We start from the raw sequence: 55697 nt of genomic DNA, 5'->3' as shown, positions 1-55697 counted from the left end.
ATGGTCAGAAGGCGCTTTAGGCAAATTCGGATCGGCGGCGGCTGCAGCCCCCACCCGGCGCGGGATTTGGGATGGAACTTTAACCTGGGCGCCGGGACCGGTAATATGCGCATCACGATTTTCACCACGCAACTCTTCAGGACACCCCGCCATGAGCATCAAATCGGACAAGTGGATTCGCCGCATGGCGCAGGAACACGGCATGATCGAGCCCTTCGTCGAGCGCCAGATGCGCGGCGAGCAGGACAGCCGTGTGATCTCCTTCGGCGTCTCCAGTTATGGCTACGACGTGCGCTGCGCCAACGAATTCAAGGTGTTCACCAACATCAACTCGGCCACCGTCGACCCGAAAAACTTCGATGCCGGCAGCTTCGTCGATATCAAGAGTGACGTGTGCATCATCCCGCCAAACTCTTTCGCCCTGGCGCGCACTGTCGAATATTTCCGCATTCCGCGTGATGTCCTGACCATTTGCCTGGGCAAGAGCACCTACGCCCGTTGCGGCATCATCGTCAACGTCACGCCACTCGAGCCCGAGTGGGAAGGCCACGTGACGTTGGAGTTCTCCAACACCACCACGCTGCCGGCGAAGATCTACGCCAACGAGGGCGTGGCGCAGATGCTGTTCTTGCAGTCCGATGAAGAGTGCGAAGTGTCGTACAAGGACCGTGGCGGCAAATACCAGGGCCAGCGTGGCGTCACCCTGCCGCGCACCTGAGCCGACAAGCGCGGGGAATTACCCGCGCCTTTGGCACTCCAACGAAGTAACGCCGGTGTGCATGATGTGCATCGGCTTTCGTCAGGAGCAGCCTATGAAACTCCATCCCGCAATCAGTGCCAAGCTGGCAGGCCTGCAGCCCAATCACGTAGGGTTGTTGCCCTGGTCACTGCTGGCGCACCCGCTGCCCATGCAGGCGGGGGGCGTGCCCCATCAACCTGACCCCGATACTCCGCAACCGCCGGAACCCGGTGAGACGCCACCCATGGAGCCGGGTGAGCCGACCTTGCCGGACGAGCCGCCTCCCGCGCCAGTCGCCTGAGCGTCGCTATAGCGGCCAGATGCGGTCAGCGCCCGCCAGGTACACCCGGCTGGCGCTGGCTGGGGTGATTTCCCACCCTCCAGTGAACTCACCGAACGCAGGTAGCAGGCTGACCTGCTCATCGATCACGAAGCAAGGCAGGCGCAGGCGCTGACGGGCCTTACCGCGCAGGACGAACACCGGGTGTACATGGCCCGCGAGCACCGGGTGGGTGCGGTGGGGCTGCGGTTCGTGCTGCAGGGCAAAGGGCTCCAGAACCCAAGGCTCGTCCACGATCTGAATATCGAGCGAAGCTGGTGGATCGCCGGCGTTGCTATCATGATTGCCGCGTATGAGGGCAATTTTCAGCTTTCTCTGTCGCTTCCGCCAATCATCCAGCTTGGCCAGTGTTGCCGGTGCTCGGGCCGTGCGGGCGTGAAGAAAATCGCCCAGGATGATCAGTTGCTCACAGTCGTGCTCGGCCAGCAGTCTATCGAGACGGGCGAGTGTCGCCTCAGTCGTTCCGCGTGGCACCGGTTGATGCAGGGCGCGGTAGCTGGCGGCCTTTCCGATGTGCACGTCGGCCACCAGCAGGGCGCGGCGGGCGGGCCAGTAGATGGCTTTGTCGGCGAGCAGCCAGAGCACCTGACCACAGTGTTCGATGGGTTGGTAATTCATTCCGCGTCCGCCGCTTGCTCCAGGTCCGCCACCATCCGCGCAATGCGGTCTGCCAGCTTCTCGGTGCTCAATGTCTCGCGCATGCCTTCCACCAGCAAGGCAAACGCCAGTGGCCCTGGCCGCTTCAACGCCCGCAGGTCCAGTTGCAGCGCGCTCATTTTCAGCAATTGCCGACGCAGCCGTTCGATTTCCAGCTCTTCGCTCAATACCTCATCCCGCGCCTGTCCAAGCAGCAGATTCCCCGCATCGTGTTTGCGAAACACCTCATAGAACAGCCCGCTGGAGGCCTGGATTTGCCGCGTGCTCTTCTGCGCGGCGGGATAGCCGCCAAACACCAGCCCGGCAATCTGGGCAATTTCCCGAAAGCGCCGCAGTGCCATTTCCCCGGCATTCAGGCTGGCCAGCACATCTTCCAGCAGGTGCCCGGTGCCGAGCGCTTGCGGCAGGTGACTGGCCCAGTCCACCTTGGCCGGGCTGAGGAGTTCGAATCCGTAGTCGTTGACGGCAATCGACACCGACAGTGGTTGTGCGCGGCTGACCCGCCAGGCAATCAGATTGGCCAAGCCCAGGTTGGCCATACGCCCGGCAAAGGGATACAGGAACAGGTGCCAGCCCTGGCGGGATTTGAAGGTCTCGGCCAGCAGTGTGCCTGTGGTGGGTAAGGCTGACCACTGCGCCTGAAGCGCAAGCAGCGGGCGTACTGCGCGCATTTCTGGCCCGTCAAAGCGTTCATGGGCGGCAGCATCGAGCTGCTCGACCAGCGCGTCGGCCAGTTCGCTCGAGAGTGGCATGCGCCCGCCGTTCCAGCGCGCTACAGCGGCCTTGCGCGCGGTGCTGCGACGCACATAGGCCGTCATGTTTTCCACCCGCACCAGCTCCAGTACCCGCCCGGCGAACACCAGCGTATCGCCGGGGCGCAGGCGGGCGATGAACGCTTCTTCAATACTGCCCAGCGTTTTCCCGCCGCCGCCCTTGCTCCAGTATTTCAGTTGCAGGTTGGCATCGCTGACGATGGTGCCGATGCCCATGCGGTGGCGCCGCGCCAGGCGTTCGCTGGTAACCCGGTAAACACCGTCGGCCTGGCGCTCGACGCGCTGGTAGTCCGGGTAGGCGGTCAGTGAGCTGCCGCCTTGGCAGACGAAGTCCAGCGCCCATTGCCATTGGTTGTCGCGCAACTCGCGAAAGGCCCAGGTGCTGCGCACTTCGGCGAGCAGTTGCTCCGGGCGAAAGCCACTGCCCAAGGCCATGCTGACCAGATGCTGTACCAGCACATCCATGCACAGGCACGGTGAAAAGCGGGCTTCGATGTGGCCGGCTATCAGTGCCTGCCGAGCCGCAGCCGCTTCCACCAGTTCCAGGCTATGGGTAGGCACCAGGGTGACCCTCGAGCGCCGCCCTGGCGCATGTCCTGAGCGACCCGCCCGCTGCATCAGGCGGGCAATACCCTTGGCCGAGCCAATTTGCAGCACCCGTTCCACAGGCAGAAAGTCCACGCCCAGGTCCAGGCTGGAGGTGCAGATCACTGCCTTCAGGCTGCCTTGCTTGAGGCTGCGCTCGACCCAGTCGCGGGTATCACGGGCCAGCGAGGCGTGGTGCAGGGCGATCAGCCCGGCCCAGTCCGGGCGGGCCTCAAGCAGGGCCTGGTACCAGATTTCGGCCTGGGCACGGGTATTGGTGAACACCAGGCTACTGGCACTGGCATCGATCTCATGGCTGACCTGGTCAAGCATCTTCAGGCCCATGTGCCCAGCCCAAGGGAAGCGCTCGATCGCTGCTGGCAGCAGGGTGTCGACCTGCAGCGCTTTGTCTTGCCGGCCTTGCACCAGCAGGCCACCTTGGGGCAGCAAGACATCCAGTGCGTGTTGCAGGTTGCCGAGCGTTGCCGACAAGCCCCAGGTCGGTAGGGCTGGGTGCCAATGGCGCAGGCGCGCCAAGGCCAGCTGCAGCTGTACCCCGCGCTTGTTGCCAAGCAGCTCGTGCCATTCATCCACCACCACCATTTGCAGCGTGGCGAAATCCTCACGTGCCTGTGCCCGGGTCAGCAGCAGGGTCAGGCTTTCGGGGGTGGTGATCAACACACTGGGTAGCCGCCGGGCCTGTCGGGCGCGTTCGGCACTGTTGGTGTCGCCGCTGCGCACCCCAACGTTCCAGGGCAGCTCGAGCTCTTCAAGCGGCGCTTGCAACGCGCGTGCGGTATCGGCGGCCAAGGCACGCATGGGCGTCACCCACACCACCTGTATGGGGGCCGGCTGGCGGCCCTGCGGCCTGGGCTTGAACGCACGTAGCGCAGCGAGCCATACCGAGTAGGTCTTGCCGGCACCGGTACTGGCATGCAGCAAACCGGACTCGCCCCGTGCGACGGCAGCCCATACGCGCCGTTGGAAAGCGAAGGGCTTCCAGCCGCGCATGGCAAACCAGGTGTTTGCGAGGTCAGTAGCAGCAGGCATGAGGCAGGTGGTCCTTCGACGGCTGTGCTTCTACAGACCACTGGCCGGCTGCAATGGTTTTACCCGGATCAATTGGCCAACAGGTAGCCGCTGCGGCATACCTGTTCGCCGGCCACATGGGCGATGACCATGCCAGCGGTGGCCATGCGCCGTACGCTACGCGCATACAGCAGGCCCGGCTGGCTGTTGCGCAGGGCGGTGACTCGGTCACTGAGTGGGTCGATGACTTCGGCAATCAGTTGGCCGGCCTCCAGGTGCTGGCCCGGTTTGGCATGGTAAACCAGCAACCCACCCAGTGGCGTTGCCACGGGTTCCACCGCGGCCAACGGCGTGGCGTGGCGTAACAGTGCGGGCAGGGCGGCCCTGGTGCCTTCGATGACACCGGCGTGGGTCAGGAAGTCGAGGATCGCCTGGCAGTCCTTGCTGGCCAGATCATGGCTGACATCCGCCTGGCCGCGCAGCTCGACGGTTACCGAGCAGCAGCCTAACGGAATCGGGAAGCGTTTGCCGAAGCGCTGCTGCAATTGCCACCAGACCAGGCTGAAACACTCATCGAACGACTGCCCGCCCGAGTCGGTTGCCAGCAGGCTGGCCTGGGCGCCCAGGTAACGGGCCAAGGGTTCGATCTGGGGCCATGCATCGGGTGTGGTGTACAGGTGCTCGACCGCTTCGAAGTCGCAGTGCAGGTCCAGCACCATGTCGGCATCGCAGGCCAGGCGCTGCAGTATCAGGCGCTGGGCCTGCAGGGGGGTACGGGCCGGGTGTGCATCCAGGCCGCGGCGCAGGTATTCGCGGATCAGTGCAAGGTTGTGCTGCGGGTCCTGGGTGAGGTGTTCTTCGATCTGGTCGCCGATGCTGTCCGACAGGTCGACGAAGTGGCGATTGAAGTTCTCGCCACTTTGCAGTTCAAAACGCCCCAATGGCGCATCCAGCAGCACTTGCTCCAGGCCCACCGGGTTGGCAACCGGCACCAGAATGATCTCGCGCTGCAGTCGGCCTTGCTGTTCCAGCTCGACCAGGCGGCGCTTGAGGTGCCAGGCTACCAGCATGCCCGGCAACTCGTCGGCATGTAGCGAGGCCTGTATATAGACTTTGCCACCACTGCGGGGGCCGAAGTGGAAGCTGTGCAGTTGGCGGGTGATGCCCGGAACGGGGGAGAGCAGGTCGTGGGTTGAGTGATGCATGTTGGTCCTGGCTGCGTGGCGAAAACGGTCTGCGACACGGGTCGGCTCAAAAATAGAAGCATAGTTTCAGCGAATGCGCCTCATCCTGCAGCAATCGGGCAACGCAAACTTTTTCAGGCCAGTAGCGCCTGCAAGGTGGCCAGGTCATCTGCCTCCTCCACCGGCTTGTCCAGCCGCCAGCGCAGCATGCGCGGAAAGCGCACGGCGATACCGCTTTTGTGACGCCGGGACAGTGCGATGCCTTCGAAGCCCAGCTCGAACACTAGCGTTGGCGTCACACTGCGCACCGGGCCGAACGTTTCCACCGTGGTCTTGCGGATGATGGCGTCCACCTTGCGCATTTCTTCGTCACTGAGCCCTGAATAGGCCTTGGCAAAGGGCACCAGCGCCCGATCAGGGGTACCTGCCGGTGCATCCCATACGGCAAAGGTGTAGTCGCTGTACAGGCTGGCCCTGCGGCCGTGGCCGCGTTGGGCATAGATCAGCACCGCATCGACGCTGAACGGGTCGATCTTCCACTTCCACCAAATGCCCATGTCCTTGGTGCGCCCCACGCCGTACAGGGCCTTGCGCTGCTTCAGCATCAGCCCCTCCACACCCAGGCTGCGCGACTGTTCGCGCTGGCGGGCAAGGTCGGGCCAGTCCGGGCCTTGCAGCAGAGGCGACAACAGCACGGGGGCAAGTGGGTGTTCATCCACCAGGCGTTCCAGCTGGCTTCGACGTTCGTGTTGCGGTCGGCTGCGCCAGTCATCGCCCTGCCACTCCAGCAGGTCGTAGGCCTGCAGCACCACTGGCGCATCGTTCAGCAGTTTTTTACCCAGCGTTTTGCGACCGATGCGCTGTTGTAGCAAGGCAAATGGCTGCACGGCCAGTTCAGTCTCGTTTTCACCGGGTTTCCAGACCAGAATCTCGCCGTCGAGCACCACGCCATCGGGCAACGTCTGTGCCAGACCATGCAGTTCGGGGAAACGCTCGGTAACCAGTTCTTCGCCGCGTGACCACACCCACAGCTGGCCATCGCGCTTTACCACCTGCGCCCGAATGCCGTCCCACTTCCACTCGATTTGCCAATCGCTTGGTGGCCCGAGCAGGGTGTCGAATTGATCGCTGGACACTTGCAGGGGATGGGCCAGGAAGAATGGGTAGGGCTGGCCGCCACGCTGGTTGTGTTCATCGGCGGACTCTGGGGCGATCAGCCTCTGGTAACTGGCTGCAGTCGGGCGATGGCCTATATCGGTGTAGCCGACCAGGCGCTGGGCCACGCGTTTGGCGTCCAGCCCGGCCAATTGTGCCAGGGCGCGGGTGACCAGCAGCTTTGACACGCCCACGCGAAAGCTGCCAGTGATCAGCTTCAGGCATAGCATCAGGCTGGCGCGGTCCAACCGGGCCCAGAGTGGCGGTAGGCGCTGCCGGACTTGCTCAGGCGGCAGCCCGCGCAGGGGCAGCAAATGCTGTTCCACCCAGGTGGCCAGGCCCTCCTCGTTGCCATCGACGTGCAGCGGCAGCAGCAGCGAAATGGTCTCGGCCAGGTCGCCCACGGCCTGATAACTTTCTTCGAATAGCCAGTCCGGCAGGCCTGCCAGCGCTGTTGCCAGTTCGCGTAGAAGGCGGGTGGGCACCAGTTGGCGTGGGCGCCCGCCGGCCAGGAAATACACCGCCCAGGCAGCATCTTCGGCGGGCGCCATGTCGAAGTAGCCGCGCAGTGCCTCGAGCTTGGCGTTGCTGGAGGTGGTCGCGTCCAGACGCAGGAACAGCGTAGCGAAGGCTTTCATGGCGAAGTGGCCGTGTTCGGCGCATCGTCTTCGTCGCCATACTCGGTGACGAAGGCGCGGGCATCCAGGCCTTGTTCGGTGAGGTAGCGCACCAGTACGTCGACCGAGCCGTGGGTGACCATTACCCGTTTGGCACCGGTCTGGCCAATGGCCCAGAGCAGGCCGGGCCAGTCGGCGTGGTCGGATAGCACAAAGCCCCGGTCCACGCCGCGCCGTCGGCGGGCGCCGCGTAGCAGCATCCAGCCGCTGGCCAAGGCATCACTGTAATCGCCAAAACGGCGCAGCCAGCTGCTGCCGCTGGCTGATGGGGGCGCCAGGATCAGTGCCTGGCGCAGCAGTGGATCGTTGCGCGGGATGTCGCCTGCGTAGCGGGTTTCCGGCAGGCGGATACCGGCATCCCGGTACACCCGGTTGAGCGACTCCATGGCGCCATGCACGAGGATCGGGCCGATGCTGGCATCCAGCCCATGCAGAATCCGCTGGGCCTTCCCGAAGGCATAGCAGAACAGCACGCTGGCTTTGCCCTGTTCGCTGTTGGCCCGCCACCAGGCATTGATGTCGGCGAAGGTCTCGCTTTGGCTTGGCCAGCGGTAGATCGGCAGGCCGAAGGTCGACTCGGTGATGAAGGTGTGGCACGCCACTGGTTCGAAGGGCGTACAGGTGCCATCGGGTTCTACCTTGTAGTCACCGGATGCAACCCAGACTTCACCTCGGTACTCCATGCGCACCTGCGCCGAACCCAGCACGTGCCCGGCCGGGTGCAGGCTCAACGTCACACCGTGGTGCAGCAGGCGCTCACCGTAGGGCAGGGTCTGCAAATTGATGGCCTGGCCCAGGCGGCTGCGCAGAATGCCGGCACCGGGGCTGGCGGTCAGGTAATGGCCATTGCCGGTGCGTGCGTGGTCGCCGTGGCCGTGGGTAATGACAGCCCGGTCCACGGGCCGCCAGGGGTCGATATAGAAATCTCCGGGCGGGCAGTACAGCCCTTCGGGGCGGGCGATGACAAGGTCCATGGCACGGGCACTGGTTCTGGGGTTACCCGTTAGGATACGTGGTGCAAGGCGTTAGTTCGGATGGATGTGGGAGGGAGCTGCTGAATACGTTCACCAGGCCCCCTCGTGCTTCCCTCAAGCACGCCTTTACCGCCCCGGCACCAACGTAAGCCGCTGGTTGCCATACGCCCTGGCGAAGTTCTGCTGTTGCAGCGGCAGGCTCATGAATCGCCCTTTGAACCAGGCATCCAGCCCGTCGCGGTAATGCGCGCTGGCCGGGTTGCCGGACTGGCCGTTACTGGTCAGTATCTGCAAGGGTTCGGCCTGGCCGAAGTCGACGATCATCCGTGCCGAGGCTGGCAGGCGAGTGTCGAAGTCGCTGCCCCAGGCGAATGGTGTGAGGGCCAGGGTAGTGAAGTCGCCGCCTGCGGCAAGCGGCGCACGGCTGATCGCATCACCCAGGCCATGGTAGGCCGGTGCCGGCCAGCGGTACTGGTGCAGCTTGCCCCACTGCCAGGTGCGTCGGTCGGCCCCCAGTTGCGCGATACCGGCCTCCATTGCGCCTGCCAGGCTGCGGGCGAGGATGGTGGGTTTGTCTTCTTTTTGCGGCGTGGTGCGGTCATCCCAGAAAGGGCTGTCATCGCGGCCCAGCAGGTGATCGGCCTGCGCCGAGAACGACAAACGTGCATTGCTGACGAACGCCTGCCAGGCCGGGCTGGACGCCGGGCCAAGGTCATCGAGGAAGGTCTGTCGAGCGACCTCCTGCAAGAACAACGCGTACAGCGCGGCATCTGCCGACACCGGGCTCAGGCGGCCATCGAAAGCCTTGATCCGGGCCAGTGTGTCGCGGGCCTTGTCGCGCTGCACAGCGGGGAGGGCGTCGATCGCCTGCTTCAGAGGCTGGGCCATGCCGGGGGCGTCGAACATCTGCTTGAGCTTGTTGGCCAGCAAGGTCACCTGGTCGTTCTGCAGGGCCATCAGGCTGCGACTGTCGTGGCGGCCGTTGCCGGCCAGCTGTGCCAGGCGTTCGGCACGTTCGGGGTAATACCAGGTGCTGGACAGCTGCATGCCATAGCCGCGCGGCAGGCTGCGCTGGTTGGCGTGGCCGATCCAGCCCGCGGGTGGGTCCTGGTCGTATGGGTGCAGCATCGGGTCGGCATAGCCGTCCCAATCGTAACGCCCGTCCCAGCCCGGCGAGGGCAGCAAGCCCTGGCCTTCGCGGCGATTGGGGTAGCGGCCACTGACTTGCCAGCCGATGTGCTCAGGCTCGGCGAAAACGAAGTTGACGGCAGCAGCGGTCACTTCCCGGGTGCTGTCGAAGGCCCGCTCCAGGTTCTTGGCCCGCGTCAGGTCGAACAGCGCATCCAGGCTGCGATCACCTTTGAACTGTGGCAGGTTCAGCGCCAGGCCCAGGCTAGCGTTTTCTGGCTGGGCCAGCAGGGTGCCGTGGCGGGTGTCGTACATCACTTCGCGCAGTGGTCGTTGCCCACGGATAAAGAAGGTTTCGATACGGGTGCGGGCCGGCAGCCATTTACCGTCGGCCAGGTAGCTCAACTGATTGCCTTGGCGGCGCAACTGCTCAAGGAACACGTCCTGATTGTCGGCCATCACTGCGCTGCTGCTCCAGGCCAGCTTGCCATTGTAGCCGGCCAGCACGATCGGCAGGCCGGGCAAGGACAGGCCGGCCACCTGGTACTTGCTGGTATTGATTTGTACCGGGCTCAAGGCCCAGCCGGCGCGGCTGTCGCTGGCCAGCAGGCTCTTGCCGCTGCGGCTGCGCTGCGGGCCCAGGGCCAGGTTGGCCGACCCCGGGCTACCGAGCAGGTCGAGGTCGGCGAGCTTCTGGCTGGCGGCTGTCAGGGCGGGCAACCCCGGCAACTGGCTGGCGAGGTTCAGGCCCCTGAGCTTGTCCACTTCCATTTCGGCCAACGGCTCGTCCGGGGCCCCGGGCAGCAACCAGGCCAGCTTGTCGCTACCCACTTTCTGCGCCAGGGTCAGGGCGCTGAGTTCCTCGTGCAGGTTGACCGACTGGCTGAACGCGTACAGGCAGAAGATCAGCGCCGAGTCTTCAGGCTTCCAGTATTCGGGGCGATAGCCACTGCTGGCCAGGCCTGCTGGCAGCTTGTCGCGGTAGCGGAACAGGTAGGCGTTGACCCCGCGCGCGTACACTTCGAAGAAGCGCTTGAGCCGTGGCGATGCGTCGGCGTATTGCTGGGCGGCACTCTGCTTGAGGTTGGCGGCGCGCATGAGGCGGTCGATGTCCAGCGCTTCGCTGCCGGCCAGTTCGGCCAGACGGCCCTGGGCGAGCAGGCGCATGGCGACCATCTGTTCGATGCGGTCGCTGGCGTGCACATAGCCCAGGCTGAACAGCGCATCATGGAAGCTGCTGCTTTCGATCAGCGGCGCGCCCATGGCATTGCGCCGTACCGAAACGTTCTGCGCCAGGCCCTTGAGCGGCTGCACGCCGCTGGTCGGTGGCACGCTATCCTGGTAGCCGCCCATCTGGCAGCCGGCCAGCCCGAGCATGCCGAGCAGGGTGGCAGCGGTTGCGAACCGCAAGCGGAAGGGAGGAAAGGCGGGGGCGGCCATGGCAAGGGCTCCTGCAAGGCGAGGCTGGTTTGGAAAGGCGCTAAGGTAGTAAGCGCGCAGGCGCCGTGCAAGGTCCCAGGTCGGTTTATTTGATTGCGCGGGTCAAACGTCGAAGTGCTCAGCCAAGGCGTCGGAAAAATGCGTGCAATTGATACGCGTGTAGCGTTGATAGTCACGGCTCACCGCGAATGCAGAGCCGGGCATCAGCAGGATCTTGTGCTGCTCCAGTTTACGCATGAAAGGTTGCAGGTCGGGCAGGTCCGGGTGGTAGACCCAGAGGAACATCCCCCCTTGTGGTGCAATGTCGAACTGCCAGCCGCGCTCGAGCAGCAAGCGTTGGGTTTGCACTTGCTGGCGAATCAGGCGCTGCTGCACGTCCTTCATGTGCCGGGCATAGGTGCCATCCGACAATATGGTGTTGACGAAGCGTTCGCAAAACGCCGGGACAGCAACGCAGGTCAGCAGTTTAAGGCGTGTGAGCGGCTCGATCAGGTCTTGCGAGCAGGCAATGAACCCCACGCGCAGCGATGCCGACAGGCACTTGGAGAAGCTGCCGATGTAGATAACCCGGTCAAGGTTGTCCAGCTCGGCAAAGGTCTGGCGCACGGCGGGGCTGAAGTCCCCATACACATCATCCTCGACCACGAAGAACTCGTGCTCCACCGCCAGGCGCAGGACGCTGAAGGCGTTGTGCGGGCTGATGTTGCTGCCGGTCGGGTTGTGGAAGGTGCTGTTGCAGAAAAACGCCTTGACCTTGTGCCTGGCCAGGTGGCTTCTCATTTCTTCCACGTCCGGCCCGTCCTGGGTCCGCCGAATACCGACGACGTGCCCGCCCGCCAGCTGGATCAGCTTGATCAGGTTGCCGTTACCCGGTTCGTCGACGAAAACGTGGTCGCCTGGTTTGATCAGCAACCGTGCCACCAGGTCCAGGCCTTGCGTGGCACCCAGTGTGGTCAGCAACTGGTTGGGGCGGGCTTCGACACGGGTCAGCCGTTTCATGTGCACGCACAGCTGTTTGCGCATGGGCAGGTAGCCCTGGATGTCGCCGTACTCTGCCAGCGAGCTCTGCTCCAACCGCGCCGTGCGCCGAATTGCCTTGGCCAGCAACTCGGTGTCGCGCCATGCAGGGGGCAGCCAGCCGCTGCCCAGTTTGGTGAAGTGCTGGCCGCCCTGCAGCAGCCGGAACAGCGGATCGCCGGCCATGCACTCGGGTTCGTGGATCACGCTGGTTTGCCGGGCGCGGTTTGCCACGAAGTAGCCACGGCCGGGTGATGCCGTCAACACACCTTCGCTGACCAACTGGGCATAGGCCGATACGACGTCGTGGTAACTGAAGTCGACTGCAGCCGTCAGCTTGCGGATGGAGGGCATGCGTTGCCCTGGCAACCACTCGCCTGCATCCAGGCGTTGTTTCAACAGGTGATGAAGGCTGCAGGGGGTCATGGCAGGTCCGAAACCGTTAGAAAAAAAAGCCTAACAGTTAACGGAAATGCTTGTCGACTGTTCGTTTGCAAATGGCCAGCACATGCCACTATCCCCGTGTCGAAACTTTCGGCTGCCAACAAAGGCGGCACTTATAGCGTTTGTGCAGACCCGATAACTGGATATCAAGCCCATGCACCCTATGGACATGCAATCAGCCGTCATTGCCAGGCTTCCTGTCCCTGACGAACTGGAGTCATTCAAAGTTGTAAAGAATCTTGTGACCTCGGCGTTATTGGAGTGTTGTTCAATCGTCGAGTTCGAAGCACTGAAAGAAACATCGGTCATTGAAAGTGTGACTGAACAGGCACATGCCGATTTGCAGGCATTTGCCATGAAAGATCCGGCTGCCGGCCGCGACCTGGTATTCATTGCAAAAACCTACACCTCTTATTCTGCGGTTTTGCATTATCGGCTTGCCCATTGGATCTACAACAATAGCGCCGCTACCTACGGCGCCGGCGGCCAATGCCTGGCCGCCATGATTTCCCGGCGCGGAAAAATGCTGTCGGGGGCGGAGATTCATTTCCGCAGCCGCATCGGTGCGCGCTTCATCATCGATCATGGCATGGGCACCGTCATTGGTGAAACGTCGACCATTGGTGACGATTGCTACGTGCTGGGCGGGGTGACCCTGGGCGCCCGCGGTATCAGTGACAACCCCTCGAACCCCAGGCATCCGACGTTGGGTAACCGGGTACAGATCGGCGCTTTCGCCAGTGTGCTGGGCGCAATTCATGTGGGTGACGGCGCGTTTATCGGACCGGGCTGCATTGTTACCAAAGACGTCCCGGCCGCTGCCCGGGTACAGGTTAAAACATCATTGCAGGTGGTATTGGAATCATGAACTCTCTTAACTATGAAGTTTTACGAAATACCGAGAAACTGTATTACAAAGACCAGTACCTGGCGGGCGCGAACACTCAAGTAGCACGCGTGCACAGTGACGGCATCGAGTTGTTGAGCACAGTGGCCTACCCGGAAGGTGGCGGCCAGGAAGCGGACTTCGGCACGATTGAATTACCGGTGGGTACCGTGCGATTCATCTGGGTTAAAAAACTCTACGGTAGCCCTATTCGCCTGGAGGGTTTCAAAGGCGGAAAACTGGGCGGCATCATTATTCACAGCTTGCACCCTGATGATTTGCACTTGCTTGATGAAGTCACCGTAGGCATGCCAGCCCGCGTCACTATCGATATTGAACGGCGCGAACGGCTGACGTTGTCTCACAGTGCCAGCCACTTCCTGTATGCCGCCGCCATCGGGCTGCGTGAAGAGCTGAAGCAATGGACGATCGGCTGCCATATCAAAGAAGACACGGCACGTTTCGACTTCCTGGTCGAGGACGCGTTCACGGCTGAAGACGTACTTGAAATCGAACGACGGGCGAATGAACTGATCGGCTGCGATGCGCCCATCGAGCACTACGCGGTTCAAGGCCTGGAGGACGCGCGTTTGTGGACCTACAACGGGATCGAAATCCCGTGCGGTGGCACGCACCTCGATTCGCCTCGGCGCATCGGGCGCCTTGGCGTCAAGCGCAAACGCCTGGGTAAAGGCAAGGAACGGCTGATCTGCGTGTTCCCCGACGCCGAAATCGACCTGTCCCCTTATCACGAGCACGCATTATGAACAGCACGTTACCGCGGCGCACGTACCTGTATTTCACCGCACAGTCGATCAACCTGACGACTGCCGTGATGTCGGTGACGATGGCCGCCATTGTCGGGGCCTCGTTGGCGCCTGACGCCGCATGGTCCACGGTGCCGTACGGGTTCCAGTTTCTTTGCCTGATGTTGGCAACCTATCCGGTCTCCAGGCTGATGAGCCGCATCGGCCGTAAAAAGGCGTTCATGCTGGGCGCGATTCCCCTGGCGCTGTCTGGCGTAAGCGGCTTTCTGGCGGTGGAGCACCAGCATTTTCCAACGCTGGTCCTCAGCCACTCAGCATTGGGTGTGTACATCGCGTTCGCCAACTTCAACCGGTTCGCGGCAACCGACAATCTTTCCCAGGCCTTGAAGCCCAAGGCGCTTTCGCTGGTCGTGGCTGGCGGGGTCATCGCGGCTGTCGTCGGGCCAACGCTTACCGAGTGGCTGCGTGATGTTGGTGGCTTCCCACTGTTTTCGTTGTGTTATGCCGCGTTTGTCGGCCTGGCGCTGCTGTCGTTGTTGATTGCCCTGTGCCTGCCCAATGATGCGGGTACGGCCAGCGCGATCAACAGCGCAACACAGCCGGCAAGCACCCGCGCCGAGCCGGCAGGCCCGAGCGTGGTTGTGGCAATGGCTGTCGCTGCGCTGGGCTACGGGATCATGAACCTGCTGATGATCCAGGCTTCGATGCACATGAAACACATGCACGAGGACTTCACTGACGTCCGACTGGCGATCCAGTGGCATGTGATCGCCATGTTTGCCCCGTCGTTCTTCACCGGCGCCATCATCCAGCGACTGGGTATCAAGACCACCATTTGCGCGGGCCTGGCCCTGTTGATCGGTTGCTCGGCGATGAATATCTGGTCGCACAGCTACGCCATGATGACCCTGGCACTGATTGCCCTTGGACTGGGCTGGAACCTCACTTATGTAGGCGGAGGTGCGTTGCTGGCCCAGTCACTGCAGAACAGCCCGGCCGCGATGCAGATGCAGGGCAAGAACGACCTGGCCATTGCCGTTTTTGCCACCCTCGGCGCATTCAGCCCTTCGCTGTTGCTGAGCTCGGTTGGCTGGGACGGTACCAATGCCATCTGCATGGTCCTCTGCATGGGGTTGCTGGTTGCCACTGCCGGCTTGCTGCAGAACAAGGCCGGTCTGCATACTTCAATGGAAGGTAGCCGCAAATGAGCGAGCTCATCAGTGTCAGCGAACGCATCTACACCAAACTGGAAATGAACAACCCGGGCGGTAGCCACAAATACCGGGCGGCGCGGCAGATCGTCGAACATGCCGTGCGCAAGGGTGACATCATTCCCGGGGTGACGACCGTCATCGAAAAGACCGGTGGCAGTTTCGGCTTTGGCTTGCTGGCGGCTTGCCACAAATACCAGGTCGCCGTAGAGCTGGCGGTCGGGCTGAGTTTCAGCCAGACCAAGCGGGATCTGCTGGAGTGTTTCGGTGCCCGACTGATCGGCAAGGAAATGCTGATGGCCGGTGCCACACCCAAGGACGTGGTGATGCATCACCTGGATAACCAGGCCGCGCTGGGCAAGTCATACTTCTACACCGACCAGTTCAACAACCCGGTAGGCATCGAGGCCCACCGCTATCAGACCGCCAGCGAACTGGCCATGCAACTGACCAACGCCGGGGCGGGGAGGCAGATCCTGTTCGTGGGCTGTGCGGGTACTGGCGCCAGTTTCACGGGTATCACCCTGGGGCTGAAGGACCATGGCTTCGAGGTGTCGACGGTGCTGGTCGATCCCAATGGCTGTGACTCGAGGGCCGGCGTGTTCGCCGATCATCGTTTTGAAGGCATGGCCGTGGGCGTTTGCCCGCCGTTCATGGACTGGTCGCTGGTGGACGAGCGGGCCCAGGTGCACCATGCAGAAATGCTGGCCGCACAGCGCTGGTTCTACATGCAGAGTGGCATTTTCGTCGGTAATACAGCCGCTGCCTGCCTGGCGGTTGCCCAGCGCATGGCCCAGCACCCGCAGTATGTCGAGACCACCCTGGTGACCATCGCCTATGATGCCGGCCTCTGGTACCAGGACCTGCTGGGGGCTAACCGGCGAAAGGCCGCGTAGCCTACCTGTGCCAGGCTCATGATTCAGAGGCTGGCACGGTACCTGTGGGAGCGGGCAAGCCCGCGAAGCAGGTGACGCTGTGGATGGCACGGGCTTCGCCCGTGTTCGCGGGCGCGCCCGCTCCCCACAGTGTTCGCGCAATCTCTCAGTTTTTTATCGAGTCAGTCGATCAGGCGCCGTGGCACTTCTTGTACTTTTTCTCGCTACCGCACGGGCACGGGTCGTTACGGCCAACGTCCTTCAGGGCGTTGCGTACCGGCTCCTGATGGCCGTGGTTGCAGTGCGGGCCGTGTACATGGCCGTGATCGTGGTGGTGATCATGGTCATGGTTGCAGTCAGGGCCATGAACGTGAGGCTGTTGGGACATTGCAGGGTTACTCCGGTATGTGATCGCCGGAGATTATCTCACCACTGCGTGATATGTGCAGGTCCCGATGGATGAGCAACCCGGTCGCCAGTTCGCCCTGCAGGGTGTAATGCAGCGGCTGCTTGCTTTTCAGCAGTTTGGCCAGTGGCTTCAGGTGCTGCCACAGGTTGGTTCGTGCGGTGATCTTGAACGTGCGCCGTGCATGCCCGCCCACGCTGCGCCATACGCTGGCTTGATCCTGCACCAGTAGCAGGTCATTGAGGCGTATTGCATACGACACGTTGCGAATGAACAGGCGGCTGTCATTGGGGTTGTCGACCCGCAGGTGCAACACGAACTCCTGTTCCAGCAACCTGGCCTTGACTGTTTCGACATCGACCAGATGCACTTCGGGCTCGCGCCAGTCCTCGCCCCAGCTGGCACAACCCGTCAGCCATGCCAGCAGCGCACCGAGCAGTAGCAGACGGGTGCGCTTGATCATGTTCAGTTCCCTACGTAGCTGGCGCAGCATTTCTTGAATTTGTGCCCGCTGGCGCAGGGACAGGGGTCGTTGCGCCCGGCCTTCAGCCCGACCGTTGGGTCGATGAAGTACCAACGACCGGCATGCTGGACGAAGGCCGAGCGTTCACGGTGCTGATGATCGCCCTCTTGGTCGTGCCAACGCGCGGTAAAGGTGACGAAGCCGTGTTCCGGCTGGCCGCCCAGCACTTCTGCGCTTTCCACCTCCAGGCCCAGCCAGGTGCTCTGTGCACTCCAGTCGGCGATGGCAGCACGGTCCAGGTCGGCTTGCTGAACCGGTAGGGTGGTGGCTACCAGGTAGTCGACCAGGCCCAGCACGTACGCACTGTAGCGTGAGCGCATCAGGGCCTGGGCATCCGGTGCCGGGGTACCGGCATGGTAATGCCCGCAGCAGGCGTCAAGCAGGTTGCCACTGCCACAAGGGCAGACCGAGACACTCATCATCACCACCAGTACTTGCCGAAGTTTTCAGGGTTGGCCCAGAACCTGGCGTTGAGCCAGTCCGGTACCTGCTTATAGTCATGTAGATCATAGGTGAACAGGCTCAAAACCTGTTGGTCACGGCGGAATTTCTCGCTGGCCGACAAGGCCAGGGCGAAGAAGTCGGTGTCCTGCCAGCCGCAGGCGGCCAGGTCGGCCAGCACTGCAACCCGGCTGGCGTTGAGGTTGCGAATGCCGCCGAGCAGCTCCAGGCCGGTGCGCTTGGGCAAGTGCTCCAGGCAGTCCACCAGTACCGCCAGGTCAAAGCGCTGGGCGGCCAGTTCGGCCGGCAGCGGGCCAGGGGCGGCGATGTCGATGGTCACCTGGGGGTGCGCCTGGGCGAAGGCGTCCAGCGCCGGAAAGCGCGTACCTACCAGCAGCAGGCGTTGCGGAGTGAAGCGCTCGAGCAGGGCTGCCAGGGCCTGTTGCGGGGTGCGTTTGGAAAAACCTTCGGTCATTGCCATTCCTCGTTCTAGTCGTCCAAGACTAGCGGGCTGCGGCGTGTGGGCAAAGAGGCATGTGGCCGTGACGTAGCTTATTGCTGGCAGGGTTGGGATGAGCGGTCTTTACTCCCAGAGATCGGTCTTATGCCGATTCCCCCTAGGAGAAGCAATGAAATGAGCATAGTACGCACAGCGATACCCCTGGTACTGCTCACCAGTGTGTTGACTGGTTGTGCAGGTTTGCAAAAAACCGACTGGCCGAAATGTGCCGCCGTCGGGGGTGTAGGCGGCGCCGCCTTGGGCGCCATCGAAAGTTCCAGCTGGGCTGGCTGGGGTGCGTTGTTGGGCGGTGGCCTGGCGGCGGGCTATTGCTGGGCCCACGGCGATGGCGACGAGGATGGCGACGGCGTGCCCGACAGCCGTGACAAATGCCCTGGCACCCCGCGTGGTGTGCAGGTCGATGCCAACGGATGCCCGCCTGAGCCGGTCGCGGTGGTCGAAGAAGTGGTGGTGCAGAAGGAAGAAGTCATTGTCATCCGTGATGTGCACTTCGAGTTCGATTCTGCGCGCCTGACTGCCAGTGACAAAGAGCGCCTCAATACCATTGCCTCGCGTCTGAAGCAGGAAGCGCCATCTGCCCGCCTTAGCGTCAGCGGCCATACCGACAGCGTCGGTTCCGACAGCTACAACCAGAAGCTGTCCGAGCGACGTGCCCATTCGGTGACCGATTATCTGGTCGACAGCGGTGTAGCGCGCAGCAGCTTCGTTTCGGTGGTCGGCGCGGGTGAGACCCAGCCGGTGGCAGACAATGCCACAGCCGAAGGGCGTGCCATGAACCGTCGTACCGAGATCAAGATCCAGCGGTAAGACGGCGTGCGCTCGTGCCTTGAGCAGTGGCACGGGCGCATCTTCATGCCGCCCGGCCGTTTGTGGCCAATGACACAGGAGCATTCAGCATGAGTGTGACGTCGAAGGCGGCATTGCCGCTGTTGGTGGCTGCCAGCCTGCTCTCGGGCTGCGCTACGCACAGCGATGGCAGTGCGCCCCTCAATCAAAGGACCTGGCCCATCTGCAGCCTGCTGGGCGGCTTGGTCGGTGGTGGCCTTGGCGCCATCGAGAGTTCTTCCTGGGCTGCCGGTGGTGGTGCCCTGGGCGCCATCGCCGGGGGGCTGATTTGTTATGCCCAGGACGGTGACGAAGACGGTGACGGCATTTTCGATCGACGTGATCACTGCCCCGAGACCCCAGCCAACACGGCGGTCGACCACATGGGTTGCCCACTCAGACAGTACCCGGTAGCGCCACCTGCCAGTGCTCCCGAACCCTCGCCAGAGGTGATCACCCTCGATGACAACGGCGCGGTGATGTTCGCCTTCGACTCCGCCGAACTGACGCCGGCGGCCCAGCAACGCCTGCAAGGCCTGGTGGCGAAACTCAATTCACCGACGGTGGCCAAGGTCCGTGTGATCGGGCATACCGACAGTGTGGGCTCCGACAGCTACAACCAGGCACTTTCCGAACGCCGCGCCAGCAGCGTCGCCGAGTACCTGATTGGTCAGGGCCTGGAGATGGGCAAGGTCACCAGCCAGGGCCGCGGGGAAAGCGAGCCGGTGACCGACAACGAAACCGAGGAGGGCCGCGCGCGCAACCGACGGGTGGAGCTGCACTTCAACTGAGTGGTGCAGGCGCCTGCCTTGGCATTACCGTCAATGTCGTTCGCACGGCTTGCTCGATCGGGTCGCCTCGACATGACAACAATCTATAGGGACGGGTATGAAGTTCATCCTGGGTCTGGGCAAGGTCCTGACGGTCGCTTTCTGGGGGGTGTTGTTGTTCAATCAGCTGATGCCACAACCTTTGCCCTTCAATCTGCTGATCAATGCCGCAGGCATCGTCTTGTTGGGTCTGCACTTGCTTGAAGTGCTGTTCTTCAATCGCAGCCTGCGCGGGCGCAGTCACCGTTGGTTTGACCGGTTGCAAATCCTGTTGACGGGGATCTTCCATGTCATGTCCATTCCCCGTGTGCGCGAGGCGCCGCGGGTGAAGTGAGCAGCAGTGGCTGTGATTCTCACCGCGATCCCTTGTGGGGCTTGCCCGCGAACACCGGCAACGCCGGTGACATCCACCGTGGCACCGGTTTCGCTACTGGTTGCGCGCAGAACCTGTCAGATCACCAGCCGCGAACTGGCCACCGCAACCACGGCCAGCCCCAGCAGCAGATTGACCCCCACCATCCGCCGAATGCGCCCCAGTACCGCCGCCCCTGTCGGCCAGTCCTCGGCCTGCACTGCTGCCTTCAATTCCGGCAGCAGCAACGCCTGAATGCGCATGAACAAGGCAAGCATGGCGATCCCGCCACCGATCATCACGTGTACGTACCTGGGTGCTGTCTCGAAACCGCTGAAGCGCATGTGCAACATGCCGATACCACTTATCGCCAAAATCGCCACCGCCAGCCAGACCCAGCCGAAGAAGCGTCGGAAAACTTCCACCCACAAGCGCAGGCGGGCAGGCCCTTCCAGGGCTGCAACCGTTGCCGGGCGCAGCACCAGCCAGGCGAAGAACATGCCGCCGACCCATACCAGGGCGGCCAGAACATGCAGTGTGTAGGGCAGTGCAAAGGCGAGCATTCGGATCTCCATGCGGCAGAAAGGGCAATAGCGGGGTATGATAGCCGCCCCATGCGAAACACTGAAAATATATCCAGCCCTCCGGGCGCCTGCAGACCATGATCAGCAACGAACTCAAAGCCACTATCCAGGGCGCCTATTCGCGTTTTCTCGAAGCCAAGAGCCTCAAGCCGCGCTATGGCCAGCGCCTGATGATCGCCGAAGTGGCCAAGGTACTTGGCGACATTGCCTGCGACGATGAAGGCCGCCGCGCTGGCGAGCCTGCGGTGGTGGCCGTGGAAGCGGGCACCGGTACCGGCAAGACGGTAGCCTACAGCCTGGCTGCCATCCCGGCTGCCAAGGCCGCGGGCAAACGCCTGGTGATCGCCACGGCCACCGTGGCCCTGCAGGAGCAGATCGTCTTCAAGGACCTGCCCGACCTGATGCGCAGCAGCGGCCTCAACTTCAGCTTCGCCCTGGCCAAGGGCCGTGGCCGCTATCTGTGCCTGTCCAAGCTCGACATCTTGCTGCAGGAAGGCCACGCCCAGTCCGCCACGGCTCAACTGTTCGAAGAAGAAGGCTTCCGTATCGAAGTCGACGAGCGCAGCCAGAAGTTGTTCAACAGCATGATCGAGAAGCTTGCCGGCAACCGCTGGGACGGTGACCGTGACAGCTGGCCAGAGGCCCTGGAAGACCAGGACTGGGCACGGCTGACCACCGACCACAGCCAGTGCACCGGCCGCCACTGCCCCAACTTCCAGCAGTGCGTGTTCTACAAGGCTCGCGAAGGCATGGGCAAGGTCGATGTGATCGTCACCAACCACGACATGGTCCTGGCCGACCTGGCCCTGGGTGGCGGTGCGGTGTTACCCGACCCGCGCGATACCATGTACGTGTTCGACGAAGGCCATCATCTGCCAGACAAGGCCATCGGCCATTTCGCCCATTATTCGCGGCTGCGTTCCACCGCCGACTGGCTGGAACAGACCGCCAAGAACCTGACCAAATTGCTGGCCCAGCATCCGCTGCCCGGCGACCTGGGCAAGTACATCGAGCAGGTGCCGGAGCTGGCGCGGGAAGTACGCACCCAGCAGCAGTTCATGTTCACCCTTTGTGAACAGGTAGCCGACTTCCGTCCCAGCGAGGACACCGAAGGCCGTGAACGCCCGCGTTACCGTTTCGAGGGTGGGGTGGTGCCGGAGCAGATTCGCGAAGTGGGCATCGAACTGAAAAAGGGCTTTGCCCGCCTCAACGATCTGTTCACCCGCCTGGCTGACCTGCTCAAGGAGGGCATGGACGGTGAGGTCAACATCGGCATCGCCAGCCATCAGGCCGAAGAGTGGTATCCGCTGTTCGGCAGCCTGGTCACCCGTGCCCAGGGCAACTGGGAGCTGTGGACGGCCTTCACTGCCGAAGACCCGGAAGACAGCCCGCCCATGGCGCGCTGGCTGACCTTGGCCGAGAGTGGCGCGCTGTTCGACATCGAAGTCAACGCCAGCCCCATCCTCGCCGCAGAAATGCTGCGGCGCAGCCTGTGGAGCGTGGCGCACGGTGCGCTGGTGACCTCGGCGACGCTGACCGCGCTGGGCAAGTTCGACCGTTTCCGCATGCGTTCGGGGTTGCCGCGCGATGCCGTCACTTGTGTGGTGCCCAGCCCGTTTGTGCATGGCGATGCCGGTCTTTTGCGGGTCCCCGACCTGAAGGCCGACCCCCGCGATGCTGCGGCGCACACTGCAGCGATCATCCGCGAGCTACCGAACATTGTCGAAGATGCCCGTGGCGCGCTGGTGTTGTTCTCGTCACGCAAGCAGATGCAGGATGTGTTTGACGGTCTGGACCGTGACTGGCGCAAGCTGGTGCTCATCCAGGGTAACCTTTCAAAGCAGGAAACCCTGAACAAGCACAAGGCGCGGGTCGACGATGGCCAGCACAGCGTGCTGTTTGGCTTGGCCAGCTTTGCCGAAGGCGTCGACCTGCCGGGTGCGTATTGCGAACACGTGGTCATCGCCAAGATTCCCTTCGCTGTGCCCGATGACCCGGTCGAAGCTGCGCTGGCCGAGTGGATCGAGGCACGTGGCGGCAACCCGTTCATGGAAATTGCCGTGCCCGACGCCTCGTTGAAGCTGATCCAGGCCTGCGGTCGCCTCCTGCGTACCGAGCAGGATCGCGGCGTTATCACCTTGCTTGACCGGCGCTTGGTCACCCAGCGCTACGGCAAGGCTATTCTCAATGCGCTGCCGCCGTTCCGGCGGGAAATTTCCTGACCGCCGAGCACTTGCGCCGGCGCATTGTCCATTACTCAGTCTTGGGCCCATCAGGGCCCTGAAGGAGAGCCCTCGCCTTATGATCCGCCGTACCGTGCCCGCCGTCTTCGCCTTGTTGTGCAGTTCGCCCTTGCTGGCCGAGCAGCAAACGCTGTTCAGCTTCGTGCGCCCGGCCTCGGTGGTCAATGTGGCGACCGTGAATGCCGGCATGCCGCAGTACAACGCGGAACAAACGGCCGAGGGCGAGGTGTTGCGGCGTGTGGTGTTCAACCCGGCGCAGCAGCCCACCCTGCGCCTGAGCCCGCAGAGCGGGGTGTGGGACTGGTCCGCCGGGCAGTTCCTGACCTTGCGCCTGCAAAGTGCCATGGATTGGGCATTGACCGTGGATGTCACGGTGCAAGGCAGCGATGGCGGCACCTTGACCAGCCGTATCGACCTGCCCGCAGGCCCCGCGCAAACGGTGATGGTGCCGCTGACAGCCAGTTCGCCGCTGGACCAGGGCATGCGCGCCGGCCCGCCGATGCCGTGGACCCACGGTGGTCAGCGCCTCCTTTTGACCAGCAGTGCCGGTGCAGTCGACCTCAAGCAGGTGACCTCGGTCAGCCTGAGCATCCCCAGCCCCAAGGTGGCGCAGAGCCTGTTGATCGAGCGTGTCGGTATCCAGGATGACGACCAGGCGTACAGGGCGGCCTATCACGAGCTGATTGATGCCTATGGCCAGTCGACTCGCGGGAACTGGCCCGAGAAGGTATCCAGTGACGAGCAGCTCAAGGCGGCCGATACCCGTGAACAGCAACAGCTCAAGGGTTGGTTGGCGGAGCGCAGCAAGCAGCAGCTGGACGCTTACGGTGGCCTGGTGGGCGGGCCGGCCTTTGCAGCCAAGGGCTTCTTTCGCACTGAAAAGCGTGATGGCCGCTGGTACCTGATAACGCCGGATGGGCACCCGTTCTATTCGCTGGGGGTGAACGCCGTGGCGGCAGACGGTGGGCGTACGTATGTCGCCGGGCGCGAAGGCATGTTCAAGGCCCTGCCCGCCGAGGGCGATGCACTGGCCGGGTTCTATGGCGAAAGCAACAACGACGATGGCAATGCCTCGTCGCAGGGGCGCAATTTCAAGCAGGGGCGTTGGTTCGACTTCTACGCCGCCAACCTGCAGCGTACTTATGGCAAACCCTGTCCGCCCGCAGTGGAGGGCCAGCCAGCCAACTGCGCACTGCCGGTGCTGGATGCCGACCGCTGGCAGGCGCACGCGCTTGACCGGCTTCTGGCCTGGGGGTTCAACACCGTTGGCAACTGGAGCGAGCCGGCCCTTGGCCAGGCCAGACGCATGCCGTATACCTTGCCGCTGTCGATCGTGGGCGACTATGCCAGCATCAGCACTGGCATGGATTGGTGGGGGCGTATGCCCGACCCGTTCGACCCGCGATTTGCCATGGCCACCGAACGTGCGGTGGCCATCGCCGCTCGCGATCACCGCGACGACCCTTGGTTGATCGGCTACTTCGCGGACAACGAACTGGCCTGGGCTGCCCCCGGAAGCGATCCCCAGGCCCGTTATGGCCTGGCCTACGGTACCTTGCGCCTGACCACCGACGTGCCAGCCAAACGCGCGTTTCTCAAGCAGCTGCGCGACAAGTATCGCAACCAGGAGGGGTTGTCCAAGGCCTGGGGGATCGAACTGACCGCCTGGGAGCTAATGGAGGATCCTGGCTTCGAGGCGCCGTTGCCTAACCCGGAGCACCCGGAAATCGAGCGTGACTACCAACACTTCCAGCGGGTATTTGCCGAGACCTACTTCAAGACCATTTCCGATTCGTTGAAGTGGCATGCGCCCAATCACATGCTCCTGGGTGGTCGCTATGCGGTCAGTACACCGGAGGCGGTCAAGGCCTGTGCCGAGTTCTGCGATGTACTGAGCTTCAACTTCTATACCCTCAAGCCACAGGACGGCTACGACTTTGCCCGCCTGGCGGAGCTGGACAAGCCGGTGCTCGTGTCCGAGTTCCAGTTCGGCTCGCGTGATCGCGGGCCGTTCTGGCCGGGGCCATTGGAGCTGGCGCGGGAAGAGGATCGCGGCCCGGCCTACGCAAACTTCCTCAAGGCGGCCCTGGCGCAGCCGATGATCGTTGGCGCGCACTGGTTCCAGTACCTCGACCAACCGGCCAGCGGTCGCCTGCTCGATGGTGAGAACGGCCACCTCGGGCTGGTGGCGATTACCGACATGCCCTATCCAGGGTTTGTCGATGCCGTGCGCAAAAGTAACCTGCACACCATGAGCCAGCTGCGTGCCGAGCTGGAAAGACCGGCCCCCTGAAGTCAGGCTGGTGCAGTCATCTTACGTGGGAGTGGCTTTGTGTCGCGACCACTTGGTCCAAGCCAGTTTGCAAAACGCCCAACTACTGAAACAATGCACACCTTTTTGGATATGGTCGTACGGAGAGCAGCGGGTGCAGATCCAGGGTCACTATGAGCTGAAGTTCGAAGCCGTGCGCGAAGCCTTTGCCGCGCTGTTCGATGATCCCCAGGAGCGTGGCGCCGCGCTGTGCATCCAGGTGGGTGGCGAAACCGTCGTTGACCTGTGGGCCGGCTGTGCCGACAAGGACGGCCAGCAGGCCTGGCACAGCGATACCATCGCCAACTTGTTCTCTTGCACCAAGACCTTCGCGGCCGTTACCGCCCTGCAACTGGTCGGCGAGGGCAAGCTGGCCCTCGATACCCCGGTGGCCAACTACTGGCCCGAGTTTGCCCAGGCGGGTAAGCAGTCGATCACTTTGCGCCAGTTGCTCAGCCACCGTGCCGGCTTGCCGGCCATTCGTGAGCTGCTGCCGGCCGAAGCTTTGTATGACTGGCAGGTCATGGTCGATGCCCTGGCCGCCGAGACTCCGTGGTGGACGCCAGGCACAGAACACGGCTATGCCGCCATCACCTATGGCTGGCTGATCGGCGAGCTGATCCGCCGTGCCGACGGCCGTGGCCCTGGCGACTCGATCGTGGCCCGTACCGCCCGCCCGTTGGGGCTGGATTTCCATGTTGGCCTGGCCGACGAAGAGTTCCACCGCGTGGCGCATATTGCCCGTGGCAAGGGCAACGCTGGAGATGCCGCAGCGCAACGCTTGCTGCAGGTGACCATGCGCGAGCCTGAGGCACTGTCGACCCGCGCCTTTACCAACCCGCCCGCGATACTGACCAGCACCAACAAACCGGAATGGCGACGCATGCAGCAGCCAGCGGCCAATGGCCATGGCAACGCACGCAGCCTGGCGGGGTTCTATGCCGGGCTGCTGGACGGCAGCCTGCTTGAATCCGAACTGCTCGATGAGCTGACCCGCGAGCATAGCCTCGGCCAGGATCGTACCTTGCTCACTCAGACCCGTTTCGGCCTGGGCTGCATGCTCGACCAGCCCGATGTGGCGAATGCCACCTTTGGTCTTGGCGCCCGCGCCTTTGGCCACCCCGGTGCCGGTGGCTCGGTCGGTTTTGCCGACCCGGAGCACGATGTGGCCTTCGGTTTTGTGGTCAATACCCTAGGCCCTTATGTGCTGATGGACCCACGGGCCCAGAAACTGGTGCGCGTTCTTGCCACTTGCCTTTGATCGGGTAATGCGGGTATTGCCACACCCCTTTGACTATCCTCAATGCCAAGGCCTGAAGTCCCTGGGCAAAATATCTTTCTATTTCATGGTGTATCGCTGATGTCTTCACATAAAACCTTAGCACTCGCCCTGTGCCTGACCGCCGTTACCGGCTGCGCCAGCCACTCCCCGGATGGCTCCAAGGTAGGTGGTTCCAGCTGGTGGCCTTTCGGTTCGGAAAAGGTTGCCGAGCAGGAAGTGAAGTCAGCCGTTACTGAAACCGTGGCCAAAGCCGATGCCAAATCCGAAAGCGCCAGCCGCTGGTGGTGGCCGTTTGGCGGTGACGACGAGCAAGCCAAGGGGCCGGTGGTGCCGAAGATTGATCAGAAGGCTACCCAGGCCTGGCTGGACGAATACGAGCCCAAGCTGCGTGAAGCGATCAAGGACAGCAAGCTGGAGCTGGAGCGTCGCGACAATGTGCTGGCGGTAACCCTGCCGGTAGACAGCTCATACAATCGTGATCGCCCGAACATGCTGCTGCCCCTGTCCCTGGGCCCGATCACCCGTGTCGCCAAGACTGTCGAAGGCGACCCCAAGACTGCCGTGCTGGTGCTGGGCCATGCCGACAGCAGCGGTGCCGCCGTTGCCAACCAGAAGCTCAGCCTGGAGCGCGCCGCTTCGGTATCGGCCATCTTCCGCCTCAGCGGCCTGCAGCGTGACCGCCTGACCCTCAAGGGTATGGGCTCGATGATGCCGCGCGCTGCCAACGACAGCGCCGAGGGGCGCTCCCTGAACCGCCGCGTGGAAATGTTGCTGACCCCGCAGAACACCATGGTTGCACTCCTGGCCAAATACCAGCAGGCCGCCCCGGCACCCGCCCCGGCCTCGATGGTGGCCGTGCAGGATGCCAAGGCTGCTGGCAGCAAGCCGGTCGCCAAGGCTGCGGCGAAGAAACCTGTAGCCAAGGCCAAAACACCAGCGAAGACTGCAGCCAAGAAAAAAGCTGCGCCAGCCAAGCCTGCTGCCAAGAAAGCTGCCGTTGACAAGAAAGTAGCTGCCAACAGCCCTGCGAAGACCAACTGATCGTCAAGGAACCGCAGTCATGACCCAATCCCTGGCCGATATGCGCCGCGACTACACCCGTGATGGACTGACCGAAGCCCAGGCACCGGGGGAGCCGTTTGCCCTGTTCCACCAGTGGTTCGCCGATGCGGTGAAAACCGAGCAGGTACCGGTGGAAGCCAACGCCATGACCTTGGCCACCGTGGACGGCGAAGGTCGCCCGCATTGCCGTGTATTGCTGTTGAAGGGGCTCGACGAGCAGGGGTTCACTTTCTTCACCAACTACGACAGCGCCAAAGGCCAGCAACTGCAAGCCAACCCCTTTGCGGCCATGACCTTCTTCTGGCCGGCGCTGGAACGTCAGGTACGCATTGAAGGTCGGGTGCAGAAGGTTACGGCGCAGGAGTCGGATGCCTACTACCAGGTCCGCCCGCTGGGCAGCCGTCTGGGGGCCTGGGCCTCGCCACAGAGCCGCGTGATTGCCGGGCGTGAGGAACTGGAGGGCCTGGTAAAGGCCACTGAAGCGCGTTTCTCCGACACCCAGCCGCATTGCCCTGAGCATTGGGGGGGATACCGTTTGTTGCCCGAGCGCATCGAGTTCTGGCAGGGGCGCGCAAGCCGCCTGCATGACCGGTTGAACTATCGGCTGGTGGATGGGCAGTGGCTGCGAGAGCGGCTGGCACCCTGAGTAACTGGGGCTGCCAAGCGGCCCCAGCCATCGATCAAGTTACCCCGGATATCCCGCCGCCTCGCGCTCCAACCACCCCGGTAGTTGCTTACGCCCTACCTTCTCCTGCCGCGCCTGCGCCAACCTTTCAAGCATGAACGCGCGTTTTTCAGGATCAGCCCCTGCCAGCGACAAGGCCAGGTCACGGTCCATCCAGCGGCGCATGCGCACATACAGCCACCAGTGAAAATACAGTCCCGTAACGGTGGTGACCACGACGATGAAGTAATCCATGGCTATTCTTGGTCTCACTTGAAAGGCCTTCGACACAGCCCGGCAGGCTGTACCCCGGCTGAATGAAAACAATTTTATTACGTTTGTACCGTGACAGCCGTCAATGTGCAGCGTCTAATGAGCACCTGACTTATGGAGACTTTACCCATGCGTAAATCCGCTTTGCTGGTGGCGACCTTTACCACCATGTCGCTGCTGCTGGGGGGCTGTGCCTCGAGCCTGACCGGTGACAGCTACTCCCGTGACGAAGCCCGCCGCGTGCAAACCGTGCGTATGGGCACCATCGAATCCCTGCGTCCGGTCAAGATCGAGGGCACCAAGACCCCGATTGGCGGCGGTGCTGGTGCCATCGTGGGCGGTGTAGCCGGCAGCGCCGTGGGCGGTGGCCGTGGCAGCATCGTGGCTGCCGTGATCGGTGCCGTGGCCGGTGGCTTGGCGGGTTCCGCAGCAGAAGAAGGCCTGACTCGTACCCAAGGTGTCGAAATTACCGTTCGTGAAGATGATGGCAGCATGCGCGCCTATGTGCAGGCCGTGCAGGAGAACGAAATCTTCCGTGTTGGCGACCGAGTGCGCATCATGACTGTAGACGGTACCAGTCGCGTTTCGCACTGACCGTAGTGCAGTAATAAAAACCCCGACATGGCTGCTGCCAGTCGGGGTTTTTCTTATGCTTCAGTCAAGTCAGGCAACGCTGGTTTTGCGGCTGGCCATCGCGGTGACGGCGTAGCCGATCACTGCGGCAAAGAACGAGCCAGTCAGAATACCCATGCGGTCCATGCCCGCGTAATCACTGCTACCCGGGGCGAAGGCGAGCGAGCCTACGAACAGGCTCATGGTGAAGCCAATGCCACAGAGTATCGCCACCCCCAGTATTTGCCCCCAACCAGCACCTGCAGGCAGCGAGGCCAGGCGCAGCTTGACCGCCACCCAGGTCAGGCCGAAAACCCCCACGGTCTTGCCCAGCAACAGGCCGACCGTGATGCCCATCGGCACTGGGTGGGTGAAGCTATCTACGGTCATGCCTGTCAGTGAAACGCCGGCATTGGCGAAGGCGAAAAGTGGCAGGATGGCATAGGCCACCCAAGGGTGCAGGGCGTGTTCCAGCGCCAGCAGAGGCGACGATTCAGCATGGCGTGTACGCAGCGGAATGCAAAAGGCCAGGGCGACACCGGCCAAGGTGGCATGCACACCACTCTTGAGTACGCAGACCCACAGGATCAGGCCAACGATCATGTAGGGTCCAAGCTTGACCACGCCAAGCCGGTTCATCGCCACCAGCACCACCAGACAGGCCGCAGCCAGCAGCAGTGACACACTCGACAGGGTGCCGGAGTAGAACAGGGCGATCACAATGATTGCACCCAGGTCGTCGATGATCGCCAGGGTCATCAGGAACAACTTCAGTGACACCGGTACGCGCTTGCCGAGCAGGGCCAGGACACCGAGGGCGAAGGCGATGTCGGTGGCGGTAGGGATTGCCCAGCCGGCCACGGCTGCGGGGTTGTCACGGTTGATGAACCAGTAGATCAGCGCTGGCACCACCATGCCGCCCACGGCTGCGGTGGCAGGCAGGATCACTTGTGAGGGCTTGGACAGGTGGCCGTCGACCACCTCGCGTTTGACTTCCAGGCCGATGAGCAGGAAGAACAGGGCCATCAGGCCGTCGTTGATCCACAGCAGCAATGGCTTGGCGATGTTCAGCGCGCCGATCTGGACGGCGACGGGTACGTCGAGCAAGCCGCTGTACAGGTAGGACAGTGGCGAGTTGTTGATGACCAGGGCCAGAACGGCGGCAGCGATCAGCAGCAGGCCGCTGGCGGCTTCCAGTTGGAAGAAACGGGTAAGCAGGCTACGCACGGGCTATAGGCCCTCCATGAGCAGTTTAGGAAGGGTACGGGCGTACACCCTAGCCTGTGACGATGTTCCTTAAAACAAAAACCATATTCGTTTTTGTTATATGTTGTTGCCAGCAGGCCTTGGGGAAATCCGCCCCTGCGGGGGAGACCACTGTTCCGTGCAGGAGCGGGGTCACCCGCGAAGAGGCCCTGTCATTCGATAAAGAATCAGAGGCCGAGCATATCCCGCGCCACCGCCTCGGCGATGCGAATGCCATCCACACCGGCTGACAGGATCCCGCCCGCATACCCGGCCCCTTCACCCGCCGGGAACAGCCCCTTGAGGTTCAGGCTCTGGTAATCCTCACCCCGGGTAATCCGCAGTGGCGACGAGGTGCGCGTCTCGATCCCGGTCAACACCGCATCATGCAGGTTATAGCCCTTGATCTGTCGGTCGAACGCTGGCAGTGCCTCACGGATCGCCTCGATGGCGAAGTCCGGCAGGCTCGGCGCCAGGTCGCCCAAGGTCACGCCCGGCTTGTAGGACGGCTCGACGCTGCCCAGAGCGGTGGAGGGGCGGCCGGCGACAAAGTCGCCCACCAGTTGCGCTGGGGCCTGGTAGTTGCTACCGCCCATTACATAGGCGTGCGCCTCCAGGCGCTCCTGCAGTTCGATACCGGCCAGCGGGCCACCCGGGTAGTCGCGCTCGGGATCGATGCCGACGACGATGCCGGAGTTGGCGTTGCGCTCGTTACGCGAATACTGGCTCATGCCGTTGGTGACGACTCGGCCTGGCTCGCTGGTGGCCGCGACCACGGTGCCACCCGGACACATGCAGAAGCTGTATACCGAGCGGCCGTTGCTGGCGTGGTAAACCAGCTTGTAGTCGGCGGCACCCAGTTTCGGGTGGCCGGCGTACTTACCCAGGCGCGCCTTGTCGATCAGCGTTTGCGGGTGCTCGATACGGAAGCCCACCGAGAACGGCTTGGCTTCCATGTAGACACCTTTGGCGTGCAACATGCGGAAGGTGTCACGGGCGCTGTGGCCCAGGGCCAATACCACATGGCGAGAGTGCAGTTGTTCGCCGCTTTCAAGCACGACACCGGTCAGTTGGCCATCTTCGATCAACAGGTCGGTGACCTTCTCCTGGAAGCGCACTTCGGCTCCCAGGGCGATCATGTCCTGGCGCATCTGTTCGACCATGCCGGTGAGGCGGAAGGTGCCGATGTGCGGCTTGTTGATGTACAGGATTTCGTCCGGCGCACCGGCCTTGACGAATTCTTCCAGCACTTTACGGCCGTGGTGTTGCGGGTCCTTGATCTGGCTGTAGAGCTTGCCGTCGGAGAAGGTGCCGGCGCCGCCTTCACCGAACTGCACGTTGGACTCAGGGTTGAGTACGCTTTTACGCCACAGACCCCAGGTGTCCTTGGTGCGCTGGCGAACTTCCTTGCCGCGTTCGAGGATGATCGGCTTGAAGCCCATCTGTGCCAGCAACAGGCCGGCAAAGATGCCGCACGGGCCGAAACCGACCACGATCGGGCGCTCCTGCAGGCCTGCCGGGGCCTGGCCGACGAACTTGTAGGTGACATCTGGCGCAGGGCCGATGTTGCGATCATCAGCGAACTTGCTGAGCAGCTCGGCCTCGTTGCTGGCTTCCAGGTCGATGGTGTAGATGAACAGCAGTTCGCTGTTCTTCTTGCGCGCATCGTAGCTGCGCTTGAACAGGTTGAAGCTGAGCAGTTGCTCGTCGCGGATGCCCAGGCGCTGGACGATGGCTTCGCGCAACGCTTCGTCAGGATGGTCCAGGGGCAGCTTCAGTTCGGTGATTCGTAGCATGGCAGGGTCCAGTATCCCGGCCATGGGCGGCCGGCGGCTTTACACAAACCGCCAAGTATAAGCTGTTCGCTGCCCCTACTGGCAGGATAAAAACGCCCGGTGATCAGTTGTCGCGTGCGCCGCCGTAGTAAGCACAGCCCTGCAAGGTCTTGCCGTCGATGCGCAGTTCGGCGCGCAGGTGGTGGATGGCGCCAGTGGCGATATCTGCACAGCGCTGCGGAGCGACCCACAGTTCCACGTGCTGGCCGTTGGCTTCGCTGGTCAGGGTCAAGCCACCACCGGGTACTTCTTCTTCCAGGAACGGCAAGGGTAGGGGGGGCTGGCCGATTCGCTCGATGACCATGCCCTTGCCGCTGGCCTTGATGTCCCAGTCCGGTTCATGGCCGTTGGCGCGCAGGGTCAGCTGCTTGAAGTTGGGGTCGTCGCAAGCGCGGGTGGAGGGTTCCAGGCGGTACAGGCGGCTGACCTCCAGCTGGCCGTCGTTGTCGGCCTGCTTGGCGCCAGTGAGGCGACCGCGCACGTCGGCGAACAACTTGGCGTTGGCGTCCTTGGCCAGGTTGGCGGCCTCCGGCAGGATGCCGGTGCCGGCGACGTCATTGATCACGAAGCGGCGTGCTTCGCTGCAGGGCTTGAACAACAGGCGGCCGCCATTGGCGCTCAGTTCGCCCTGCATGCGCGTGGTGCCGATGTTCGGGTCACGGGGCTGCTCAGCCAGTAACTGGCAGCCAGCGAACAGGGGCAGCAGGGCACTGAGCAGCAGGGTAGGGGTGAGGCGCATGGGGCGGGCTCCGGGGAATCTTTGCCAAAGAGCTGGCCACGATACACGTCCTGCAGGCAGAAAAAAGGGCCCGAAGGCCCTTTTTCATTCAACCCCCCAGGTACGCGTCGCGCACTTTCGGGTCGGTCAACAGTGCTTCCCCCGTACCCTGCATCACCACCCGACCGTTTTCCAGCACATAAGCCCGGTCAGCGATCTTCAGCGCCTGGTTGGCGTTCTGCTCCACCAGGAACACCGTCACGCCATCGCGGCGTAGCTGTTCGATGATGTCGAAGATCTGCTGGATGATGATCGGTGCCAGGCCCAGCGAGGGCTCGTCGAGCAGCAGCAGCTTGGGCTTGCTCATCAGTGCCCGGCCAATGGCGAGCATTTGCTGCTCGCCGCCGGACATGGTGCCGCCACGCTGCATGTAGCGCTCCTTCAGGCGCGGGAACAGTTGCAACACCTTGTCCAGTTGCTCCTGATAGTCGCCCTTGTCGGTGAAGAAACCACCCATTGCCAGGTTTTCCTCGACGGTCAGGCGGGCGAACACGCGGCGGCCTTCCGGCACGACGGCGATGCTTTTGCGCATGATGTGCGAGGACGGCTGGCCGACCAGTTCTTCACCCAGGTACTTGATGCTGCCACTGTGCGCCTGCGGCGAGCCGCACAGGGTCATGAGCAAGGTCGACTTGCCGGCACCGTTGGCGCCGATCAGGGTGACGATTTCGCCTTGGTTGATCTCCACGTTGACGCTGTGCAGCGCCTGGATCTTGCCATAGAAGGTGGAAACGTTTTCAAACTTCAGCATTTACGCTTCCCCCAGGTAGGCTTTGATCACATCAGGGTTATCGCGGATCTCTTCCGGCGTGCCGTGGGCCAGGGGGGTGCCCTGGTTGATGACCACGATATGGTCGGAGATGCTCATCACCAGCTTCATGTCGTGCTCGATCAGCAGCACGGTGACGCTGTGCGATTCACGCAAGTAGGCGATCAGGGCCTTGAGGTCTTCGGTTTCTTTCGGGTTCAGGCCTGCGGCTGGTTCGTCCAGCATGATGATGCGTGGCTGGGTCATCATGCAGCGGGCGATTTCCAGGCGGCGCTGCTGGCCGTAGGCAAGGGTGCCGGCGGTGCGGTTGGCGAACTCGGTGAGGTTGACCTTCTCCAGCCAGTACTGCGCACGCTCCAGGGCTTCCTTCTCGCTGCGGCGGAAACCCGGGGTCTTGAACAGGCCAGCGAAGAAGTTGGTGTTGAGGTGGCGGTGCTGGGCGATAAGCAGGTTTTCCAGCGCGGTCATTTCCTTGAACAGGCGCACGTTCTGGAAGGTTCGCACCACGCCCTTGCGCGCAATCTGGTGGCCGGCCAGGCCCTGGATCGGCTGGCCATCGAGCAGGATGGTGCCGCCGCTGGGCTTGTAAAAGCCGGTCAGGCAGTTGAACACGGTGGTCTTGCCGGCGCCGTTCGGGCCGATCAGCGCCACTACCTGTTTCTCCTTGACGGTCAGGCCCACGCCGTTGACCGCCAACAAGCCGCCAAAGCGCATGCTCAGGCCGCTGACTTGCAGAATTTCGCGGCTCATCGGGGCAGCTCCATCTGTGGACGTTGCATAGGCAGCAAGCCTTGCGGACGCCAGATCATCATCAACACCATCAGCGCACCGAACATCAGCATCCGGTATTCGCTGAACTCACGCATCAGCTCAGGCAGCAGGATCATCACGATGGCCGCGAGAATCACGCCCAGTTGTGAGCCCATGCCGCCAAGCACGACGATGGCGAGGATGATCGCCGACTCGATGAAGGTGAACGACTCCGGCGTCACCAAGCCTTGGCGCGCGGCGAAGAAGCTGCCGGCGAAACCGGCGAAGCAGGCACCCAGGGTGAATGCCGAGAGCTTGATCACGGTCGGGTTCAGGCCCAGTGCACGGCAGGCGATCTCATCTTCACGCAGTGCTTCCCAGGCACGACCGATCGGCATGCGCAGCAGGCGGTTGATCACGAACAAAGCCAGCAGGGCCAGCAGCAGGGCCACCAGGTACAGGAAGATGACCTTGTTGATCGAGTTGTATTGCAGCCCGAAGAACTCGTGGAAAGTCTGCATGCCCTCGGCTGCACGGCGTTCGAAAGTCAAGCCGAAGAGCTCCGGCTTGGGGATGTTGCTGATGCCGTTGGGGCCACCGGTCCAGTCGGTGAGGTTACGCAGGAACAGGCGGATGATCTCGCCGAAGCCGAGTGTCACGATCGCCAGGTAGTCACCGCGCAGGCGCAGCACCGGGAAGCCGAGCAGGAAGCCGAATGTGGCAGCCATCAGGCCGGCAATCGGCAGGCACACCCAGAAGCTCCAGCCCAGGTAGTGCGAGAGCATGGCATAGCTGTAGGCACCGACGGCATAGAAACCCACGTAGCCGAGGTCGAGCAGGCCTGCCAGGCCGACCACGATGTTCAGGCCCAGGCCCAGCAGCACGTAGATCAGGATCAGCGTAGCGATGTCGACCGCACCGCGAGAGCCGAAGAACGGCCATACCAGTGCCATCACGATCAACCCGATGATGACATAGCGCTGGGTCTTGGGCAGGGTGAGGTAGTTGCTGACTGCCGGGGGGATCAGCTTGCGATCCGAACGGCGGCCCATCACCGAACTCCACTGCTTGTCGAACAGCACGCGCAGGAACATCAGCACCGAACACACGGCGATGATGCTGATGGTGAACGAGCCCTGACTGTGCACGACCAGGCTGATGCCGTCGATGCTCAGTTTCAGGCCCAGCACCGGGAAGGCCACGGCCCAGACCAGCAAGGCGCTGAAGAACGCCTGTTTGAGATTTCTGTTCATACTTTTTCAACCTCCGGGCGGCCCAGGATGCCGGTCGGCCGGAACAGCAGGACAAGAACCAACAAGCCGAATGCCACCACGTCCTTGTACTGGTCACCGAATATGTCGGCGCCAAATGCTTCGGCTACACCCAGCACCAGCCCACCGAGCATGGCGCCCGGAATGCTGCCGATGCCCCCCAGTACCGCCGCGGTGAAGGCTTTCAGGCCCACCAGGAAGCCGGCGTTGGGGTTGATCACCCCGTACTGCATGCTCAGCAGCACGGCCGCCACGGCCGCCAGGGCGGCACCGATGACGAAGGTGAGGGCGATGATGTTGTTGGTGTTGATGCCCAGCAGGTTGGCCATCTTGATGTCCTCGGCACAGGCGCGGCAGGCGCGGCCCAGGCGGGAACGAGAGATGAACAGGGTGAGCAGTGTCATGGCCACCAGGGTGACGACGAACACCAGGATCTGCATGTAGCTGATCAGTACTTCTTCAGCACCGCCTGGCCCGAAGGAGAAACTCCCGGGGATCAGGTTGGGGATGGATTTATCCTTTGAGTCCTGCGAAAGCAAGACCGTGTTCTGCAGGAAAATCGACATGCCGATGGCGGAAATCAGCGGGATCAGACGGTTGCTGTTACGCAGGGGGCGGTAGGCAACTCGTTCGATGCTGTAGCCATAGGCACTGGTGACGAAGATCGTCGCGACGAAGGCGACGGTCATCAGGATCGGCAGCGAATGGATACCCATCATGGCCAGACCCGCCAGGGCGATGAAGGCCACGTAGGAACCGATCATGTACACCTCGCCGTGGGCGAAGTTGATCATGCCAATGATGCCGTACACCATCGTGTAGCCGATGGCGATCAAGGCATAGGTGCTGCCGATGGTCAATCCATTAACCAGTTGTTGGAAGAAATGGTAGATCTCAGGCATTACAGCGCTCCTAAAAACCTGATTTGCATTTCACTGGCAGGGGTACGGCCAGGAAACCGCGGATGACGGTTTTAAGATTTTCAGGTGAGCCCGCCCCCGGATCGCGGGGATCGGGCCCATGAACCTCATAAAACGAAGCCCACTGCTCGCACAGTGGGCTCGTAGGTCAGCTATTAGTCACGCAGTTACTGAGGGGAGACTTCAGTCTTCGGCTTGCCGAAGTGCCATTCGTAGACCACGAACTTGAAGTCTTTCAGGTCGCCTTTCTTGTCGAACGACAGGTCGCCGGTCGGGGTCTTGAAGGTGCCTTCGTGGATGGCCTTGGCCACCTTCTCGGTATCATCGGAGCCGGCTTTCTTGATGCCTTGAGCGATCAGTTCGACGGCCGAGTAGGCAGGGAATACGAACGGGCCACTCGGGTCCTTGCCGTCAGCCTTGATGGCGTCGACGATCTTCTTGTTCTCCGGGTCTGCGTCGAACGACTTCGGCAGGGTGACCAGCAGGCCTTCGGAAGCGCCCTGGGCAATCTGCGAAATGGAGTCGTTACCCACGCCTTCCGGACCCATGAACTTGGCTTTCAGGCCTTTTTCCTGAGCCTGGCGCAGGATCAGACCCAGCTCTGGGTGGTAGCCGCCGTAGTAGACGAAGTCGACATTGTTCTGCTTGAGCTTCTGGATGATCGAGGAGAAGTCCTTGTCACCAGCGTTCAGGCCTTCGAATACGGCAACCTTGGTGCCTTTGCTTTCCAGGGTCTGCTTGACGGCGGTGGCGATGCCTTCACCGTACTGCTGCTTGTCGTGCAGGACGGCAACGACCTTCGGCTTGACGTGGTCGGCGATGTAGTTGCCGGCTGCCGGGCCCTGGGCGCTGTCCAGGCCGATGGTGCGGAAGATCAGCTGGTAACCACGGGCGGTGATTTCCGGGCTGGTGGCGGCGGGGGTGATCATGATCACGCCTTCGTCTTCGTAGATGTCGGACGCAGGTTGGGTGGAGCTGGAGCACAGGTGGCCGACGACGAACTTGACGCCATCGTTGACCACTTTGTTGGCGACTGCCACGGCCTGTTTAGGGTCGCACGCGTCGTCGTATTCCTTGGCTTCGAGCATCTTGCCATCGACGCCGCCCGCGGCGTTGATATCCTTGATGGCTTGCTTGGCGCCGATGAACTGCATGTCGCCGTACTGGGTCACAGGACCCGTCTTGGGACCGGCGATGCCGATCTTGATGGTATCGGCGGCAAACGAATGGCTGGCTACCCCGGCCAGAACCATTGCGGCGAACAGCTTGGAAATCTTGATCATAGTGCTCCACTCATTCTGTTGTAATTCTTATAGTCCTGGCGGCCAGGGCTACAGACCGGGCGGGATTCGCGGCGTGGCCATGCCAACGCGCAAGCCCACCTTCCCCCGGAACATGTCCCGGAACTGTACCGGTACAGTGTAGAGCGCTGTTCGAGCGCTTGAAAAGCGGTCGAAAAGTGCGTCTTTCCTGTGTTGTCGCTTGATCGACAGAAAGATACAGAAAGGCGCCATCAAACTGCCTGCATCTGCGACCCCGTCCCACAAACCCGGGGTCAATCGACCAAATTACATATTTGAAACCGGGTTTTTCTGCAAAAATGCCGGCCTTTTTATTGGCCGATTTTTGCGGATACCGCCCATGACTGATCAAACAAGCACCCTCTATGCCAAATTGCTTGGCGAGACGGCAATCATCGAGTGGAAAGCGCTGGAGCGTTTTTGGGCCAAGGGTGACCTGATTTGGGTCGACCCCAGCCTTGACCTGATCGCTGTTGCCGAGGCGATGGCCGAGAATCGCAGCGAGATCTTCGCCAAGTGGCGTAGTGATGGCACCGTTGGGCCGGTGTCGGCCGAGCAGGCATTGGACCTGCAAAGCCGCGAGCCAGAGATCTGGGCGGTGGTGGTGTCGCCGTTCATCGTGATACAGGTGAAGTGCCAGGAATAAGCGTGATCTTTTTTGGTGCGCAAAAATACGCATCAGCGCCGTTTTGGTGATTGAAAGCAATCAGGATGGGTAGAGGGAAGTAACAATTCGGCGTGGCGGTAACAGTTTACGGGATGCGTAATGTGGCACCGTTGTGCCAGGCGCCACCGGGATCCTCGCCAATCTGGGAAATGTTCGAATCAGTCAGGAGTTTATCGATGAGCACTGCACGACCTTCGCTTGGATTCGCCGGCATCGGCCTGATGGGCCTGCCCATGTGCCGCCGCCTGCTGGCAGCGGGTTATCCATTGACGGTTTGGAACCGCAGCCCGGACAAGTGCGCCGCCTTGGTCGCTGCTGGCGCTCGCCTGGCCAACAGCCCGGCCGAATTGTGCCGTGACAGCGACATGGTGCTACTGTGCCTGGCCGACACGGCGGTGGTGCGTGAAGTGGTGTTCGGTGAGCAAGGCATTGCCCAAGGCGGGCGCAGCGGCCAGTTGCTGATCGATTTCTCTAGCCTGGAACCCACCGCCACCCGTGAAATGGCCGCCGAGCTGGCGGCACTGTGCGGCATGGCGTGGCTGGATGCACCTGTATCTGGCGGTACGCCCGGTGCCGAAGCTGGCACGCTGGCGATCATGGTTGGTGGTGAAGCGGCCGACCTGCAGCGTGCACGCCCGGTGCTGCAGGTGCTTGGTCAGCGCGTGACGCATATGGGGGCGGTAGGCGCGGGCCAGGTGACCAAGGCTTGCAACCAGATGATCGTCGCGTGCAATGCCCTGGTAATTGCAGAAGTGGTGGCACTGGCCGAACAGTCGGGCGTGGATGCGACGCTGATCGCTGAAGCGCTGGCCGGTGGTTTTGCCGATTCCAAGCCATTGCAGATTCTTGCGCCGCAAATGGCCGAGAGCCGCTTCGAGCCGATCAAGTGGCACGTACGCACGCTGCTCAAGGACCTCGATGGCGCGGTCAAGTTTTCCCGCGAGCAAGGCTCAGCAACGCCACTCAGTGGCCTTGCCGCGCAACTGATGCGGTTGCACGGTAGCCAGGGTTACCTGCAAAAAGATCCGGCGACCCTGGTAGAGCTGTACCGCAACAAGGAGTGATCCGGCCACTCTGGCGCTGCAACCGCTCCAGCACAGGACGCAACTCGGCCAGCGGTACGGGGCGCCCCAACAGGTAGCCCTGCAGGTAGTCGCAACCATGGCTTTCGAGGAAAGCCTGCTGCTCGGCGGTTTCCACGCCCTCGCTGACTACCCGCAGGTGCAGGGTATGCGCCATGGCGATGATTGCCTGGACAATTTCGCGGTCTTTCTGGCTGCCCGGTACATCCTGCAGGAAGGTGCGGTCGATCTTCAGTACATCCAGCGGCAGGCGTTTGAGGTAGGCCAGTGACGAGTAGCCGGTACCAAAATCGTCGATCGAAAGTGCCACCCCCAAGGCCCGGACGCGTTTGAGCAGGCTGACCGTGCGCTGGATATCGCCCACCAGGGCGTTCTCGGTCACTTCCAGCTCCAGATGGCGCGGCGCAAGGCCGGCGTGGAGCAGCGCCTTTTCAACTTCGTTGGGCAGTTCGTCGTGGCTGAGGGTGACTGCCGAGCAATTGACCGTGACCTTGACTTCGCCGCAGCCGTGACGCTGCAAGCGGGCCAGGTCGGCACAGGCGTGGCGAAGCACCCACAGGTCCAGGTCGATGATCAGGCCGTTGGCTTCGGCAATGCCGACAAAACGGTCGGGCCCGAGCAGGCCGTGTTGAGGATGCTGCCAGCGTACCAGCGCTTCCAGTTTGGCCACTTGCCCACTGCGCAGGTCGAAGATCGGCTGGTAGTACACACGCAGCCCACGCTCTTCGAGCAGGGCCAGGCGCAGCTCTTCTTCCAGTTGCAAGGCGATCGACGCGCGGGCCTTCAGGCTGTCATTGAAGAAGTTCAGGCTGTTGCGCCCGTTGTCCTTGGATTGGTAGAGGGCCAGGTCGGCATGCTTGAGCAGCTCTTCGGCTGTGCCGCCATCGTCCGGGAAGATACTTACACCGATGCTGGTGGTCATGACCATGCGCCGCCCGCCCAGGTCGATGGGGTCTTTCATCCGTTGCATGATGCGCTGGGCCAGGTGGCGGGCTTCGTCGCGGCTGTTCAGGCTGGTGACCACACAGAATTCGTCGCCACCAAAGCGCGCAACCAGGTCGTGGCTGCGGGTAGCGGCCTTGATGTGGTTGGCGATCACCTTGAGCAGCTCGTCACCGGCGTCGTGGCCGAGGCTGTCGTTGATGCGCTTGAAATGGTCGATGTCGAGGAACATCACGGCCAGGCGGTTTTCACTGGCCTGATGTTCGACCAGGCGCTCGGCGAATACCTGGTTGAATCCACGGCGGTTGAGCAGGTTGGTCAGGGCGTCGTAGTGCGCCGCCTGCTGCAGCGAAGCGCGGGCCTGGTCCAGTTGGCTGAGCAGCACGCTGACCCGGCGCAGGTCGTGCTCCTTGCTTTGCAACTTCTTGTCGGCCAGTGCGGCGCTGATGCTGGCACCACTGATCAGCAGGGTGATGAAGCCGATGCCCAGTCCCAGTTGCAGGCTGTTGTCGCCAGACGGTAGGCGCAGTGCGGTATCGGCAGGGATGATCAGGGTCATGGCCGACATCGCGGTGAAATGAGTGGCGACGATGCCGCCGGCCATCAGCAGGCTGGCGCCGTACTTCATGGCCTGGTACAGGGTGCCGCTGCCATTGCGCAAGTAGCGGGCCAGGTACAACGCGGTCAGGGCGGTAAGCAGGGCAATGGCGGCAGAGGCAAGTAGCAAGCCGGTCTGGTAGTACTGGCGGGCACCCGTTTCCATTGCGGCCATGCCGACAAAATGCATGAGGATGATGCCCAGGCCGATCAGCACTGCGCTCGGCACAAAGTGGTACGCGCGCATCTTGCTGCGTTCGAGGCTGTGCATGGCCAGCCAGGCCACGCACAATGCGATGAGCAGTGAAAGAATGGTCAGGGATACGTCGTAGTGCACTTCTACCGGGGCCCGAAAAGCCAGCATGCTGATGAAGTGCATGGCCCATATACCGCCTGCCAGGCAGCAGGCTCCCAGCATGTTCCATTGCCGGTGGGCGGTCGGGTCGTCGCTGTGGGACTGGCGCTCGGCCATGTCGAGGGTGGCTAGACAGGCCGCGCAAGCAACGAAATAGGCGAGCAGAACCAAGAACGGTTCATGACGGCAGTCGATGACGATGCGCCCGGTTGCGGGAAGATCGGCGAACAGTTGCAGCCCCAGCCATTCCATGGAATGCCTCTTGATCGAGTCTTCACTCGTCTGCGCTACAACCCTGTGCAGACTGTCCAGAGGCAGTATAGGAAGGAGTATTTAAGCCTTCCTGACTAATGGCACAATGATTTCTACGATTTGGTTATCACTGTAATCGCAGTCAGGAATATTGCTTGCCCGGTCAGAGCGGGCGTGCCCGCGAAGAATCCAGCACGGTGGCTGTCACCGACTGCGCCGGTGTTCGCGGGCCGCCCGCTCCCACAAGGGCAGCGGTGCCTGGTTTTTCTTAGCCAGCCACCAGCACGCGGATGGCTTCCAGCCGCAGGGCGGCCTTTTCCAGCATCGCCAGGCCATCTTCGCGCTGCTTGCGCAAGGCGTCGATTTCGCTGTCACGCACACTCGGGTTGACCGCTTGCAACGCTACCAGGCGCGCCAACTCTTCGTCGGCCTCGGCTGCCAGGCGGCGCTGGGCTTCGGCCACGCGCTCGACGTGGGTTGGCAGAATCTTCTCTTCACCGCCACTGATACGCTTGGCCAGCACATCGCGCTGGGCCTGGACGAACTTGTTGGCGCTGGCGCGCGGTACGCTCTCGAGCTGGTCATTGAGGGTTTCGAAGGCCACGCGTGACGCCAGGTCGTTGCCATTGGCATCGAGCAGGCAGCGCAGTGCCGCCGGTGGCAGGTAGCGGCCCAGTTGCAGGCTGCGGGGTGCCACTACCTCGCTGACGAACAGCAGTTCAAGCAGTACAGTGCCTGGTTTGAGCGCTTTGTTCTTGATCAACGCCACGGCGGTGTTGCCCATCGAGCCTGACAGCACCAGGTCCATGCCGCCCTGCACCATCGGGTGCTCCCAGGTGAGGAACTGCATGTCCTCGCGCGACAGCGCCTGGCCACGGTCGTAGGTGATGGTCACGCCTTCATCGTCGCCCAGCGGGAAGCTGGCATCGAGCATCTTCTCGCTCGGCTTGAGGATCAGGGCGTTCTCGGAATGGTCTTCGCTGTCGATGCCGAAGGCGTCGAACAGGGTTTCCATGTAGATCGGCAGGGCGAACTGATCGTCCTGTTCGAGAATAGCCTCGACCAGCGCCTGACCTTCGCCGGCACCGCCGGAGTTGAGCTCCAGCAGGCGGTCACGGCCAGTGTGCAGTTCGGCTTCCAGACGCTCGCGCTCGCCGCGGGCGTCGGCCACCAGGGTATCCCAGGCCTTGTTTTCGCCGCCTTCGAGCAGCGGCAGCAGGCGTGGGCCAAACTGGTGTTGCAGGGCATTACCGGTGGGGCAGGTGTTGAGGAAGGCGTTGAGGCCTTCGTGGTACCACTGGAACAGGCGCTCCTGCGGGCTGTCCTGCAGGTACGGGATGTGCAACTGGATAGTGTGCTTCTGGCCGATCCGGTCAAGGCGGCCGATGCGCTGTTCGAGCAGATCGGGGTGCGCTGGCAGGTCGAACATCACCAGGTGATGAGCGAACTGGAAGTTGCGGCCTTCGCTGCCGATTTCCGAGCAGATCAGTACCTGGGCACCGAACTCTTCATCGGCAAAGTAGGCAGCGGCGCGGTCGCGCTCGAGGATGCTCATGCCTTCATGGAACACCGAAGCCGGGATGCCGGAGCGCACGCGCAGGGCATCTTCCAGGTCCATGGCGGTTTCGGCGTGGGCGCAGATCACCAGCACTTTGGTGCGCTTGAGCATCTTCAGGGTGTCGATCAGCCAGTCGACACGCGGGTCGAAACGCCACCAGCGCTCGTCATCCGCAACGTCACCCTGGGCCTGGAAGGCAACTTCCGGGTACAGCTCGGCGTGCTCGCCGGCTGGCAGGTCGCGGTACTGCTCGGGCGTGGCCAGCGGATAGGCGTGCAACTGGCGCTCGGGGAAGCCCTGAATCGCCGCACGGGTGTTACGGAACAATACGCGGCCGGTGCCGTGGCGATCCAGCAACTCGCGAATCAGCCGCGCGCTGGCCTGTGTGTCGCCGTCGCTGACCGCAGCCAGCAGGGCTTCGCCTTCGGCACCCAGGAAGCCCTGGATGGTGGCGTGGGCCTTGGGCGACAGACGGCCCTCGTCGAGCAGCTCCTGCACCGCCTCGGCTACCGGGCGGTAGTGCTCGCTCTCGGCGCGGAAAGCGGCCAGGTCGTGAAAACGGTTGGGGTCGAGCAGGCGCAGGCGGGCGAAGTGGCTGTCCTGGCCAAGCTGCTCTGGGGTGGCGGTGAGCAGCAGTACGCCCGGGATCACTTGGGCCAGTTGCTCGACCAGGCCGTACTCGGCGCTGACCTGGTCTTCGTGCCAGACCAGGTGGTGGGCTTCGTCGACTACCAACAGGTCCCAGCCTGCGGCAAACAGCGCGTCCTGGGCCCTTTCGTCGTCGACCAGCCACTCCAGGGCAACCAACGCCAGTTGGGCGTCCTCGAACGGATTGCTGGCGTCACTCTCGATGAAGCGCTCGGCGTCGAACAGCGCCACTTGCAGATTGAAGCGCCGGCGCATTTCCACCAGCCACTGGTGCTGGAGGTTTTCCGGTACCAGGATCAGTACGCGGCTGGCGCGACCCGACAGCAGCTGGCGGTGAATGACCAGGCCGGCTTCGATGGTTTTGCCCAGGCCCACTTCGTCGGCCAGCAGAACGCGCGGGGCGCTGCGGTCGGCGACTTCGCGGGCGATGTGCAGTTGGTGGGCAATGGGCTGTGCGCGGCAGCCGCCCAAACCCCACAGTGCCGACTGCATCTGCTTGCTGGTGTGCTGCAGGGTGTTGTAGCGCAGGCTGAACCACGACAGTGGGTCTATCTGCCCGGCGAACAGGCGGTCGCTGGCCAAGCGGAACTGAATGAAGTTCGATAACTGGGTTTCGGGCAGGGTGCGAGGCTGGTTCTGCCCGTCCAGGCCGTGGTAGACCATCAGCCCGTCGATGTCCTCGACCTCGCGCACGGTCAACTTCCAGCCCTCGAAGTGGGTGATCTGGTCACCTGGCGAGAAGCGCACGCGGGTCAGCGGCGCGTTGCGCAGGGAATACTGGCGGGTGTCGCCAGTGGCCGGGTAGAGCACGGTCAACAGGCGGCCATCCTGCGCCAGGATGGTACCCAGGCCGAGCTCTGCTTCGCTGTCGCTGATCCAGCGTTGCCCCGGTTGATACTGCTGCGCCATACTGCCTGAACTCCCGCGGTGAAAAAGCCGATTATGTTAACGGATCGGCCGGTCAGACCAAAGTGCCGATAGCATCGAAAGGTACCGAAAGGCACAGTCTAGTCGTTTCATCGTTCTGCACAGCGCCGCCGACGAGGGCCCTGGATCAACATGTCTGCCAAGCAACGCTGGATCAGCGCTTCGATAGCCGTGGGCAGCCTGGTGCTGCTGAGCGCCTGCGAGCAGAAAGACTTTGAGACATTGCCCCCCATCCCGATGGAGCAGCTTGAGGTACTGGGCGTGCAGACGCCGATAAAGAGCGTGCACTTTCGGGACGTTGACGGCGAGGGGCTGCTGGTTCTGAGCCGCAGCGATGGCCAGGCCAGCGACCTGGAAAGCGGACAGGAAGTGGACAAGGTGGTGCTCAAGGCCACCTTGTACGGGCGCACGGCCGAGAACGACACCTTCAGGGCGCGTTGGCAGATCGAGCAGGAAACCACTTGCCCGGGGCTGGATCTGGACGTTGACTTCTATAATGACGTCAGTGATGTCAGTGACCTGAACAAGAATGGCGTGGCCGAGGTAACGTTGGCCAGCCATGCGTTCTGCGGCGGCGGTATCGACCCGCACGACATCGACATCGAGATGCGTGAAGGGCAGTCCAGTTACACCATTACCGGTCAGTCGCTGATCACCCCGGCGGGCGAGGAGCCGGTCGGTGGTGAGCGCGAGGACAGCGCCTCGCTGAAAGCCGCGCCGCAGGCAATACGCGATCATATGGCTGCGGTTTGGCAGCAGGTGTACAAGCGACCCTGGAGCGAGGCCAGCCCGCCAGGTGACGACTTCCCTGGTGACGAAGCCGAGTAAATGTTGTCCATGACATCAAGGTAAAGCTGCGCCTGCCGATACAGGGGGCATAGGAGAACGTCCATGCTGCCGCCGATCATTCCGCTCAGTGCCGCCCCGGTCACCTCGCAACAGGACCCGGTCAAGCCAACACCTGACATCAAGCCGGTGGTGCCGACGCAGCCTGCGTCCGGCGATAGTGCCATCGACCTCAAGCGCCAGCGCGATCCGCAGGAGCAGGTACTGTTGCTGCGCGATGAACAGCGCCGCCAGCAGCAACGCCGGCAAAAGGGCGAGCACGAGCGCTACGATGCCGTCCCGGGTGACGAGGTCAATGCCGACAACACCGTGCCGGTAGCGCCATTGATGGGCGAGCATGTACGCCAGGGACTGCTGGTGGACATCGAAGTCTGATACAGGGGCTGGTCAGCGCCTGCGCCTGGCTTCATCATGCAATTCTCTGTTGATCGTCGAGCCCACCCATGAGCCAAGACAACCTCATCGATTTCGATGCCGAACGTGCCAAGCGCGTCCACGACCTCAAGGAAAAGCGGCTGAACGAAATGCGCAACGCTTTCGAGCAGGCCCTGCCATTGAGTACCAGCAAGAAAAAGAAGCCCAAGGGCAAGCCGAAGAAGCGCTGAAACTTGACGCAGGTCAACCCTGCGCCCCCCTCGCGTGCCCGGCCCCGGGCACCATTGACGCTGATCAATTTTCCCCGCCTCCACATTGGTTAACTTGCACCCATCGGACAACGGCAAACGAATGGGGAGGCCAACATGTTCTTCGACAACGTGGTTATCGCCGGTGTGGTAACGGTCGGGTTGATGGTCGCCTTCTTTGCCGGTCTGGGCATTTTCATCTGGAAGGACTCGAACAAGCGCAAGCCGCGCTGACCTTCCGGGTACACGAGCACGCAAGGCATTTAGGGCGACTTCGGTCGCCCATTTTTTTTGCCTGCATTTTTTACTGCCTGAGCTGTCCCTTTCAGTGCAGGCCAATCGAATATACATGATTAGCTAGCTAATTAATCGTTTCCGCTTTATCCTGCTTATCATTGTCTATCTTTTCAGCAAGACTTTTCCCCGCAAGGTCCGCCTCGTGCCCATCACCTTTCAGGCCCTGTTCGCTCCCAGCAGCCTCGCCCTCAAGTTCGCCATCAAGACCCTGCTCGGTGGCGGCCTGGCGTTGTGGCTGGCGATGCGCTGGGGGCTCGAGCAACCCTCCTGGGCATTGATGACTGCTTTCATCGTCGCCCAGCCGCTATCGGGCATGGTGGTGCAGAAAGGCTTGGCGCGGTTGGCCGGCACGTTGGTAGGTACCGTCATGTCGGTGCTGTTCATCGGCCTGTTCGCCCAGACCCCCGGCCTGTTCCTGCTTACCTTGGCGCTGTGGCTGGCCCTGTGCACCGCCGCGTCCACCCAGTTGCGCAGCGCCTGGGCCTATGCATTTGTACTGGCCGGCTATACCGCAGCGATCATTGCCTTGCCGGCCATCGATCACCCCCTGCAGGTATTCGACCAGGCCGTGGCTCGCTGTACCGAGATCTGCCTGGGTATTTTCTGTGCAACAGCCAGCAGTGCCTTGCTTTGGCCCATGCGGGTCGAGCAGCAACTGGGCGGGCAGGCGCGACAGGCCTGGCAGAACGGCCTGCAGGCCGCCAGAGCCATGCTGGGCGGAGAGGACGAGGCGCGCAAAGGCCTGCTGGAAAGCCTGGGGCGCATCGTTGCCATCGACAGCCAACGTGAGCATGCCTGGTTCGAGGGCAATCGCGGGCGCCAACGTGCTCGTGCCATTCGTGGCCTTAGCCAGAAACTGATGGTGCTGTTGCGTATTTCCCGTTCGGTGCGCCGCCAGTGGCGGCAACTGGAAGAGTGTGAGGTCGAGCACCTGACGCCCTGGTTGCAGGAAGTGCGCACGTTGCTGGACCAACCCGACCAGCCCAGCCTGTTGTTGCTGCGTCAGCGCATCTGGGATGCCGCACACGATGAGCAGATCAGTTCGGCTGAACACTTCTGCCTGGCGCGCATGGCCCTGCTGCTGGACTATGCCATGGCCGCCAGCCAGGCACTTGAGGATGTGGAGGCGGGCAGGGCACCCAAGGACGTGTCCCAGGGATTGGCTGCGCACCGAGACTGGTCGCTGGCCTTGCTGTTCGGCTCGCGCAGCGCGCTGGCCTTTTTGGTGATGAGTGGCTTCTGGCTGGCTACGGCCTGGCCTTCGGCCCCGGGTGGCCTGGTGCTGACCTGCGTGGTCTGCAGCCTGTTCGCCAGTCGCGAAAACGGCGCGCAGATCGGCCTGAGCTTTCTGCGCGGGATATTCCTGGCAATACCGGCTGCGTTTCTGGTCGGGCAGATCATGCTGCCGCAATGGAGCAGTTTCGCCATGCTCTGCCTGGGCATGGGCGTGCCGCTGTTTCTTGGTGCTCTGGGCATGGCCCATCCGCGTACCGGGGCTACGGCCACTTCCTATTGCCTGCACTTCATTGTGCTGGTGTCGCCGCTCAACGCCATGCAGTTCGGCGTGGCGACCATGTTGAACAGTGCCCTGGCCATGCTGGTGGGGGTGTCGGCAGCGGTCATGGCCTTTCGCTTATTGGTGTTCCGCCACCCGGCCTGGCTGGGCCGGCGCTTGCGTGCTGCAACCCAGAACGACTTGGTGCGCCTGACTCGGCGCGACCTGCGCGGGGCTGACAGCTGGTTTGGCGGGCGCATGGCCGACCGGCTGATGCAACTGGCGCGGCATGCCAGTGAATTACCGGAAGGTGAACGCAAACGCTGGGATGACGGCCTGCACGGGCTGGATATCGGCGACGAGCTGGTGCACCTGCGCATGTGCCTGGCGGTCGCCCAGGCCCCCCTGGGGCGGGCCGAGCGCGAGTACCTGCAACAAGTGGAAGCAGTGCTGGCCAATGGGCCTGCTGCCGGGCGAGGGCAGCGGTTGGATGCTGCCAGTGAGCAGTTCATTGCTGCCTTGCGTCGGCTGCCTGCCAGCGACCCGCTTCGGCTGGCCGAGGGGGCGGTGCTGCAATTACAGAAAAGCTGGGGCAAATGGTGCCGCTGGCAGGAGGACACCCATGGGCTTGCGTGAGTGGGAAGTGGGCGGTGTGCTGCTCAGCCCGTTTCTGCTTTATGTGTTGTTGGCGCTGCTGCTCACCGGCCTGCTGCGCCTGGTGGTGCATGCCACACCGTTGGGGCGTTGGATCTGGCATGAGGCGCTGTTCGACGCGGCGCTGTTCGTTTGTGTGTTGTTCCTGGTGGTACGCCTGCTGGGAACTTTATAAAGGAGTGTTTCGATGCGTGCGGCCGTACGTACTCTGGTGACCCTGTGTGTGGTGGCCCTGGCCGTGTTGGCCGGCTACCAGCTGTGGCAGTACTACATGCTCACCCCGTGGACGCGCGATGCCCGTGTACGCGCCGATGTGGTGGTGATTGCGCCTGATGTGTCTGGCTGGGTGCGCGAACTCAAGGTCCATGACAACCAGCAGGTCAAGGCTGGCGACCTGTTGATGAGTATCGACCGCGAGCGTTTCCAGGCCGCCTTCGACCAGGCCAGTGCGGTGACCGAGACCCGCGCCCAGCAACTGCGCTTGCGCGAGCGTGAAGCGGCCCGGCGTACTGCCCTAGGGCCAGAGGCGATCAGTGCCGAGTTGCGTGAAAACGCCCAGATCAATGCCGCCATTGCGCGCGGCGAGTTGCATGAGGCCGAGGCGCAGTTGCAGGTGGCCAAGATCAACCTGGCGCGCAGTGAAGTGCGGGCACCGCGCAGCGGGCATATCACCAATCTGCGTCTGGCTGAAGGCAATTATGTGAACACCGGGGAATCGGTGATGGCACTGGTGGATGATTCGACGTTCTACATCCAGGCCTATTTCGAAGAAACCAAGCTGCCGCGCATTCGCGTTGGGGACACCGTGAAAGTCTGGCTGATGGGGGCGGGTGAACCGATGCAGGGGCACGTGGAGAGCATCAGCCGCGGCATTACCGACCGCAACAGCAATCCGGACAGCCAATTGCTGCCGGAGGTAGAACCGACTTTCAACTGGGTGCGACTGGCCCAGCGCATACCGGTGAGGATTCGCCTGGACCAAGTGCCGGAAGGGCTGACCTTGAGTGCGGGGATGACGGCGAGTGTGCAGGTGCACGAGGGCGGCGACCCGCAGTGATGGTGCTGCCTCGTCAGGCAGAAATGTAACTTTCGAAGCGGTAAGCCTGTGCGTGTGGTGAAGGCAGTGCAGCTTTAATTCGCCGACGACCGTCAGGCCAAGCCGGCATTGACTGTCGGGCAAACACGAAAAAACTTGGCGAGCGGCCCGCCAGTTGCGTTAGGCTGCCGTTGTGAGTTGCCCGACAGAGGCAACCCTTCTCCTGCCAGGCGTGCGTATCTTCCGATTTCATTGCGAGGTTACGTCATGGCCATCACTTCCCAGGATATCTGCAACGCCGCCGATCAGCTAAAGGGCTTTGTCGGTTTTCACGGCAAGCGCGGTGTTCATATCGTGCGTTTCTCCGAGGACGCGTTCGGCATGGACGTGGCCGACGCCAGTATCACCCCCTGCAGCGAGTTTGTCTGGCGGCCCGAGCAAGGGCAGCGCATGGCGCTGTGCCGCGAACGACTGTCGCTGTTGCTGGATCAGCATGTGGATGACCGCTTGAACATTGGTGAACCGCTGCGCACCTATCTGCGTCGGTGTGACCTGCCCGAGATCGTGGCGCAGCGCAGCCTGCAGCAGCGCACCCAGTCTGTTTAGGAGCAGTACCAGGCCGCGTCTACAAGGGCTGTGCAGTGCTTTGGGATGTTTGGTGCAGCAACGCCGCCAACCCGGCGCTGTCCAGGGGTCTGCTCAGGTAATAGCCTTGCACTTCATGGCAGCGGTCCTTTTCCAGCGCCTTGAGTTGATGTTCGCTTTCCACGCCTTCGGCTGTCACTGTCAGCCCCATCGCCTCACCCAGGTTGATGATGGCCTGGACCACAGCGCGTTCGCTGCCGCCGTTGTTCAGGCCGCTGATGAAGCGCTTGTCGATCTTGATGCTGTCGAACGGGTAGGTACGCAGGTAGCCCAACGACGAATAGCCGGTGCCGAAATCGTCCATGTTCAGACGCACGCCAAGCTCCTTGAGCGACAGCATGGTACCTAGCGCACCCTCGATGTCGTTGAGCATCACGTTCTCGGTAATCTCCAGCTCCAACCGTTGGGCGGGGAAGGCGGTGTCCAGCAAGGTTTCGCGCACGTCGGCTACCACATCGCTGCGCAAGAACTGCGCAGGCGACAGGTTGACCGAAACCAGTACGTCGGCCGGCCAGTCATGAGCCGTGCGGCAAGCTTCGCGCAGCACCCAGCGGCCTAGCGCAACAATGATGTCGCTCTGCTCAGCCAACGGGATGAAGGTGTCCGGCCCCAGCAAGCCTTCCTGGGGGTGCTGCCAGCGCACCAAGGCCTCGACCGCGACGATACGCAGGTCGTCGAGGCGGTAGCGCGGCTGGTAATGCAACTCGAACTCCTCATTGCGCAGGGCCCGGCGCAGGTCGTTCTCCAACTGACGGCGATACTGGATCTGCTGATTCATTTCGGCAACGAAGTAGCGCCATGTGTTCTTTCCATCGGCCTTGGCCTGGTACAGGGCGATGTCGGCACAGCGGATCAGCTCACCGGCATCGAAGCCCTGGTTGCGCGTCTGGGCAACACCAATGCTGGCACCAATGTGCAGAGGCTGGCTGTCGAAAACGATGGGTTGCTGCAGCAGACCGATCAGGCGCGCACAGAAGCGGTCGATTTCGCTGCTGTTGTCCATGCCGCTGAGTACCAGGATGAACTCGTCGCCGCCCAGACGCGCGACCAGATCGCCGTCGCGGGTGGTGTCGCGCAGGCGCGTTGCCACTTCTTGCAGCACGGCATCTCCGGCGGCATGACCGAGCGAGTCGTTGATCGGCTTGAAGTTGTCCAGGTCCAGCAGCAACAAGGTCAGCGGCGGCGAGTCACTGCCGCGCAACAAGGCCTGCTCCAGGTGCCTGGCGAGCTTGTTGCGGTTGGCCAGCCCGGTCAGTGGGTCGTGCTGCGAAAGGTGCTGGATGCGCGCGTGGGCGTCGACTTCGTCGGTAATATCGCTGGCGGTACCCCGAAAACCGATGGCCTTGCCATCGCGCCAGATAGCGCGGGCGGATATCCGGCAGTAGCGGTTCTGGCCATTCTGGTCGCGGTAAGTGCAGCGCAGGTTGGCCAATTGCTGTGGGTCGGCGGTAGCCAGAGCGTCCAGCCAAGGTGACAGCGGCGTGGTATCGCAGGCCAGCAACTGGTTGAGCGGGTGGCCCAGCCAGCCGTCCACCAGGTAACCGGTGACGGTGGTGAAGCGTTGCGACAGGTAGGTCAGGCGTTGTTGCCGGTCGGTTTCCCAGATCCAGTCGGATGCCGACTCGGCCACCGCGCGGAAACGTTGCTCGCTGGCCTCCAGGGCCTGGTTGCTTTGTTGCAGATGCACGAGCGTGAGGCCGACTGCCCGGGAGCTGCGCAAGGCATGGCGGAACAGGTAAAGCATCACCAGTCCAAGTATCAGTAGTGCGCACAATAGTGCTGGCAACACAGCCCACAGCATCTGACGCCCCGGCAGCGGGCTGTTCCAGGTCAGATGGTAGCCGGTGTCGCCCAGGTCGATACGCAGGTGGCTGTGATTCTGGCTATCCTCCTTTTCCACGTGCATGCCGGTCAGGCCGGCGCCGTTGCCCAACTGTGCCAGTTTGCTTTCGGTGAGCTGGTCGATGAACAGCATTACCGGCGCCTGGCTCACTTCGCTGTCGGTAACCTCCCTGTCCGGGCGCACGGCTGCTGCACTGAGTGCGGCCGGCCAGCCATTGAACAGCACGAAACGGGTGACCTGCTCGCGTGAAATTGCTGCTGCGCGGGCCTGTTCGATGATCGGCTGTAGCGGTGTGTCTATAAAGGTGTTGGCACCTGCCTGGCTGGGCTGGCCTTTGAACAAGGCATAGGTGGTGCGGTCGTTTTCCACGACGAACACCCCTTCGTAGCCGCTGGCGCTGTACAGCGACTCGCCTACGTTCTTTTCCTCGTAGGCCCATTGCCAGTCGGCTTGGCCCGCCAGGTGCTCGAAGGCTGCATCCCATACGGCATAGCTGGACAGAAACTGGCGTGAGGCGAGCAGCCGTTGTTCCAGCGCCTGGTTCGCATGGAAGGCGCTACGTTGGCGCTCCTGTCGGTCGAGTGTGCTAGCGATATTGAACAGCGCGCCGAGAATGACCAGGCAAGCCAGACCGAACACTGCGCTGAAACCGGCAATGAGGTGGCGCACCTGAAAGCGCGGTGTGGGGCTAGCGGGTGAAAGCTTGGCGGTCCTGGCCATGCGCGAGCGGCTCCTTCAGGCAACCTCCCGCCAGGCAGTCAGGAAGGAGGTTCAATCAGGATAGGCCAGCCTGAGCGTGGCAGCTTGACCGCGGGCAAAATTGACCTGATCGCGGCCAGCGTGCTTGGCGAGGTATAGCGCCTTGTCCGCCTGTTCGAGCCAATGTTCAGGGGACTCGAGGTCGGCCTCGAAGGGCGACAGGCCGATACTCAGGCTTATGCGCAGGTGCGGTAGCTGCGGGTTGCGGTAGCTGGAAACCCGTTCGCGCAGGCGCTCCATTGCTTGGCAGGCCTGAGCTTGGCTGGTCTCGGGCAGGATCACACAGAACTCGTCGCCGCCGTAACGTCCGGCCTGGTCGCCCTCGCGCAGGCTTCGCCGCAGCTCAGCGCTGAGCTGGCGCAGTACACAGTCGCCGACCACATGGCCAAAGGTGTCGTTGATGGTCTTGAAGTGATCGATGTCGATCAGGGCAATCACCGCGTGCCCCTGTTGCTGCTTGCAAGCCTGGAACTTCAGCAGCAGCAGGTCCTTCCAGGCGCCGTGGTTGAACAGGCCGGTCAGGCTGTCGGTGAGGCTCAGGGCACTCAGCCGGCGCTTGTGGTCGCCCAGCTTGATCGCAAGCTGGTAGCACACCCAGCCCAAGGCCAGCGGGTACAGCGCCAGCATTGGCAGGCACGCATAGACTTGCTGGGGCGTGGCGATCAATTGCAAGCCAGGGCCAAGCAGCAGGAGGGCGGCGAGCATGCCGGCCAGTTGCGCCAGCATCCCGCGAAAGACCATGCGCTTGCCGCCGGCGGCGACGTTGTTCATCGTCATCATCGACAGCACGGTCACGCTGGGCAGCGGGTTGAAGTGCATGGCGGCGGTCCAGAACCCGCCCATCAGCGAGTCCAGCAGGAGGTTGCGCTGTTCCGCCTGGTAAGGCGTTGTCGAGCGGGAAGCCCACAGGTAGGCCGCGTGCGGCCACAGCAAACCATTGAACAGTACCAGCAGCCATGTCCAGAAGGGTGGCGACAGCGGCGCAATGGCCGCCATGACCGTGAACAGGCCGATTCCCAGGCCGATGACACGCGGCAGGTAGATGCGCTTGACGAATGAAAGCCCTTTGCCGTTGCGGTTGTCCATAATGCTCATCTTCTTTTGCCGATGTACCGTTCATCGCATAATTCGCTTGAATATTGTTGAACAGTGCTTCATTGGCGAGTAATGACCTTACAAGCCAATTCACGGTTGATTCGATCAAAGTGGGGGCAGTTGACGGTTCCTTGTAATGTTGGCCAACCCGGCTCAGATGGAGACGGGGTAGCCAGGACTCGCCGCATGGCGGGCGGAACTGGTGTGTAGCCCCTGGCCCGTGAGTTAGCAAGGCCAGGGGGAATGAACTCACCGTAGCGGCACGCTGAGTATCATTTGTGCTCGTGCCTGCTGCGCGCGGACAGGGCCTGGTCGTCATCCAGAAGTCGCGAGGGTGGTTTACCGCTGTCACTGCGCACTTGTGCATGGCTGATCAGGGCGAAGATGAAACTGCCGCCTATGATGTTGCCCGCCAGCGTCGGCAATGCAAATTCCAGCCAGAAGCGGCGCCAGGTTTCGTCGCCAGCCCACACCAGGTAGGACACTTCGACTGACCCCACCACTATATGAGTGAAATCGCCAAGGGCCATCAGGTAGGTGATCATCAGAATGATCCAGATCTTGGCGTGCTCCATTGACGGAATCATCCAGACCATGGTGGCAATCATCCAGCCCGATATGATGCCCTTGGCGAACATCTGGCTGACGTCGTTCTTCATTACCTTGCGGCCGACCTCCAGGAATGCCACATCGGTCTTGCTGTCGAAGATCGGCAGTTCCAGCATCACCCAGGCTATCAGCAGAGTACCTGCCAGGTTGCCAAGCAACACCACGCCCCAGAGACGTAGCAGTCGTCCAAAGTTGGCCAGCGTAGGGGCGGTCATGACGGGCAGCACCGCGGTGATCGTATTTTCGGTGAACAGTTGCTGGCGGGCCAGTATCACGGCAAGAAAGCCCGCGCTATAGCCGATACTGGCGATCACGTGGGCACCGTCGCCTTCCGGCAGGCGGGCGTAGAATAGCCCCATGGCCATCAACGACAACCCCATGGACAGGCCGGCGGCCAGTGCCGACCACCACAACGCGGCAAGTGTACGTTCCAGCTCCTGATCGCCCTGGTAGCGAATGATTTCATGCAGCAGTGCCGCCCGCGGCGGTTGGCTGTGGCTGACCTCCTGCTCTTCATCTGCAGAGAGACCGGGGGTTTTCTCGCTTTGCCCATTGCTCATGGCCGCTACGCTCCGTGGTGTGTTTCTTTACAGATCCACTGCGCTTTCATTAGTTGCCAGGTAGCGGCAAAAGGTTGTTGGAAAAGTTTTTCAGAACAAGGTGTTGACTCTGATTTCAAAGCGCGTATTATTCGCCTCCTCGCAGCGATGAACGCTTCGGGGCAAGCAGTAAGTTGTTGAAGTTGTTAGCTTTCGAAAGAAAGTGGTAGTAAAAACTTCAAAACAAACGCTTGACAGGCTCTGAGGAAAGCGTAGAATGCGCGCCTCGGTTGAGACGAAAAGCTCTTAACCAAACGCTCTTTAACAAATCGAATCAAGTAATTCGTGTGGGTGCTTGTGAGTACGGACTGATAGTCAAAAAGATTATCAGCATCACAAGTGGCCATGCGAGAAATCACATAGTCATTTGAGATTGCTGAGCCAAGTTTAGGGTTTCTTAAAAACCCAAGCAGTATTGAACTGAAGAGTTTGATCATGGCTCAGATTGAACGCTGGCGGCAGGCCTAACACATGCAAGTCGAGCGGATGA

Annotated in this window: 51 protein-coding genes and 1 rRNA gene; 26 read left to right on the top strand and 26 right to left on the bottom strand. The window is 62.3% G+C overall.

What is annotated here, in order from left to right; translation table 11 throughout:
* Positions 1–151 precede the first annotated feature (151 nt).
* Together dcd and ACF8GF_RS23390 are read left to right on the top strand one after the other, a co-directional pair.
* The gene (dcd, locus tag ACF8GF_RS23395) at positions 152–718 is read left to right on the top strand and encodes a dCTP deaminase (RefSeq protein ID WP_176685345.1); all 567 of its coding nucleotides are present in this window, start codon (positions 152–154) and stop codon (positions 716–718) included.
* 94 nt (positions 719–812) lie between these two features.
* Complete coding sequence (locus ACF8GF_RS23390; protein ID WP_003254918.1) at positions 813–1040, top strand: hypothetical protein; 228 nt, start codon at positions 813–815, stop codon at positions 1038–1040.
* A gap of 6 nt (positions 1041–1046) precedes the next feature.
* On the opposite strand, the gene pdeM is transcribed toward ACF8GF_RS23390, so the two are convergent.
* From pdeM to ACF8GF_RS23355, 7 genes are all read right to left on the bottom strand, one after another.
* Entirely contained in the window at positions 1047–1697 is a 651-nt protein-coding gene (gene pdeM, locus ACF8GF_RS23385) for a ligase-associated DNA damage response endonuclease PdeM (protein ID WP_392488532.1), read from the bottom strand.
* Positions 1694–4144 carry a ligase-associated DNA damage response DEXH box helicase gene (locus tag ACF8GF_RS23380; protein ID WP_392488531.1) on the bottom strand — a complete coding sequence of 817 codons (2451 nt, stop codon included), beginning with the start codon at positions 4142–4144 and terminating at the stop codon, positions 1694–1696. The genes pdeM and ACF8GF_RS23380 overlap by 4 nt, the downstream gene beginning before the upstream one ends.
* 68 nt (positions 4145–4212) lie before the next feature.
* On the bottom strand, positions 4213–5328 hold the full coding sequence (locus tag ACF8GF_RS23375) for a succinylglutamate desuccinylase/aspartoacylase family protein (RefSeq protein WP_176685342.1): 1116 nt from the start codon (positions 5326–5328) through the stop codon (positions 4213–4215).
* A gap of 113 nt (positions 5329–5441) precedes the next feature.
* Positions 5442–7100, bottom strand: a complete 1659-nt coding sequence (locus ACF8GF_RS23370) for an ATP-dependent DNA ligase (RefSeq protein ID WP_176685341.1) — start codon at positions 7098–7100, stop codon at positions 5442–5444.
* Entirely contained in the window at positions 7097–8113 is a 1017-nt protein-coding gene (locus tag ACF8GF_RS23365) for a ligase-associated DNA damage response exonuclease (RefSeq protein WP_392460660.1), read from the bottom strand. Before ACF8GF_RS23365 ends, ACF8GF_RS23370 begins: the two co-directional genes overlap by 4 nt.
* Before the next feature lie 126 nt (positions 8114–8239).
* A complete protein-coding gene (locus ACF8GF_RS23360) occupies positions 8240–10681 on the bottom strand; it encodes a penicillin acylase family protein (protein ID WP_176685339.1) in 2442 nt (813 codons plus the stop codon).
* A 102-nt stretch (positions 10682–10783) separates the two neighbouring features.
* Positions 10784–12124 carry a PLP-dependent aminotransferase family protein gene (locus ACF8GF_RS23355; RefSeq protein ID WP_176685338.1) on the bottom strand — a complete coding sequence of 447 codons (1341 nt, stop codon included), beginning with the start codon at positions 12122–12124 and terminating at the stop codon, positions 10784–10786.
* Positions 12125–12296: 172 nt separating this feature from the next.
* Here ACF8GF_RS23355 and ACF8GF_RS23350 point away from each other — a divergent pair, with 172 nt between their 5' ends.
* The 4 genes from ACF8GF_RS23350 to ACF8GF_RS23335 are packed head-to-tail and all read left to right on the top strand — an operon-like array spanning position 12297 to position 15902.
* Complete coding sequence (locus ACF8GF_RS23350; RefSeq protein ID WP_176685337.1) at positions 12297–13010, top strand: serine O-acetyltransferase; 714 nt, start codon at positions 12297–12299, stop codon at positions 13008–13010.
* A complete protein-coding gene (locus tag ACF8GF_RS23345; RefSeq protein ID WP_392488530.1) occupies positions 13007–13795 on the top strand; it encodes an alanyl-tRNA editing protein in 789 nt (262 codons plus the stop codon). Before ACF8GF_RS23350 ends, ACF8GF_RS23345 begins: the two co-directional genes overlap by 4 nt.
* Entirely contained in the window at positions 13792–15003 is a 1212-nt protein-coding gene (locus ACF8GF_RS23340; protein WP_176685335.1) for an MFS transporter, read from the top strand. The genes ACF8GF_RS23345 and ACF8GF_RS23340 overlap by 4 nt, the downstream gene beginning before the upstream one ends.
* Positions 15000–15902, top strand: a complete 903-nt coding sequence (locus ACF8GF_RS23335; protein WP_392488529.1) for a pyridoxal-phosphate dependent enzyme — start codon at positions 15000–15002, stop codon at positions 15900–15902. Before ACF8GF_RS23340 ends, ACF8GF_RS23335 begins: the two co-directional genes overlap by 4 nt.
* Positions 15903–16071: 169 nt before the next feature.
* Here ACF8GF_RS23335 and ACF8GF_RS23330 read toward each other — a convergent pair whose 3' ends face one another.
* From ACF8GF_RS23330 to ACF8GF_RS23315, 4 genes are read right to left on the bottom strand one after another with little or no spacing between them, the layout of a single operon-like run.
* Entirely contained in the window at positions 16072–16269 is a 198-nt protein-coding gene (locus ACF8GF_RS23330) for an SEC-C metal-binding domain-containing protein (RefSeq protein ID WP_003254900.1), read from the bottom strand.
* 7 nt (positions 16270–16276) lie between these two features.
* Positions 16277–16750 carry an LEA type 2 family protein gene (locus ACF8GF_RS23325; RefSeq protein ID WP_392488528.1) on the bottom strand — a complete coding sequence of 158 codons (474 nt, stop codon included), beginning with the start codon at positions 16748–16750 and terminating at the stop codon, positions 16277–16279.
* 2 nt (positions 16751–16752) lie between these two features.
* Positions 16753–17229: a YchJ family protein gene (locus ACF8GF_RS23320; RefSeq protein ID WP_392460658.1), complete on the bottom strand. Its 477-nt coding sequence runs from the start codon at positions 17227–17229 to the stop codon at positions 16753–16755.
* Between the two features lie 2 nt (positions 17230–17231).
* On the bottom strand, positions 17232–17726 hold the full coding sequence (locus tag ACF8GF_RS23315) for a DUF6231 family protein (RefSeq protein WP_176685326.1): 495 nt from the start codon (positions 17724–17726) through the stop codon (positions 17232–17234).
* A 159-nt stretch (positions 17727–17885) separates the two neighbouring features.
* On the opposite strand from ACF8GF_RS23315, the gene ACF8GF_RS23310 reads away from it, so the two are divergent.
* The 3 genes from ACF8GF_RS23310 to ACF8GF_RS23300 all read left to right on the top strand — a co-directional run bounded on the left by ACF8GF_RS23310 (position 17886) and on the right by ACF8GF_RS23300 (position 19760).
* Positions 17886–18578: an OmpA family protein gene (locus tag ACF8GF_RS23310; protein WP_392488527.1), complete on the top strand. Its 693-nt coding sequence runs from the start codon at positions 17886–17888 to the stop codon at positions 18576–18578.
* Positions 18579–18667: 89 nt separating this feature from the next.
* Positions 18668–19387: an OmpA family protein gene (locus ACF8GF_RS23305; protein ID WP_176685324.1), complete on the top strand. Its 720-nt coding sequence runs from the start codon at positions 18668–18670 to the stop codon at positions 19385–19387.
* Between the two features lie 97 nt (positions 19388–19484).
* Positions 19485–19760, top strand: a complete 276-nt coding sequence (locus tag ACF8GF_RS23300; RefSeq protein ID WP_176685323.1) for a DUF1145 domain-containing protein — start codon at positions 19485–19487, stop codon at positions 19758–19760.
* Positions 19761–19876: 116 nt separating this feature from the next.
* On the opposite strand, the gene ACF8GF_RS23295 is transcribed toward ACF8GF_RS23300, so the two are convergent.
* Complete coding sequence (locus ACF8GF_RS23295) at positions 19877–20341, bottom strand: CopD family protein (protein WP_020191313.1); 465 nt, start codon at positions 20339–20341, stop codon at positions 19877–19879.
* A gap of 98 nt (positions 20342–20439) precedes the next feature.
* Between ACF8GF_RS23295 and dinG the strand changes: the two genes are divergently transcribed.
* The 5 genes from dinG (at position 20440) to pdxH (ending at position 27906) form a co-directional block, all read left to right on the top strand.
* The gene (dinG, locus tag ACF8GF_RS23290) at positions 20440–22584 is read left to right on the top strand and encodes an ATP-dependent DNA helicase DinG (protein WP_274148987.1); all 2145 of its coding nucleotides are present in this window, start codon (positions 20440–20442) and stop codon (positions 22582–22584) included.
* A 79-nt stretch (positions 22585–22663) separates the two neighbouring features.
* Positions 22664–24898 carry a beta-galactosidase gene (locus ACF8GF_RS23285; protein WP_176685321.1) on the top strand — a complete coding sequence of 745 codons (2235 nt, stop codon included), beginning with the start codon at positions 22664–22666 and terminating at the stop codon, positions 24896–24898.
* 133 nt (positions 24899–25031) lie between these two features.
* A complete protein-coding gene (locus ACF8GF_RS23280) occupies positions 25032–26177 on the top strand; it encodes a serine hydrolase domain-containing protein (RefSeq protein WP_176685320.1) in 1146 nt (381 codons plus the stop codon).
* A 99-nt stretch (positions 26178–26276) separates the two neighbouring features.
* Positions 26277–27239, top strand: coding sequence for an OmpA family protein (locus tag ACF8GF_RS23275; protein WP_176685319.1), 963 nt, complete (start codon positions 26277–26279; stop codon positions 27237–27239).
* Between the two features lie 19 nt (positions 27240–27258).
* A complete protein-coding gene (gene pdxH / locus ACF8GF_RS23270) occupies positions 27259–27906 on the top strand; it encodes a pyridoxamine 5'-phosphate oxidase (RefSeq protein WP_176685318.1) in 648 nt (215 codons plus the stop codon).
* Positions 27907–27945: 39 nt separating this feature from the next.
* On the opposite strand, the gene ACF8GF_RS23265 is transcribed toward pdxH, so the two are convergent.
* Positions 27946–28179, bottom strand: coding sequence for a hypothetical protein (locus ACF8GF_RS23265; protein WP_176685317.1), 234 nt, complete (start codon positions 28177–28179; stop codon positions 27946–27948).
* 147 nt (positions 28180–28326) lie between these two features.
* Between ACF8GF_RS23265 and ACF8GF_RS23260 the strand changes: the two genes are divergently transcribed.
* A complete protein-coding gene (locus tag ACF8GF_RS23260; protein ID WP_009684613.1) occupies positions 28327–28791 on the top strand; it encodes a glycine zipper 2TM domain-containing protein in 465 nt (154 codons plus the stop codon).
* A gap of 69 nt (positions 28792–28860) precedes the next feature.
* On the opposite strand, the gene nhaA is transcribed toward ACF8GF_RS23260, so the two are convergent.
* From nhaA to ACF8GF_RS23220, 8 genes are all read right to left on the bottom strand, one after another.
* Complete coding sequence (gene nhaA, locus ACF8GF_RS23255) at positions 28861–30036, bottom strand: Na+/H+ antiporter NhaA (protein ID WP_176685316.1); 1176 nt, start codon at positions 30034–30036, stop codon at positions 28861–28863.
* Between the two features lie 206 nt (positions 30037–30242).
* Entirely contained in the window at positions 30243–31850 is a 1608-nt protein-coding gene (locus ACF8GF_RS23250) for an NAD(P)/FAD-dependent oxidoreductase (RefSeq protein ID WP_176685315.1), read from the bottom strand.
* A 103-nt stretch (positions 31851–31953) separates the two neighbouring features.
* Positions 31954–32628 carry a COG3650 family protein gene (locus ACF8GF_RS23245; protein WP_084850151.1) on the bottom strand — a complete coding sequence of 225 codons (675 nt, stop codon included), beginning with the start codon at positions 32626–32628 and terminating at the stop codon, positions 31954–31956.
* An 88-nt stretch (positions 32629–32716) separates the two neighbouring features.
* On the bottom strand, positions 32717–33418 hold the full coding sequence (locus ACF8GF_RS23240) for an ABC transporter ATP-binding protein (protein WP_021785841.1): 702 nt from the start codon (positions 33416–33418) through the stop codon (positions 32717–32719).
* Complete coding sequence (gene livG, locus ACF8GF_RS23235) at positions 33419–34186, bottom strand: high-affinity branched-chain amino acid ABC transporter ATP-binding protein LivG (protein WP_021785842.1); 768 nt, start codon at positions 34184–34186, stop codon at positions 33419–33421.
* Positions 34183–35439 (bottom strand): high-affinity branched-chain amino acid ABC transporter permease LivM, encoded by a 1257-nt coding sequence (locus ACF8GF_RS23230; RefSeq protein WP_176685314.1) that lies wholly within the window; start codon positions 35437–35439, stop codon positions 34183–34185. The genes livG and ACF8GF_RS23230 overlap by 4 nt, the downstream gene beginning before the upstream one ends.
* Complete coding sequence (livH, locus tag ACF8GF_RS23225) at positions 35436–36359, bottom strand: high-affinity branched-chain amino acid ABC transporter permease LivH (RefSeq protein ID WP_008097482.1); 924 nt, start codon at positions 36357–36359, stop codon at positions 35436–35438. Before livH ends, ACF8GF_RS23230 begins: the two co-directional genes overlap by 4 nt.
* Before the next feature lie 185 nt (positions 36360–36544).
* The gene (locus ACF8GF_RS23220; protein WP_176685313.1) at positions 36545–37660 is read right to left on the bottom strand and encodes a branched-chain amino acid ABC transporter substrate-binding protein; all 1116 of its coding nucleotides are present in this window, start codon (positions 37658–37660) and stop codon (positions 36545–36547) included.
* A gap of 358 nt (positions 37661–38018) precedes the next feature.
* Between ACF8GF_RS23220 and ACF8GF_RS23215 the strand changes: the two genes are divergently transcribed.
* Both ACF8GF_RS23215 and ACF8GF_RS23210 read left to right on the top strand, forming a co-directional pair.
* Positions 38019–38324 (top strand): DUF2288 domain-containing protein, encoded by a 306-nt coding sequence (locus ACF8GF_RS23215; protein ID WP_176685312.1) that lies wholly within the window; start codon positions 38019–38021, stop codon positions 38322–38324.
* Between the two features lie 197 nt (positions 38325–38521).
* Positions 38522–39409 (top strand): NAD(P)-dependent oxidoreductase, encoded by an 888-nt coding sequence (locus ACF8GF_RS23210; protein WP_176685311.1) that lies wholly within the window; start codon positions 38522–38524, stop codon positions 39407–39409.
* Here the strand turns inward: ACF8GF_RS23210 and ACF8GF_RS23205 are convergent.
* Together ACF8GF_RS23205 and rapA are read right to left on the bottom strand one after the other, a co-directional pair.
* A complete protein-coding gene (locus ACF8GF_RS23205) occupies positions 39309–41573 on the bottom strand; it encodes a putative bifunctional diguanylate cyclase/phosphodiesterase (protein WP_392488526.1) in 2265 nt (754 codons plus the stop codon). The two genes, ACF8GF_RS23210 and ACF8GF_RS23205, sit on opposite strands and share 101 nt — an antisense overlap.
* Before the next feature lie 268 nt (positions 41574–41841).
* Positions 41842–44688 (bottom strand): RNA polymerase-associated protein RapA, encoded by a 2847-nt coding sequence (gene rapA, locus ACF8GF_RS23200; protein WP_339443716.1) that lies wholly within the window; start codon positions 44686–44688, stop codon positions 41842–41844.
* Positions 44689–44838: 150 nt separating this feature from the next.
* On the opposite strand from rapA, the gene ACF8GF_RS23195 reads away from it, so the two are divergent.
* The 8 genes from ACF8GF_RS23195 to ACF8GF_RS23160 all read left to right on the top strand — a co-directional run bounded on the left by ACF8GF_RS23195 (position 44839) and on the right by ACF8GF_RS23160 (position 50263).
* Complete coding sequence (locus ACF8GF_RS23195) at positions 44839–45534, top strand: M949_RS01915 family surface polysaccharide biosynthesis protein (RefSeq protein ID WP_392488525.1); 696 nt, start codon at positions 44839–44841, stop codon at positions 45532–45534.
* A 63-nt stretch (positions 45535–45597) separates the two neighbouring features.
* Positions 45598–45927, top strand: coding sequence for an aspartate-semialdehyde dehydrogenase (locus ACF8GF_RS23190; protein ID WP_176685307.1), 330 nt, complete (start codon positions 45598–45600; stop codon positions 45925–45927).
* Between the two features lie 68 nt (positions 45928–45995).
* On the top strand, positions 45996–46157 hold the full coding sequence (locus ACF8GF_RS23185) for a hypothetical protein (RefSeq protein WP_003254864.1): 162 nt from the start codon (positions 45996–45998) through the stop codon (positions 46155–46157).
* Between the two features lie 135 nt (positions 46158–46292).
* Positions 46293–46409 carry a cytochrome c oxidase subunit CcoM gene (ccoM, locus tag ACF8GF_RS23180; RefSeq protein ID WP_003254862.1) on the top strand — a complete coding sequence of 39 codons (117 nt, stop codon included), beginning with the start codon at positions 46293–46295 and terminating at the stop codon, positions 46407–46409.
* Between the two features lie 205 nt (positions 46410–46614).
* Positions 46615–48603, top strand: coding sequence for an FUSC family protein (locus ACF8GF_RS23175; RefSeq protein ID WP_209967656.1), 1989 nt, complete (start codon positions 46615–46617; stop codon positions 48601–48603).
* Positions 48590–48796, top strand: coding sequence for a DUF1656 domain-containing protein (locus tag ACF8GF_RS23170; RefSeq protein ID WP_012051433.1), 207 nt, complete (start codon positions 48590–48592; stop codon positions 48794–48796). Before ACF8GF_RS23175 ends, ACF8GF_RS23170 begins: the two co-directional genes overlap by 14 nt.
* Before the next feature lie 12 nt (positions 48797–48808).
* Positions 48809–49678: an HlyD family secretion protein gene (locus ACF8GF_RS23165; RefSeq protein ID WP_176685305.1), complete on the top strand. Its 870-nt coding sequence runs from the start codon at positions 48809–48811 to the stop codon at positions 49676–49678.
* A gap of 246 nt (positions 49679–49924) precedes the next feature.
* On the top strand, positions 49925–50263 hold the full coding sequence (locus ACF8GF_RS23160) for a DUF2025 family protein (RefSeq protein ID WP_176685304.1): 339 nt from the start codon (positions 49925–49927) through the stop codon (positions 50261–50263).
* 19 nt (positions 50264–50282) lie between these two features.
* Here the strand turns inward: ACF8GF_RS23160 and ACF8GF_RS23155 are convergent, their stop codons facing one another.
* The 3 genes from ACF8GF_RS23155 to ACF8GF_RS23145 form a co-directional block, all read right to left on the bottom strand.
* Positions 50283–52865, bottom strand: coding sequence for an EAL domain-containing protein (locus ACF8GF_RS23155; protein WP_392488524.1), 2583 nt, complete (start codon positions 52863–52865; stop codon positions 50283–50285).
* Between the two features lie 51 nt (positions 52866–52916).
* Complete coding sequence (locus tag ACF8GF_RS23150; protein ID WP_176685302.1) at positions 52917–53990, bottom strand: diguanylate cyclase; 1074 nt, start codon at positions 53988–53990, stop codon at positions 52917–52919.
* A gap of 281 nt (positions 53991–54271) precedes the next feature.
* Positions 54272–55168 carry a formate/nitrite transporter family protein gene (locus tag ACF8GF_RS23145; RefSeq protein ID WP_339443713.1) on the bottom strand — a complete coding sequence of 299 codons (897 nt, stop codon included), beginning with the start codon at positions 55166–55168 and terminating at the stop codon, positions 54272–54274.
* Positions 55169–55624: 456 nt separating this feature from the next.
* Between ACF8GF_RS23145 and ACF8GF_RS23140 the strand changes: the two genes are divergently transcribed.
* Positions 55625–55697: ribosomal RNA gene (locus tag ACF8GF_RS23140) — 16S ribosomal RNA — on the top strand; the annotation flags it as partial.

The organism is Pseudomonas sp. yb_5 (assembly GCF_043103865.1).
GTDB classification, from domain to species: Bacteria; Pseudomonadota; Gammaproteobacteria; order Pseudomonadales; family Pseudomonadaceae; genus Aquipseudomonas; species Aquipseudomonas putida_Y.
This window is presented reverse-complemented; position numbering and strand designations above follow the sequence as displayed.

What these genes read in the sequence shown, in the direction of transcription:
- ACF8GF_RS23165 (WP_176685305.1), top strand. Translation starts at nt 48,809, where the DNA reads ATGCGTGCGGCCGTACGTACTCTGGTGACCCTGTGTGTGGTGGCCCTG.
- dcd (WP_176685345.1), top strand. Translation starts at nt 152, where the DNA reads ATGAGCATCAAATCGGACAAGTGGATTCGCCGCATGGCGCAGGAACAC.
- ACF8GF_RS23285 (WP_176685321.1), top strand. Translation starts at nt 22,664, where the DNA reads ATGATCCGCCGTACCGTGCCCGCCGTCTTCGCCTTGTTGTGCAGTTCG.
- ACF8GF_RS23275 (WP_176685319.1), top strand. Translation starts at nt 26,277, where the DNA reads ATGTCTTCACATAAAACCTTAGCACTCGCCCTGTGCCTGACCGCCGTT.
- pdeM (WP_392488532.1), bottom strand. Translation starts at nt 1,697, where the DNA reads ATGAATTACCAACCCATCGAACACTGTGGTCAGGTGCTCTGGCTGCTC.
- ACF8GF_RS23205 (WP_392488526.1), bottom strand. Translation starts at nt 41,573, where the DNA reads ATGGAATGGCTGGGGCTGCAACTGTTCGCCGATCTTCCCGCAACCGGG.
- ACF8GF_RS23265 (WP_176685317.1), bottom strand. Translation starts at nt 28,179, where the DNA reads ATGGATTACTTCATCGTCGTGGTCACCACCGTTACGGGACTGTATTTT.
- ACF8GF_RS23370 (WP_176685341.1), bottom strand. Translation starts at nt 7,100, where the DNA reads ATGAAAGCCTTCGCTACGCTGTTCCTGCGTCTGGACGCGACCACCTCC.
- ACF8GF_RS23190 (WP_176685307.1), top strand. Translation starts at nt 45,598, where the DNA reads ATGCTGCCGCCGATCATTCCGCTCAGTGCCGCCCCGGTCACCTCGCAA.
- ACF8GF_RS23220 (WP_176685313.1), bottom strand. Translation starts at nt 37,660, where the DNA reads ATGATCAAGATTTCCAAGCTGTTCGCCGCAATGGTTCTGGCCGGGGTA.
- ACF8GF_RS23230 (WP_176685314.1), bottom strand. Translation starts at nt 35,439, where the DNA reads ATGAACAGAAATCTCAAACAGGCGTTCTTCAGCGCCTTGCTGGTCTGG.
- ACF8GF_RS23335 (WP_392488529.1), top strand. Translation starts at nt 15,000, where the DNA reads ATGAGCGAGCTCATCAGTGTCAGCGAACGCATCTACACCAAACTGGAA.
- ACF8GF_RS23380 (WP_392488531.1), bottom strand. Translation starts at nt 4,144, where the DNA reads ATGCCTGCTGCTACTGACCTCGCAAACACCTGGTTTGCCATGCGCGGC.
- ACF8GF_RS23185 (WP_003254864.1), top strand. Translation starts at nt 45,996, where the DNA reads ATGAGCCAAGACAACCTCATCGATTTCGATGCCGAACGTGCCAAGCGC.
- ACF8GF_RS23245 (WP_084850151.1), bottom strand. Translation starts at nt 32,628, where the DNA reads ATGCGCCTCACCCCTACCCTGCTGCTCAGTGCCCTGCTGCCCCTGTTC.
- ACF8GF_RS23260 (WP_009684613.1), top strand. Translation starts at nt 28,327, where the DNA reads ATGCGTAAATCCGCTTTGCTGGTGGCGACCTTTACCACCATGTCGCTG.
- ACF8GF_RS23295 (WP_020191313.1), bottom strand. Translation starts at nt 20,341, where the DNA reads ATGCTCGCCTTTGCACTGCCCTACACACTGCATGTTCTGGCCGCCCTG.
- ACF8GF_RS23195 (WP_392488525.1), top strand. Translation starts at nt 44,839, where the DNA reads ATGTCTGCCAAGCAACGCTGGATCAGCGCTTCGATAGCCGTGGGCAGC.
- livH (WP_008097482.1), bottom strand. Translation starts at nt 36,359, where the DNA reads ATGCCTGAGATCTACCATTTCTTCCAACAACTGGTTAATGGATTGACC.
- ACF8GF_RS23160 (WP_176685304.1), top strand. Translation starts at nt 49,925, where the DNA reads ATGGCCATCACTTCCCAGGATATCTGCAACGCCGCCGATCAGCTAAAG.
- ACF8GF_RS23325 (WP_392488528.1), bottom strand. Translation starts at nt 16,750, where the DNA reads ATGATCAAGCGCACCCGTCTGCTACTGCTCGGTGCGCTGCTGGCATGG.
- pdxH (WP_176685318.1), top strand. Translation starts at nt 27,259, where the DNA reads ATGACCCAATCCCTGGCCGATATGCGCCGCGACTACACCCGTGATGGA.
- ACF8GF_RS23350 (WP_176685337.1), top strand. Translation starts at nt 12,297, where the DNA reads ATGCACCCTATGGACATGCAATCAGCCGTCATTGCCAGGCTTCCTGTC.
- ACF8GF_RS23365 (WP_392460660.1), bottom strand. Translation starts at nt 8,113, where the DNA reads ATGGACCTTGTCATCGCCCGCCCCGAAGGGCTGTACTGCCCGCCCGGA.
- ACF8GF_RS23250 (WP_176685315.1), bottom strand. Translation starts at nt 31,850, where the DNA reads ATGCTACGAATCACCGAACTGAAGCTGCCCCTGGACCATCCTGACGAA.
- ACF8GF_RS23240 (WP_021785841.1), bottom strand. Translation starts at nt 33,418, where the DNA reads ATGCTGAAGTTTGAAAACGTTTCCACCTTCTATGGCAAGATCCAGGCG.
- ACF8GF_RS23315 (WP_176685326.1), bottom strand. Translation starts at nt 17,726, where the DNA reads ATGACCGAAGGTTTTTCCAAACGCACCCCGCAACAGGCCCTGGCAGCC.
- ACF8GF_RS23340 (WP_176685335.1), top strand. Translation starts at nt 13,792, where the DNA reads ATGAACAGCACGTTACCGCGGCGCACGTACCTGTATTTCACCGCACAG.
- ACF8GF_RS23330 (WP_003254900.1), bottom strand. Translation starts at nt 16,269, where the DNA reads ATGTCCCAACAGCCTCACGTTCATGGCCCTGACTGCAACCATGACCAT.
- ACF8GF_RS23145 (WP_339443713.1), bottom strand. Translation starts at nt 55,168, where the DNA reads ATGAGCAATGGGCAAAGCGAGAAAACCCCCGGTCTCTCTGCAGATGAA.
- livG (WP_021785842.1), bottom strand. Translation starts at nt 34,186, where the DNA reads ATGAGCCGCGAAATTCTGCAAGTCAGCGGCCTGAGCATGCGCTTTGGC.
- ACF8GF_RS23300 (WP_176685323.1), top strand. Translation starts at nt 19,485, where the DNA reads ATGAAGTTCATCCTGGGTCTGGGCAAGGTCCTGACGGTCGCTTTCTGG.
- ACF8GF_RS23345 (WP_392488530.1), top strand. Translation starts at nt 13,007, where the DNA reads ATGAACTCTCTTAACTATGAAGTTTTACGAAATACCGAGAAACTGTAT.
- ACF8GF_RS23390 (WP_003254918.1), top strand. Translation starts at nt 813, where the DNA reads ATGAAACTCCATCCCGCAATCAGTGCCAAGCTGGCAGGCCTGCAGCCC.
- ACF8GF_RS23360 (WP_176685339.1), bottom strand. Translation starts at nt 10,681, where the DNA reads ATGGCCGCCCCCGCCTTTCCTCCCTTCCGCTTGCGGTTCGCAACCGCT.
- ACF8GF_RS23355 (WP_176685338.1), bottom strand. Translation starts at nt 12,124, where the DNA reads ATGACCCCCTGCAGCCTTCATCACCTGTTGAAACAACGCCTGGATGCA.
- ACF8GF_RS23210 (WP_176685311.1), top strand. Translation starts at nt 38,522, where the DNA reads ATGAGCACTGCACGACCTTCGCTTGGATTCGCCGGCATCGGCCTGATG.
- ACF8GF_RS23155 (WP_392488524.1), bottom strand. Translation starts at nt 52,865, where the DNA reads ATGGCCAGGACCGCCAAGCTTTCACCCGCTAGCCCCACACCGCGCTTT.
- ACF8GF_RS23170 (WP_012051433.1), top strand. Translation starts at nt 48,590, where the DNA reads ATGGGCTTGCGTGAGTGGGAAGTGGGCGGTGTGCTGCTCAGCCCGTTT.
- ACF8GF_RS23375 (WP_176685342.1), bottom strand. Translation starts at nt 5,328, where the DNA reads ATGCATCACTCAACCCACGACCTGCTCTCCCCCGTTCCGGGCATCACC.
- ACF8GF_RS23320 (WP_392460658.1), bottom strand. Translation starts at nt 17,229, where the DNA reads ATGAGTGTCTCGGTCTGCCCTTGTGGCAGTGGCAACCTGCTTGACGCC.
- ccoM (WP_003254862.1), top strand. Translation starts at nt 46,293, where the DNA reads ATGTTCTTCGACAACGTGGTTATCGCCGGTGTGGTAACGGTCGGGTTG.
- ACF8GF_RS23150 (WP_176685302.1), bottom strand. Translation starts at nt 53,990, where the DNA reads ATGGACAACCGCAACGGCAAAGGGCTTTCATTCGTCAAGCGCATCTAC.
- rapA (WP_339443716.1), bottom strand. Translation starts at nt 44,688, where the DNA reads ATGGCGCAGCAGTATCAACCGGGGCAACGCTGGATCAGCGACAGCGAA.
- ACF8GF_RS23305 (WP_176685324.1), top strand. Translation starts at nt 18,668, where the DNA reads ATGAGTGTGACGTCGAAGGCGGCATTGCCGCTGTTGGTGGCTGCCAGC.
- ACF8GF_RS23310 (WP_392488527.1), top strand. Translation starts at nt 17,886, where the DNA reads ATGAGCATAGTACGCACAGCGATACCCCTGGTACTGCTCACCAGTGTG.
- ACF8GF_RS23215 (WP_176685312.1), top strand. Translation starts at nt 38,019, where the DNA reads ATGACTGATCAAACAAGCACCCTCTATGCCAAATTGCTTGGCGAGACG.
- dinG (WP_274148987.1), top strand. Translation starts at nt 20,440, where the DNA reads ATGATCAGCAACGAACTCAAAGCCACTATCCAGGGCGCCTATTCGCGT.